General features: G+C 70.2%; 46 protein-coding genes, 1 tRNA gene, 3 rRNA genes and 1 other RNA gene (1 of these 51 running past the window's edge). 35 read left to right on the top strand and 16 right to left on the bottom strand.

All coding sequences use genetic code 11. The annotated features are described in order from the left end of the window. The 6 genes from fabF to aceE form a co-directional block, all read right to left on the bottom strand. On the bottom strand, positions 1-1057 hold the 5' portion of the coding sequence (fabF, locus tag ACTMMA_RS13970; protein ID WP_441190738.1) for a beta-ketoacyl-ACP synthase II. The gene continues 203 nt to the left of window position 1, outside the view; 1057 of the gene's 1260 nt are visible here — the first part of the coding sequence; its start codon is at positions 1055-1057; the stop codon falls past the left edge of the window. A 130-nt stretch (positions 1058-1187) separates the two neighbouring features. After that, on the bottom strand, positions 1188-1436 hold the full coding sequence (locus ACTMMA_RS13965; protein ID WP_441190737.1) for an acyl carrier protein: 249 nt from the start codon (positions 1434-1436) through the stop codon (positions 1188-1190). An 86-nt stretch (positions 1437-1522) separates the two neighbouring features. Beyond that, positions 1523-2578, bottom strand: coding sequence for a beta-ketoacyl-ACP synthase III (locus ACTMMA_RS13960; RefSeq protein WP_441190736.1), 1056 nt, complete (start codon positions 2576-2578; stop codon positions 1523-1525). After that, positions 2575-3516 carry an ACP S-malonyltransferase gene (locus tag ACTMMA_RS13955; protein ID WP_441190734.1) on the bottom strand — a complete coding sequence of 314 codons (942 nt, stop codon included), beginning with the start codon at positions 3514-3516 and terminating at the stop codon, positions 2575-2577. Before ACTMMA_RS13955 ends, ACTMMA_RS13960 begins: the two co-directional genes overlap by 4 nt. Positions 3517-3607: 91 nt before the next feature. Next, positions 3608-4786, bottom strand: a complete 1179-nt coding sequence (locus tag ACTMMA_RS13950) for a PucR family transcriptional regulator (protein WP_441190732.1) — start codon at positions 4784-4786, stop codon at positions 3608-3610. 147 nt (positions 4787-4933) lie between these two features. Then, positions 4934-7693 carry a pyruvate dehydrogenase (acetyl-transferring), homodimeric type gene (aceE, locus tag ACTMMA_RS13945; protein WP_441190731.1) on the bottom strand — a complete coding sequence of 920 codons (2760 nt, stop codon included), beginning with the start codon at positions 7691-7693 and terminating at the stop codon, positions 4934-4936. Positions 7694-7828: 135 nt separating this feature from the next. Between aceE and ACTMMA_RS13940 the strand changes: the two genes are divergently transcribed. The 6 genes from ACTMMA_RS13940 to ACTMMA_RS13915 all read left to right on the top strand — a co-directional run bounded on the left by ACTMMA_RS13940 (position 7829) and on the right by ACTMMA_RS13915 (position 11925). Then, the gene (locus ACTMMA_RS13940) at positions 7829-8263 is read left to right on the top strand and encodes a DUF3052 domain-containing protein (protein ID WP_441190730.1); all 435 of its coding nucleotides are present in this window, start codon (positions 7829-7831) and stop codon (positions 8261-8263) included. Beyond that, positions 8260-8739 carry a peroxiredoxin gene (locus ACTMMA_RS13935; RefSeq protein ID WP_441190729.1) on the top strand — a complete coding sequence of 160 codons (480 nt, stop codon included), beginning with the start codon at positions 8260-8262 and terminating at the stop codon, positions 8737-8739. Before ACTMMA_RS13940 ends, ACTMMA_RS13935 begins: the two co-directional genes overlap by 4 nt. A gap of 86 nt (positions 8740-8825) precedes the next feature. After that, positions 8826-8898 (top strand) — tRNA-Val (locus ACTMMA_RS13930). A gap of 16 nt (positions 8899-8914) precedes the next feature. After that, on the top strand, positions 8915-9796 hold the full coding sequence (locus tag ACTMMA_RS13925; RefSeq protein WP_441190728.1) for a Nif3-like dinuclear metal center hexameric protein: 882 nt from the start codon (positions 8915-8917) through the stop codon (positions 9794-9796). Positions 9797-9847: 51 nt separating this feature from the next. Next, positions 9848-10585 carry a zinc ribbon domain-containing protein gene (locus ACTMMA_RS13920; RefSeq protein ID WP_441190727.1) on the top strand — a complete coding sequence of 246 codons (738 nt, stop codon included), beginning with the start codon at positions 9848-9850 and terminating at the stop codon, positions 10583-10585. Then, positions 10582-11925: a bifunctional RNase H/acid phosphatase gene (locus ACTMMA_RS13915; RefSeq protein WP_441190726.1), complete on the top strand. Its 1344-nt coding sequence runs from the start codon at positions 10582-10584 to the stop codon at positions 11923-11925. Before ACTMMA_RS13920 ends, ACTMMA_RS13915 begins: the two co-directional genes overlap by 4 nt. A gap of 12 nt (positions 11926-11937) precedes the next feature. Here ACTMMA_RS13915 and ACTMMA_RS13910 read toward each other — a convergent pair whose 3' ends face one another. Then, positions 11938-12684 (bottom strand): YaaA family protein, encoded by a 747-nt coding sequence (locus tag ACTMMA_RS13910; protein ID WP_441190725.1) that lies wholly within the window; start codon positions 12682-12684, stop codon positions 11938-11940. A gap of 42 nt (positions 12685-12726) precedes the next feature. On the opposite strand from ACTMMA_RS13910, the gene ACTMMA_RS13905 reads away from it, so the two are divergent. Genes ACTMMA_RS13905 through ACTMMA_RS13895 form a run of 3 tightly spaced genes read left to right on the top strand, consistent with a single transcriptional unit; the run spans position 12727 to position 16395 of the window. After that, positions 12727-14169, top strand: coding sequence for an RNB domain-containing ribonuclease (locus ACTMMA_RS13905; RefSeq protein ID WP_441190724.1), 1443 nt, complete (start codon positions 12727-12729; stop codon positions 14167-14169). A gap of 5 nt (positions 14170-14174) precedes the next feature. After that, the gene (locus ACTMMA_RS13900) at positions 14175-14975 is read left to right on the top strand and encodes an HAD family hydrolase (protein ID WP_441190723.1); all 801 of its coding nucleotides are present in this window, start codon (positions 14175-14177) and stop codon (positions 14973-14975) included. A 19-nt stretch (positions 14976-14994) separates the two neighbouring features. Next, positions 14995-16395, top strand: a complete 1401-nt coding sequence (locus ACTMMA_RS13895) for an MFS transporter (RefSeq protein WP_441190722.1) — start codon at positions 14995-14997, stop codon at positions 16393-16395. Positions 16396-16415: 20 nt separating this feature from the next. On the opposite strand, the gene pdxY is transcribed toward ACTMMA_RS13895, so the two are convergent. From pdxY to ACTMMA_RS13875, 4 genes are all read right to left on the bottom strand, one after another. Continuing rightward, entirely contained in the window at positions 16416-17273 is an 858-nt protein-coding gene (pdxY, locus tag ACTMMA_RS13890; protein ID WP_441190721.1) for a pyridoxal kinase PdxY, read from the bottom strand. A 49-nt stretch (positions 17274-17322) separates the two neighbouring features. Beyond that, positions 17323-17702, bottom strand: an RNA gene (gene rnpB, locus ACTMMA_RS13885) — RNase P RNA component class A. 12 nt (positions 17703-17714) lie between these two features. Continuing rightward, positions 17715-18206, bottom strand: coding sequence for a nitroreductase family deazaflavin-dependent oxidoreductase (locus ACTMMA_RS13880; protein WP_441190750.1), 492 nt, complete (start codon positions 18204-18206; stop codon positions 17715-17717). Positions 18207-18223: 17 nt separating this feature from the next. After that, a complete protein-coding gene (locus ACTMMA_RS13875) occupies positions 18224-18883 on the bottom strand; it encodes an MBL fold metallo-hydrolase (RefSeq protein ID WP_441190720.1) in 660 nt (219 codons plus the stop codon). Positions 18884-19002: 119 nt separating this feature from the next. Between ACTMMA_RS13875 and ACTMMA_RS13870 the strand changes: the two genes are divergently transcribed. Together ACTMMA_RS13870 and ACTMMA_RS13865 are read left to right on the top strand one after the other, a co-directional pair. Continuing rightward, complete coding sequence (locus tag ACTMMA_RS13870; RefSeq protein WP_441190719.1) at positions 19003-20460, top strand: GuaB1 family IMP dehydrogenase-related protein; 1458 nt, start codon at positions 19003-19005, stop codon at positions 20458-20460. A 432-nt stretch (positions 20461-20892) separates the two neighbouring features. Beyond that, complete coding sequence (locus ACTMMA_RS13865) at positions 20893-21921, top strand: putative endonuclease domain-containing protein (protein ID WP_441190718.1); 1029 nt, start codon at positions 20893-20895, stop codon at positions 21919-21921. On the opposite strand, the gene ppgK is transcribed toward ACTMMA_RS13865, so the two are convergent. Together ppgK and map are read right to left on the bottom strand one after the other, a co-directional pair. Then, positions 21884-22642 carry a polyphosphate--glucose phosphotransferase gene (ppgK, locus tag ACTMMA_RS13860; RefSeq protein ID WP_441190717.1) on the bottom strand — a complete coding sequence of 253 codons (759 nt, stop codon included), beginning with the start codon at positions 22640-22642 and terminating at the stop codon, positions 21884-21886. The two genes, ACTMMA_RS13865 and ppgK, sit on opposite strands and share 38 nt — an antisense overlap. 115 nt (positions 22643-22757) lie before the next feature. Further along, positions 22758-23618, bottom strand: a complete 861-nt coding sequence (gene map / locus ACTMMA_RS13855; RefSeq protein WP_441190716.1) for a type I methionyl aminopeptidase — start codon at positions 23616-23618, stop codon at positions 22758-22760. A 56-nt stretch (positions 23619-23674) separates the two neighbouring features. Here map and ACTMMA_RS13850 point away from each other — a divergent pair, with 56 nt between their 5' ends. After that, positions 23675-23908, top strand: coding sequence for a methionine aminopeptidase (locus ACTMMA_RS13850; RefSeq protein ID WP_441190715.1), 234 nt, complete (start codon positions 23675-23677; stop codon positions 23906-23908). A gap of 31 nt (positions 23909-23939) precedes the next feature. Here the strand turns inward: ACTMMA_RS13850 and ACTMMA_RS13845 are convergent, their stop codons facing one another. After that, complete coding sequence (locus ACTMMA_RS13845; protein WP_441190714.1) at positions 23940-24941, bottom strand: TIGR03557 family F420-dependent LLM class oxidoreductase; 1002 nt, start codon at positions 24939-24941, stop codon at positions 23940-23942. Between the two features lie 40 nt (positions 24942-24981). Between ACTMMA_RS13845 and ACTMMA_RS13840 the strand changes: the two genes are divergently transcribed. The 8 genes from ACTMMA_RS13840 to ACTMMA_RS13805 all read left to right on the top strand — a co-directional run bounded on the left by ACTMMA_RS13840 (position 24982) and on the right by ACTMMA_RS13805 (position 37594). Continuing rightward, on the top strand, positions 24982-25338 hold the full coding sequence (locus ACTMMA_RS13840; RefSeq protein WP_441190713.1) for an MGMT family protein: 357 nt from the start codon (positions 24982-24984) through the stop codon (positions 25336-25338). Positions 25339-25342: 4 nt separating this feature from the next. After that, the gene (locus ACTMMA_RS13835; protein WP_441190712.1) at positions 25343-26671 is read left to right on the top strand and encodes a glutamine synthetase family protein; all 1329 of its coding nucleotides are present in this window, start codon (positions 25343-25345) and stop codon (positions 26669-26671) included. Positions 26672-26681: 10 nt separating this feature from the next. Continuing rightward, positions 26682-29966: a bifunctional [glutamine synthetase] adenylyltransferase/[glutamine synthetase]-adenylyl-L-tyrosine phosphorylase gene (locus ACTMMA_RS13830; protein WP_441190711.1), complete on the top strand. Its 3285-nt coding sequence runs from the start codon at positions 26682-26684 to the stop codon at positions 29964-29966. A gap of 9 nt (positions 29967-29975) precedes the next feature. Further along, positions 29976-30629 (top strand): hypothetical protein, encoded by a 654-nt coding sequence (locus ACTMMA_RS13825; protein ID WP_441190710.1) that lies wholly within the window; start codon positions 29976-29978, stop codon positions 30627-30629. A gap of 71 nt (positions 30630-30700) precedes the next feature. Continuing rightward, positions 30701-31393: a HisA/HisF-related TIM barrel protein gene (locus tag ACTMMA_RS13820; RefSeq protein ID WP_441190709.1), complete on the top strand. Its 693-nt coding sequence runs from the start codon at positions 30701-30703 to the stop codon at positions 31391-31393. Then, the gene (locus tag ACTMMA_RS13815) at positions 31390-32169 is read left to right on the top strand and encodes an SseB family protein (protein ID WP_441190708.1); all 780 of its coding nucleotides are present in this window, start codon (positions 31390-31392) and stop codon (positions 32167-32169) included. The genes ACTMMA_RS13820 and ACTMMA_RS13815 overlap by 4 nt, the downstream gene beginning before the upstream one ends. Before the next feature lie 139 nt (positions 32170-32308). After that, on the top strand, positions 32309-32890 hold the full coding sequence (locus ACTMMA_RS13810; protein WP_441190707.1) for a winged helix-turn-helix domain-containing protein: 582 nt from the start codon (positions 32309-32311) through the stop codon (positions 32888-32890). Between the two features lie 354 nt (positions 32891-33244). Then, positions 33245-37594: a S8 family serine peptidase gene (locus tag ACTMMA_RS13805; protein ID WP_441190706.1), complete on the top strand. Its 4350-nt coding sequence runs from the start codon at positions 33245-33247 to the stop codon at positions 37592-37594. 193 nt (positions 37595-37787) lie between these two features. Here the strand turns inward: ACTMMA_RS13805 and ACTMMA_RS13800 are convergent, their stop codons facing one another. Together ACTMMA_RS13800 and ACTMMA_RS13795 are read right to left on the bottom strand one after the other, a co-directional pair. Further along, positions 37788-39392: a catalase gene (locus tag ACTMMA_RS13800; protein ID WP_441190704.1), complete on the bottom strand. Its 1605-nt coding sequence runs from the start codon at positions 39390-39392 to the stop codon at positions 37788-37790. Positions 39393-39481: 89 nt separating this feature from the next. Next, positions 39482-39931: a Fur family transcriptional regulator gene (locus ACTMMA_RS13795; RefSeq protein ID WP_441190703.1), complete on the bottom strand. Its 450-nt coding sequence runs from the start codon at positions 39929-39931 to the stop codon at positions 39482-39484. A gap of 418 nt (positions 39932-40349) precedes the next feature. Here ACTMMA_RS13795 and infC point away from each other — a divergent pair, with 418 nt between their 5' ends. The 15 genes from infC to rrf all read left to right on the top strand — a co-directional run bounded on the left by infC (position 40350) and on the right by rrf (position 57663). Continuing rightward, positions 40350-40952 carry a translation initiation factor IF-3 gene (gene infC / locus ACTMMA_RS13790; protein ID WP_441190749.1) on the top strand — a complete coding sequence of 201 codons (603 nt, stop codon included), beginning with the start codon at positions 40350-40352 and terminating at the stop codon, positions 40950-40952. Between the two features lie 59 nt (positions 40953-41011). Next, entirely contained in the window at positions 41012-41206 is a 195-nt protein-coding gene (rpmI, locus tag ACTMMA_RS13785) for a 50S ribosomal protein L35 (protein ID WP_441190702.1), read from the top strand. A 57-nt stretch (positions 41207-41263) separates the two neighbouring features. Further along, positions 41264-41659, top strand: a complete 396-nt coding sequence (gene rplT, locus ACTMMA_RS13780; protein ID WP_441190701.1) for a 50S ribosomal protein L20 — start codon at positions 41264-41266, stop codon at positions 41657-41659. A 32-nt stretch (positions 41660-41691) separates the two neighbouring features. Further along, positions 41692-42495: a TrmH family RNA methyltransferase gene (locus ACTMMA_RS13775; protein ID WP_441190700.1), complete on the top strand. Its 804-nt coding sequence runs from the start codon at positions 41692-41694 to the stop codon at positions 42493-42495. 44 nt (positions 42496-42539) lie between these two features. Continuing rightward, positions 42540-43634 (top strand): phenylalanine--tRNA ligase subunit alpha, encoded by a 1095-nt coding sequence (pheS, locus tag ACTMMA_RS13770; RefSeq protein ID WP_441190699.1) that lies wholly within the window; start codon positions 42540-42542, stop codon positions 43632-43634. Position 43635: 1 nt separating this feature from the next. After that, positions 43636-46167: a phenylalanine--tRNA ligase subunit beta gene (gene pheT / locus ACTMMA_RS13765; protein WP_441190698.1), complete on the top strand. Its 2532-nt coding sequence runs from the start codon at positions 43636-43638 to the stop codon at positions 46165-46167. Then, positions 46164-46946: an SDR family oxidoreductase gene (locus ACTMMA_RS13760; protein ID WP_441190697.1), complete on the top strand. Its 783-nt coding sequence runs from the start codon at positions 46164-46166 to the stop codon at positions 46944-46946. The genes pheT and ACTMMA_RS13760 overlap by 4 nt, the downstream gene beginning before the upstream one ends. A 19-nt stretch (positions 46947-46965) precedes the next feature. Then, the gene (locus ACTMMA_RS13755; RefSeq protein WP_441190696.1) at positions 46966-47877 is read left to right on the top strand and encodes an aminoglycoside phosphotransferase family protein; all 912 of its coding nucleotides are present in this window, start codon (positions 46966-46968) and stop codon (positions 47875-47877) included. Between the two features lie 165 nt (positions 47878-48042). Continuing rightward, positions 48043-48555 (top strand): arginine repressor, encoded by a 513-nt coding sequence (locus tag ACTMMA_RS13750; protein ID WP_441190695.1) that lies wholly within the window; start codon positions 48043-48045, stop codon positions 48553-48555. A 22-nt stretch (positions 48556-48577) separates the two neighbouring features. Beyond that, positions 48578-49999, top strand: a complete 1422-nt coding sequence (argH, locus tag ACTMMA_RS13745; RefSeq protein ID WP_441190693.1) for an argininosuccinate lyase — start codon at positions 48578-48580, stop codon at positions 49997-49999. 40 nt (positions 50000-50039) lie between these two features. Continuing rightward, on the top strand, positions 50040-50696 hold the full coding sequence (locus ACTMMA_RS13740) for a DNA-3-methyladenine glycosylase (RefSeq protein WP_441190692.1): 657 nt from the start codon (positions 50040-50042) through the stop codon (positions 50694-50696). A 68-nt stretch (positions 50697-50764) separates the two neighbouring features. After that, a complete protein-coding gene (gene tyrS, locus ACTMMA_RS13735) occupies positions 50765-52036 on the top strand; it encodes a tyrosine--tRNA ligase (RefSeq protein ID WP_441190691.1) in 1272 nt (423 codons plus the stop codon). Positions 52037-52407: 371 nt separating this feature from the next. Further along, positions 52408-53928, top strand: a 16S ribosomal RNA gene (locus tag ACTMMA_RS13730). Positions 53929-54334: 406 nt separating this feature from the next. Continuing rightward, positions 54335-57463: ribosomal RNA gene (locus ACTMMA_RS13725) — 23S ribosomal RNA — on the top strand. Between the two features lie 83 nt (positions 57464-57546). After that, a 5S ribosomal RNA gene (rrf, locus tag ACTMMA_RS13720) occupies positions 57547-57663 on the top strand. The 16S, 23S and 5S rRNA genes sit together here, the layout of an rRNA operon. Positions 57664-57671 lie beyond the last annotated feature (8 nt).

Here is a 57671-nt window from a genome sequence, read left to right as displayed (position 1 = left end):
GCGCCCCGGCGGCGCCGAGCAGGTGGCCGGTCATCGACTTGGTCGCCGTCACCGCGATGCTGGTGGCGTGCTCGCCGAAGGCGCGGTGGATCGCGCGCGTCTCGGCCAGGTCGCCGACCGGGGTGGAGGTGGCATGGGCGTTGATGTGGACGATCTGGTCGGTCTGGCCACCGGCGTCCGCCACCGCCTCGAGCATGGCGCGGGAGGCGCCCGCGCCCTCGGGCTCGCCGGCGGTGATGTGGTAGGCGTCCGAGCTCATGCCGACGCCGGCCAGCTCGGCGTAGATCTTGGCGCCGCGGGCCAGCGCGTGCTCCTCCGACTCCAGCACCATCACGGCCGCGCCTTCAGCGATGACGAAGCCGTCGCGGTCGACGTCATAGGGGCGGGAGGCGGCGGTCGGGTCGTCGTTGCGCGTGGACAGCGCGGTCATGGCCGCGAAGGCGGCGATCGGCAGCGGGTGGATGGCGGCCTCGGTGCCACCAGCGACCATCACGTCGGCGCGCCCGTCCCGGATCATCTGGAGCGCGAGCCCCATACCCTCCGCGCCGGAGGCGCAGGCGCTGACCGGGCAGTGGGCACCGGCACGGGCCGACAGGTCCAGGCTCACGGCGGCGGCCGGCCCGTTGGGCATGAGCATGGGGACGGTGAGGGGGAAGACGCGGCGGGGGCCGCGGGTGCGCAGGTTCTCCCACTGGTCCAGGAGGGTCCAGACGCCGCCGATGCCGGAGCCGATGGCCACGCCGAGCCGCTCGGGCTCGACCTCGGGGGAGCCGGCGTCGGCCCAGGCCTCGCGGGCGGCGATGAGGGCGTACTGGCCGGACGGGTCGTTGCGGCGGACTTCGACCTTGGCGAGCTGCTCGGAGGGGGCGGTGTGGATCTGCCCGGCGAAGGTCACCGGCAGCTCGTGCTCGGCCACCCACTCCTGCTCGAGGGGGCGGATGCCGGAGCGTCCGGCGCTGATGGCCTCCCAGGTCTGGGGGATGGTGCCGCCGACGGGCGTGGTGGCGCCAAGGCCGGTCACGACGACGCGGCGCGGCTGCTGGGTGGGGGTGGACATCTGCACGGCTCCTTCGAGGAGTGGTGGAGGTGGGACTGTGGGTGCCGAGGAGGCGGGGTATGCGGTGCTGCAGGGGCCCTGCGCGCCGTCGGCGGGGGCGGGGTGCGCCTCCGCCGACGGCGCCTGCGGGTCAGCCCTGGTTGGTGGCGATGTAGGTGACGGCGTCCTTGACGTGGGTGAGGTTCTTGACCTCGTCGTCAGGGATGCGCACGCCGAACTTGTCCTCGGCGTTGACCACGATCGTCATCATCGACAGGGAGTCGATGTCCAGGTCCTCGGTGAAGGACTTGTCCATCTGGACCTCCTCGGGCTCCAGCCCGGTCTCCTCGTTGACGATCTCGGCCAGGCCCTCGAGGATCTCCTGCTCGGACAGTGCCATGGTGCTTCTCCTTTGGTGTGCGGTTGGGGCTGACCCGGTGATGTTGCGCCCGCCGGGCCTCGGGAGCGGGGGAGTGCCGTGCGGCACTAGGGCATGACCACGACCTGGGCGGCGTAGACCAGGCCGGCGCCGAAACCGATCTGCAGGGCGATGCCGCCGTGCGGGGCCTCGCCCTCGTCGAGCATGCGGGACATGGCCAGCGGGATCGAGGCGGCCGAGGTGTTGCCGGTCTCGGCGATGTCACGAGCGACCGGCACGTGCTCGGGCAGCTTGAGGGCCTTGATCATCGCGTCGGTGATCCGCATGTTGGCCTGGTGGGGCACGAAGGCGTCCAGGTCGTCGGGGGTGAGACCGGCGGCCTTGACCGCCTCGACGGCGACCGGCGCCATCGAGAAGACGGCCCACCGGAAGACCGTCTGGCCCTGCATCACGAAGGCGGGCCACTCGATGTCCTCGTCGCGATCGGCGTCCTCCATCGCCGGCCGCAGGCCGGTCCAGGACTCACGCTGGGTGATGACGTCGCGCTGGTCGCCGAGGCTGCCCCAGAGGGTGGGGCCGATGCCCGGGAAGTCGGAGATGCCGACCACCGCCGCGCCGGCGCCGTCACCGAAGATGAAGGCCGACCCGCGGTCGTGCTTGTCGGTGAAGTCCGACAGCTTCTCCACGCCGACGACGAGGACGTAGTCGACCGTCCCGGCACGGACCATGTCGTTGGCGATCGAGATCCCGTGGCAGTAGCCGGCGCAGGCCGCGGAGATGTCGAACGCGGCCGGGTTGGGGATCCCGAGGCGGTGCGCCAGCTCCGGGGCGGCGGCGGGGGTCTGGTAGGGGTGGCTGACCGTGGCCATGACCACGGCGCCGATCTGCTCCGGCCCGATGCCGGCCCGATCCAGGGCCTGGACGGAGGCGGCCTCGGCCATGTCGATGACCGTCTCGTCCTCGCGCGCGAACCGCCTGGTCACGATGCCGGAGCGCTGCTGGATCCACTCGTCGGAGGAGTCGATCCACTGGCAGATCTCCTCGTTGGTGACGACGCGCTCGGGGCGGTAGCCGCCCAGGCCGTGGATGCGGGCGTGCCTGATCGTCTCGTTGACCGAGATGGTCTTGGCGGGCGTGGTCGAGGATGCCGAGGTCGTGCTCACAGGGGGTTCTCCTTACCGTGCTCGGCCACCAGCTGGCGGGCGGCCTCGAGGTCGTCGGGCGTCTTGAGCGCCACGGTCTGCACACCCTTGAGGCCGCGCTTGGCCAGGCCGACCAGCGTCCCGGCGGGCGCCAGCTCGATCAGGCCGGTGACGCCCATCGAGGAGAAGGTCTCCATCGTCAGGTCCCACCGGACGGGGTTCGACACCTGGTTGACCAGGCGGGCGAGCGCGTCGGTGCCGCTGGCGACCGGCTGCCCGTCGGCGTTGGAGACGAGCACGGTGCCCGGATCGCGGGGGGTGATGTCCGCGGCGTGCCGGGCGAGGCGCTCGACGGCGGGCTGCATGTGGTGGGTGTGGAAGGCGCCGGCGACCTGGAGGGGGATGACGCGGGCCCGGGCCGGCGGATCGTCCGTGAGTGCGGCGAGCTGCTCCATGGTGCCGGCGGCCACGACCTGGCCGGCGCCGTTCATGTTGGCGGGGGTCAGTCCGTGCCGCTCCAGCGTCGCGACGACCTCGTCGGGGTCGCCTCCCAGGACCGCGCTCATGCCCGTGGGCGTCAGCGCTGCGGCCTCGGCCATGCCACGGCCCCGCTCCCGCACCAGGGTCATGGCCTCATCCGTCGTCAGCACGCCGGCGGCGGCCGCCGCGGTGAGCTCGCCGACCGAGTGCCCGGCCGTGGCCGCGACGGGAGCCATCGAGTCGGGGGCGTCCCCGAGGAGGGCCCGGAGCGTCAGGAGGCCGGCGCCGACGATGAGGGGCTGGGCGACGGCGGTGTCCTTGATGGTCTCGGCGTCCGAGACGGTGCCGTGGGCCACCAGGTCGAGGTCGGCAGTCTCCGAGAGGGCCTCCAGCTGGGCGCGAGCGCCGGGGAGCTCGAGCCAGGGGGAGAGGAAACCGGGGGACTGGGAGCCCTGTCCGGGCGCGACGATGACAAGCACGTCTTTCACTGTGCCTGTAGGACCCGCACGGTGGCGTCAACGATTCGACCCAACTCTGAGCCCTCTCGTTGGAGGAACCCTCCAAATCAGGTCAGCGGGACTCTCGCCAGGATTCGCGCCACGACCGGCCGCCGTCGCTCAGGCGACCCAGGGCGAGGCTGACCTGCAGCACCCAGGCGTCACGTGGGTCCAGTGGGTCCAGGCCGACCCCGTCTGCCACCTTGCGCAGCCGGTAGCGGACCGTGTTGGGGTGCAGGAAGAGCTGCCGGGCACTGGCCTCCAGCGTGCGGCCGCAGTCCAGGTAGGTCTGGAGGGTGCCGAGCAGGTCGGCCTCCCGCAACGGTCCGTAGACCCTCGAGACCAGGATGCGGCGGGCGTGCTGCTCCCCGAGCAGGGCCCGCTCGGCCAGCAGGTCGTCGGCGAGCACCGGGGTGGGGGCGGCGGGCCAGCCCCGGGAGGCGTCCCAGCCGGACAGCGCGGCCCGCACGCTGCGCCCTGCCGCGAACAGGTGCGGGACCCGAGGCCCGACGACGACCGGCCCGGGGCCGAAGTGCTCCACGAGGGCGCTCACGTCGACGAGGGGATCGGTCGCGGCGCCGAGGATGCAGACCAGGCGAGGGCCGTGGGCTGCCACGAGAGCCTCCCTGCCGAGGGCCCGGGCCGCCTCCCGCAGGGCGTGCATGGTCGGCCCGGACTCGCCCTCGGGCAGGGACCCGACCACCACGGAGACGGCGGCGACGTCCTCCCACCCCAGCTCGGCCGCGCGGGAGGCGAGGGTCTGGTCGGCCTCGCCGCGGATCACGGCGTGCACGACCAGCGACTCGAGCCGTGCGTCCCAGCCGCCGCGCTGCTCGGCGGCGCGTGCGTAGGCGCGTGCCGCCGCGAAGGCCACCTCGCGGGAGTAGCGCAGGACGGCCTCGGTCAGCGCCGCCCGCCGACGGGCCGGCACCAGGTCCGGGACCGCCTCCTCGATCGCGGCCACGGCCGTGCGGGTCAGCTCCAGGGCGTGCCGCAGGGTGATCGTGCGGGCCAGGCTCGGCGGCGCCTCGGCGAACATGGCGTCGGGGACGGCGTCCACGGGGGCGCCACGGTCGTACCACTCCAGCAGCGCGGCGATGCCGCCCTGGACGATCACCGAGACCCAGGACCGGTCGTCGGGACTGAGCTCGCGGAACCAGGCGTGCTCCTCCTCGATCCGCCTCGTCGCCAGGGTGGCCAGGGCGCTGGCGCGCCGCGACAACGGCTCGGGGGCGGGATGACGCTCAGGCACCTGCCAAGCCTAACGACGCCTCGTGCCCGAGCAGCAGCCTCGCCGTGGTCAGCCACTGCTCCGCCCGGTCACCCTACGGTCGCCGGACACAGGTGAGGGGGTATGCGGTGGCGCGCCACCACATACCCCCTCACCGTCGGTCGTCGGTCAGGCGTCGCCTCCGACATTGCCGGACGTGCCGGCGTTGACGTCGAGCAGGCGGTACTTCTGCGCGGCCTGCATCGGGATCTGCGGGTCGATCTCCCCACGGTCGGCGAGCATCTGCAGGGCCTTGACCGCCATCGACGGGCCGTCGATGTGGAAGAAGCGGCGGGCCGCGGCGCGGGTGTCGGCGAAGCCGAAGCCGTCGGCACCGAGGGCGTAGAAGTCCTCGGGCACCCACGGCGCGATCTGGTCCTGGACCGCCCGCATCCAGTCGCTGGAGGCGATGACCGGGCCGACGCCCTCGGCGAGGCGCTGCGTGACGTAGGGCACGCGACGCTCCTGGTCGGGGTGCAGGAAGTTGGACTCGTCGCAGGCCATGGCCTCGCGGCGCAGCTCGTTCCAGGAGGTGACCGACCAGACGTCGGCGGTCACGCCCCAGTCCTCGCGCAGCAGCTCCTCGGCCTCCAACGCCCACGGCACACCCACGCCGGAGGCGAGGAGGCGCACGTGCTTGCCCTCGCTCGCGGGCTGGGTGGCCTTGATCCGGTGCATGCCCTTGACGATGCCCTCGACGTCCACGTCCTCCGGCTCGGCCGGCTGCTGCATCGGCTCGTTGTAGACGGTGATGTAGTGGAAGACGTCCTCGGGCTTCTCGCCGTACATCCGCTCCAGAGCCCGGGGCAGGATGTGCGCCAGCTCGTAGGCATAGGCGGGGTCGTAGGAGATGCACGCCGGGTTGGTCGAGGCGAGCAGCTGGGAGTGCCCGTCGGCGTGCTGCAGGCCCTCGCCGGTGAGCGTGGTGCGTCCGGCGGTGGCGCCGATCATGAAGCCGCGGGCCATCTGGTCGGCGGCGGCCCAGATGCCGTCGCCGGTGCGCTGGAAGCCGAACATCGAGTAGAAGATGTAGAAGGGCACCATCGGCACGGAGTGCGTGTCGTAGGAGGTGCCGGCCGCGGTGAAGGCCGCGACCGAGCCGGCCTCGTTGATGCCGACGTGCCAGATCTGGCCCTCGGTCGACTCCTTGTAGGCCAGCATGAGGTCGGCGTCGACGGAGGTGTAGTTCTGGCCGTGGACGTTGTAGATCTTCGCGCTCGGGAAGAAGGCGTCCATGCCGAAGGTGCGGGCCTCGTCGGGGATGATCGGCACGAGGTGCTTGCCGAACTCCTTGTCCCGCATCCACTCCTTGAAGATGCGGACCAGGGCCATCGTGGTGGCGACGTTGTGCTTGCCCGAGCCCTTCTTGGCGACCTCGTAGACCTTCTCGTCCGGCAGCGTGATCTGCGCGGCCTTCTGCGGGTCGCGACGGGGCAGGTAGCCGCCCAGCTTGCGCCGGCGCTCCTTCATGTACTGGATCGCCTCGTCGTTCTCACCCGGGTGGTAGAACGGCGGCTTGTAGGGGTCGGCCTCGAGCTGCTCGTCGGTGATCGGGATCTTGAGGTTGTCGCGGAAGCCCTTGAGGTCCTCCAGCGTCATCTTCTTCATCTGGTGCGTCGCGTTGCGGCCCGCGAAGTGGGTGCCCAGGCTGTAGCCCTTGATGGTCTTGGCCAGGATCACGGTGGGCTGACCGGTGTGGTTCATCGCGGCCTGGTAGGCGGCGAAGACCTTGCGGTAGTCGTGACCGCCGCGCTTGAGCTTCCACCAGATGTCGTCGTCGCTCCAGTCCTTGACCATCTCCTTGGTGCGTGGGTCGCGGGCGAAGAAGTGGTCGCGGATCCAGGAGCCGTCGTTGGCGCGGAAGGTCTGGAAGTCGCCGTCGGGGGTGGTGTTCATCAGGTTGACGAGCGCGCCGGAGGTGTCCTTGGCGATGAGCTCGTCCCAGCCACGGCCCCACAGGACCTTGATGACGTTCCACCCGGCGCCGCGGAAGAAGCTCTCCAGCTCCTGCACGATCTTGCCGTTGCCGCGGACCGGGCCGTCGAGGCGCTGGAGGTTGCAGTTGACCACGAAGGTGAGGTTGTCCAGCTCCTCGTTGGCCGCGACCTGAAGCAGACCGCGCGACTCGGGCTCGTCCATCTCACCGTCGCCGAGAAAGGCCCACACGTGCTGCTGGCTGGTGTCCTTGATGCCCCGGTTGTGGAGGTACTTGTTGAAGGACGCCTGGTAGATGGCGTTCATCGGGCCCAGGCCCATCGACACCGTCGGGAACTGCCAGAACTCGGGCATGCCCTTGGGGTGGGGATAGGAGGGCAGCGGGGTGACGCCCTCCTCCAGGCCCTTGCTCTTCTCCTGCCGGAAGGCGTCGAGGTCGTGCTCGGAGAGGCGGCCCTCGAGGAAGGCGCGGGCGTAGATGCCGGGGGAGGCGTGGCCCTGGAAGAAGATCTGGTCGCCGCCGCCCTCGTGCTCGCGGCCGCGCCAGAAGTGGTTGAAACCGACCTCCCACAGAGTCGCGATCGAGGCATAGGTGGAGATGTGGCCGCCGACCGAGATGTCGGGGTGCTGGGCGCGGTGGACCATGACCGCGGCGTTCCAGCGGATCCAGGCGCGGTAGCGGCGCTCCATGTCCTCATCCCCCGGGAACCAGGGCTCGCGCTCCGGCGGGATGGTGTTGATGTAGTCAGTGGTGGTCAGCGACGGCAGGCCCACCTGGGAGTCACGGGCCCGCTCGAGCATCCGCAGCATGAGATAGCGGGCTCGTCCACGACCACCGGCCTCGATCGCGGCGTCGAGGGAGTCCAGCCACTCCTGGGTCTCGTCCGGATCGGTGTCCGGCACCTGGCTCGGCAGACCGTTGAGGATCGGTCCGACGGGGCGCTCCATGGCCATCAGGGGTTCCTTTCGACGACGTAGACGAGGCAAGTCTGTCATGAGGTGCCCACCTTCCCGCCCCCGGTGCTTCCGCAACGTCAACCGCACCCGGGCTTTACACCGCCGCACCGATCTAGTTGTGTAGTGCCCACCATGAGCATCGAGAGGAAGCAGGGCGTGGACGTGGGCGAGGCCGGCCCCTTGGCGGCAGCGGTGTCGAGGCTGGGGTTCGCCCCGGGCCAGATCGTCATCGAGTACGGCTATGACGAGGACGTCGAGGAGGACGTGCGCGCCGCCGTCGAGGCGACCGTGGGCGAGCCCCTCGAGGACGAGGACTACGACGGTGTCGTGGACGTCGTGCTCCTCTGGTGGCGCGACGGGGACGGCGACCTGGCCGACGAGCTGGTCGATGCCCTGACCACGATGGAGGAGGGCGGATTCATCGCCCTGATGACCCCCGGCAAGGGCCGCGACGACCGGGTGCAGGCCGCAGACCTGCAGGACGCCTGCACGGTGTGCTCGCTGACCGCCGCCGGCGGGGTGCCGATGGGCTCGTGGGTGGGCCAGCGACTCGTGGGCCGCAGATGAGCCCAGACCTGGCCGGTCGGGTCCCGCTGATCGGTGACCGGGCCCCCGACCTGACCCTGCCCGACCAGCACGGTGATCCGACGACTCTGTCGGCTTTCGTGGCCGACCGCCACGTGCTGCTGGTCTTCTATCCCTTCGCCTTCTCCTCGATCTGCACCGGGGAGCTGCTGGAGATCCAGCTCAACATCGACGAGTTCGCCAACGACCGGGTGCAGGTCGTGGCGATCTCCTGCGACGCCACCTACGCGCTGAAGGCCTGGGCGGCGCACGAGGGCTACCGCTTCCCGCTGCTGTCCGACTTCTGGCCGCACGGCGAGGCCGCGAGGGCCTACGGCGTCTTCGACGAAGGCTCGGGTATGGCGTTGCGCGGCACCTTCCTCGTCGGTCCCGACATGACGGTGCGGTGGAGCCTGGTGCACGGACCGGGTGAGCAGCGCCCGATCGGCGTCCTGCACGAGGCGGTCCGAGACCTGTGAGGTGAACGGCCCGGAGATGCCCCACGGGCGGTGGGGCGCGAGGGCTTGGTGCTGGCCTGCGCGGCTGGCACAATGAACCGCCCAAGGGGCCTGTAGCTCAGCTGGTAGAGCGCCGCGTTTACACCGCGTAGGTCGTCGGTTCGAACCCGGCCGGGCCCACGTGGACAACAGCAGAATGGATGGACAGCGACGCGAGGGGCACGACGTGCCCCGGCTGCGCGACGTCGTCGCGGTGCTGGAGAGCTTCTACCCGCCGGACACCGCCCAGTCCTGGGACCGTGTCGGTCTGGTCGCCGGCGACCCCGACCAGCCGGTCGCCTCCATCCTGCTGGCCGTCGACCCGACGCTGGAGGTCATCGCCGAGGCTGTCGAGTCCGGGGTCGACCTGATCATCACCCACCACCCGCTCCTGCTGCGCGGCATCCATTCGGTGGCCACCACCACGGCCAAGGGCGCGGCCATCACGGACCTGATGGTCAACGACATCGCCCTCTACTGCGCGCACACCAACGCCGACGTCGCCGATCCCGGTGTGGGGCAGGCGCTCGCCGAGGCGTGCGGGCTGGCGCACACCGACCCCCTGGAGCTGAGCGAGGGGCAGGAGCTGGGTCGGGTCGGAGACCTGGCCGCGCCGGTGACGCTGGCCGCCCTGGCGGAGCGTCTCCACGCCGCACTCCCGCCCACCGCGGTCGGGGTCCGCGTCAGCGGTCCTGCCGACGCCGAGGTCCGGCGGGTCGCCCTGCTCGGCGGAGCGGGCGACTCCTCCTTCGACGCCGTCCGGGCCAGCGGCGCCGACGTCTACGTCACGGCCGACCTGCGCCACCATCCCGCGCTCGAGGCACGCGAGGAGGCGGTGGCCGCCGCGCGCGCGGGCGGCGCGGACACCCCATACCTGATCGACGCGGGCCACTACGCGACCGAGTGGCTCTGGCTCCCCGGGCTCCAGCGTCGCCTGGGCGAGGCGCTGGGCGCCGACGTGACCATCGCGCTCTCGCAGGTGCGCACCGACCCGTGGGACTTCGTCGTCGGCGCGCAGGCGCCCGCGACGAGCACGTGACCACCTGACCACCCGACCCACCCGACGATCCCGACCACAGGAGGCACGGCCGTGAAGGCGAACCCCCAGATGCAGGCCCGGCTGCTGGACCTGCAGGAGCTCGACACCCGGCTCAGCCAGCTCGACCACCGCATGCGCAGCCTGCCCGAGCTCACCGATATCGCCCGCCTGGAGGCCCAGGACGAGGACCTGCAGGCCGAGGTCGTGCGCACCTCGACCGCGCTCGGCGACCTCGAGCGGGACGTGACCAAGGCCGAGCAGGCCGTCCAGCAGGTGCGTGACCGGGCCGCCAGGGACGAGGCACGCCTCGCCTCCGGCACCGGGAGCGCCAAGGACCTGCAGGGCCTGCAGCACGAGCTGGAGTCCCTCGCCCGTCGCCAGCAGGTGCTCGAGGACGAGCAGCTGGAGGTGATGGAGCGCGTCGAGGCCGCCCAGGTCCAGGCCGACCGGGCCGCCGCCGCCGTCCAGGCGCACGAGGGCGAGCTGGAGCACCTGCGCAAGGCCCGGGACGAGCAGCTGGCCGCGCTCGGGGCCGAGCGGGAGGAAGTGGCCGGCGGACGTGCCGCGATCACCGACGACCTCGCGGCCGACCTGCTGGCGCTCTACGAGCGGGTCCGGCAGCAGACCGGGATGGGCGCGGCCCACCTGGCCCAGCGTCGTTGCGGCGGCTGCCGCCTCGAGCTCAACGCCGTGGACCTGTCGCGCTTCAAGGCGGCCGACGAGGACGAGGTGCTGCGCTGCGAGGAGTGCGGACGCATCCTCGTGCGCACCGAGGAGTCCGGATTGTGAGCCCCCTGCATCCCGCCCTGCAGATCGAGGCCGACGGGGGCTCGCGGGGCAACCCGGGGGTGGCCGGCTACGGCGCGCTCGTCCGGGATGCTCGCACCGGCGAGGTGCTGGCCGAGCGCGCCGCACCGCTGGGCGAGGCCTCCAACAACGTCGCCGAGTATCAAGGCCTCATCGCCGGGCTCACCGCCGCGATCGAGCTCGACCTGGTCGGCGGAGCCTCTATCGAGGTCCTCATGGACTCCAAGCTGGTCGTGGAGCAGATGTCGGGCCGCTGGAAGATCAAGCACGCCGACATGCAGCGGCTGGCGATCCAGGCCCGTCGACTCATCGACCAGGTCCAGGCACAGGGGGGACGGGTCGAGTTCACCTGGATCCCGCGCGACCGCAACAAGGCCGCCGACAAGCTGTCCAACGACGGGATGGACGGCACGACCGTGATCCGCGACCACGTGGGGCGGGTCGCCTCCGACACGGGGGGCCAGGACGACGAGCCGCACGGCGCGCAGGACGACCCGGTCGCTGCGCCGCGCGCGGCCGGCGGTGGTGCCGCATACCAGGACCGTCAGGAGGCGCGCCCCACCTTCGGTGACGGACGCGCCCCCGTGAGTGATCTGGTCGTCTCTGACGAGACCGTCCCCGTGCTCGAGGGACAGACCCGGCTCATCCTCGTCCGGCACGGCGTCACCGACTTCACCCAGCAGCACAGGCTCGACGGTCGCGGAGGGTCCGATCCCTCGCTCAACGCCACCGGGCTGGCCCAGGCCAGGTCGGCGGCCGAGGCGGTCGTCCGTCTCGTCGAGCGTTCCGAGCCCGGCCCGGTGACGGTCGTGAGCTCGTCGCTGCAGCGCGCCCGTCAGACCGGGCAGGCCGTCGCCGACGCCCTGGGGGTGGAGCGCGAGGAGGACCGCGACTGGGACGAGCAGGGCTTCGGTGACTGGGACGGCCGCACCATGGCCGAGCTGGTCGAGGACTTCGGCGACGAGCTGCGCTCGCTGCGGGGGGACCTGGACTACAAGCGGCCTGGTGGGGAGTCGCGGCGCGAGGTCGACGAGCGGGTCGCCGGAGCGCTTGCCCGGGCGATCGCGCGCGGTGGCACCGTGGTGGTCGCCACGCACCGCATCGCCCTGATGTCCGTGCTCGCGCGGCTGCTGGGGATGGACCATCACCGGGCCTGGGGCCTGGCGACCGCGCCGGCCTCGCTCAGCGCCGTGGAGATCTGGCCCGACGGCGTGGCGCAGGTGGCGTTCGTCAACGACACGCACCACCTCTACGAGCCCACGCACGGCAACGGCGCGACCGGCAGCGCCCAGGTGCGGATCCTCGACTCCTCGCTGAACTAGCGTCCCTCCGCCTCAGGCGGGCTGCACGTCCAGGGTCCACGGGCGGCCGGCCCGGGCGGGCTCGTGCAGCTCGACCTCGAAGAGGTCGGCCAGGAGGTCGACCAGCGCCCTCGGGCGGGGCGGGTCGTCCGGGATCTCGCACAGCACCCGGGCGACCAGCCCACGGGTGTGCTTGGCCATGTGCGTGGCACCGGGGACGCGGACGGTGACCCAGCGCTCGGCGGCGTCGCCCTGCGGGACCCAGGCTGCCGCATACGTGCTGGATCTGCAGTCCACGACCAGACCCCGGCCGGCGGCCGCAGGGAGGACCTGGTCCAGGTGGGGACGCCAGAAGGTCGCGAGCGGGCCGACACCCGGCAGGTTGACGCCCATGCTCAGGCGGTAGGGCGCCACGCGGTCGCTCATCCGGACCGCACCGTAGAGGGCGGAGACGACGAGGAGGCGGCGGGACGCGCGCCGCTGGGCGGCGGCGTCGAGGGTGGCCAGGTCGAGCGCGTCGTAGAGGACGCCGGTGTAGAGGTCGCGCGCCGGCAGCGACGGCGCGGTCGACAGCCGCGTGTTGCGGGCGATCTCCTCGGCGAGGTTGGGGCTGACCCCCAGGACCTGGGGCGCGTCCGGACGTGAGCTCACCGTCGCCAGCGCCTCGGCGACCGTGGCGCGGGCGCCGGCCAGCTCCGGGTGCGACAGCCGGTCGGGGCGCAGGGCGGCCCCCCGTGGTCGGGTGGCCTTGGACTCGCTCGGGGGCAACAGGATCAGCACGTCAGGCAGGGTAGCCGGGCGCCCGGCACGTAGGGTGGGCGCATGCTCAAGCGCGCCACGAAGCTGACGGTCGACCCCGCCTCCGAGACGGGTCGGCTCCTGGAGCAGGCCTTCGTCCGGGCCCGGCGGGAGCAGGAGGTCCGGCTCGACTTCCCGCCCGAGGTCCTGGCCGAGGTGGAGCGGGCGATCGCCGTGGCCGAGCTGCCCGAGCGCGACGAGACGGCGGTGCCGTTCATCACCATCGACCCTCCCGGCTCGATGGATCTGGACCAGGCGATGCACATCGAGCGGGACGGGGAGGGCTACCGCATCCGCTACGCGATCGCCGACGCGCCGGCCTTCGTCGTCCCCGGAGGGGCGATGGACTCCGAGTCCCGGCTGCGGGGTATGACGTACTACTGCCCCGATCTGCGCGTCCCGCTCCACCCGACGGTCCTCAGCGAGGGCGCGGCGAGCCTGCTGCCCGAGGTCGTCCGTCCCGCCTACGTCTGGGACATGCGCCTCGGGGCCGACGGGACGAGGCAGGGCGCCGAGCTCTACCGGGCCCGGGTCAGGTCGGTGCGGCGCTACACCTACGAGGAGGTGCAGGGGCTGGTCGACGAGGGTGGGACCGAGGACACCCTGCTGCTGCTCAAGGAGGTCGGCGAGCTGAGGATCCGGCGCGAGGCCGCGCGTGGGGGAGCGAGCCTGCCGATGCCCGAGCAGGAGGTCTCGGTCGACGAGCAGGGTCACTACCAGTTGGCCCTGCGCCCCCTGCTCATGGCCGAGGAGTGGAACGCCCAGATCTCGCTGCTCACCGGGATGGTGGCCGCCCGGATGATGCTCGACGGTGGGGTCGGCATCCTGCGCACCATGCCCGTCCCGCCCGACAAGGACGTCGAACGCTTCCGCCGCGAGGTCAGGGCCCTGGGGTCGGAGTGGCCGAGGGACATCAACTACGGCGAGTTCCTGCGACGGCTCGACAAGAGCGACCCTGCCCACCTGGCGATCGTCACCGCGGCCACGAGCCTGTTCCGCGGGGCCGGCTACACGACCTTCGACGGCACGCTCCCGCCGGAGGAGGAGCAGATCCAGGCGGCCATCGCCGCGCCCTACACCCACGTGACCGCGCCGTTGCGGCGGCTCGTCGACCGCTTCTCCCTGGCGATCTGCGAGGCCCTGTCCACAGGGCGCGAGGTGCCGGCGTGGGCACGGGAGGCGCTGGAGACCCTGCCCGAGCTGATGGCCCACGCCGACCGCCGGTCCAAGGCCGTGGAGAGGGCCTGCGTCGGCGCCGTCGAGGCGGCCGTGCTCTCCGACGAGGTCGGTCGCCGGTTGGCCGCGGTCGTCGTGGACGGGCACGCCAAGGGTGTCGTCGTCCAGCTGGTCGATCCGCCGGTCAGCGCCCAGGCCAAGGGGACCGCCGAGCTGGGCAGCAGGGTCGAGGTCGAGGTCGAGGGCGTCGACGTCCTCGATGGGCGGGTCCAGCTGCGCGTGGTGCCGTGAGGGCCGTGAACTCCTCGCAGCCGTCCTTGGTCGCCACCGACTGCGACGGCACCCTGCTGCGCTCCGACGGGACGGTCTCGGAGCGGACGCGGGCCGTGCTCTCCGCCCTGTCGGACACCGGCATCGGTGTCATCCTGGTCACCGCCCGGCCGCCGCGGTGGATGAACGACCTGGCCGACCTGGGGGTCGGCGACATCGCCCTGTGCGGCAACGGAGCCTTCACCTACGATCTGCGGGCGCGAGAGATCGTGGACCACACGCTGATCCCGGCCGAGGAGCTGGCGCTGCTCATCGACGACCTGAGGAAGGCCATACCCGACATCCGGCTGGCGACCGAGGGCCTGGAGGGGATGGCCCGCGAGCACGCCTACCGGGGGGAGCACCTCTCCGGGGACGCCTGGCAGGTCACCGACGTGCCCGGCCTGAGCGCCCGGGCGGTGGGCAAGCTCCTCGTCCGCCACGACGTGCTCCACACCGAGGAGCTGACCGAACTCGTCACGGCCGTGGTCGGTGAGCGGGCCGCGGTCTCTCACTCGGGCGCGACACGACTGACCGAGATCGGGCCGGCGGGCATGAGCAAGGCCGTCGCGCTGGCACACTGGTGCTCCCAGCAAGATCCGGAGGTCCGCCCCGAGGAGGTCTGGGCGTTCGGCGACATGCCCAACGATCTGCCGATGCTCGACTGGGCCGGGCGCTCCTTCGCGGTCGCCAACGCTCACCCCGAGGTCCTGGCCGCCGCCACCGACCTCATCCCCGGCAACGACGACGACGGCGTCGCCCGGACCCTGGAGGCGCTGCTCGGCTGACCTCCGTGAAGGAGGCCGTATGACCCAGGACACCCAGCGCCGCTGGCCGGTGCACCGCGCCTGGTTCGTCGCCGGGGTCACCCTCCTGGCGCTGGTCGCGGCCGCAGCCTTCCGGTCCACGACCGGCGCGCTGTTCGAGCCGCTGGAGACTGAGTTCGGCTGGCGTCGGACCGACCTGTCCGCCGCGGTGATGCTCAACCTGATCGTCTACGGCCTGGTCGCGCCGTTCGCCGCCGTCCTGATGGACCGCTACCCGGTGCGCCGGGTGGCGGCCGGAGCTCTGGGGCTGGTCGCGGCGGGCGCCGGGCTGGCGGTCTTCATGCAGGAGGTCTGGCACCTGCTGCTGCTCTGGGGAGTGCTGGTCGGGGTCGGCACCGGCGCGATGGCCCTCGTGTTCGGGGCGGTCGTGGCCAACCGCTGGTTCGCGACCAACCGGGGACTGGTCATGGGGATCTTCTCGGCCGCCAACGCCTGCGGCCAACTCGTCTTCCTCCCCGCCGTGGTCCTGCTGGCCGAGCACCAGGGCTGGCGCACCGCGGCGCTGGCCGTGGCCGGCTTCGCCGTCCTGATCATCCCGCTGCTGGTCTGGCCCTTCGCCTCCCACCCCCGCGACGTGGGGTGGACCGCACTGGGTCAGGACCCCGCCGCCCCGCCACCACCTCCGCCGGCCCGGCCCCACCGTGGGCTGGCCCACGAGACCGTGGCCGTCCTCGTCGAGTCCTCCCGCCGCCGTGCCTTCTGGATCCTGTTCTTCACCTTCTGGGTCTGCGGATGGTCGACCAACGGGCTCATCCAGACCCACTTCATCCCGGCGGCCCACGACCACGGGATGCCGGCGACCACGGCCTCGGGCCTGCTGGCGCTCGTCGGCGTCTTCGACGTCATCGGCGTGATCCTGTCGGGCTGGCTCACCGACCGCGTCCGACCGTGGATCCTGCTCGTCTGCTACTACGCCTTCCGCGGGCTGTCCCTGCTGTTCGTGCACGGGGTCCTCGGGCCGGAGGTGTCGGCGCCGATGTGGATCTTCATCGTCTTCTACGGCCTCGACTGGGTGGCCACGGTCCCGCCGACGGTGGCCCTGTGCCGGGAGCACTTCGGCCTGAACCGTTCGGCGGTGGTCTTCGGGTGGGTCTTCGCCGCGCACATGGTGGGCGCCGGCGTCGGAGCCTTCGTCGCGGGCGCGGCCCGGGACTCCACCGGCTCCTACCTGGTTGCCTGGATCACCGCCGCCGTGCTGTGCTTCGCGGCGGCGGCCAGCCTGTTCCTCCTCCCGCCAGCCCCGGGGGCCGGGGACCTGCCCGGTCCTGGGCCCTTCCACGACGAGGATGACCCGGTGCGGGACGACGTCATCCACGCCCGTGACCCGGAGCCGGTCGACGACGAGCCGGCGTCCGACCCCGAGATCGTGCCGCGCCCCTGACCTGGCCAGGAGCCGGCCGCTCAGCGGACCTGCGTGACCTCGAACTGCATACGCGGGTTGGCGATCTCCTCCTGGGCCTGGACGAGCTGCAGCTCGCGACGGCCGGAGTCCAGGGTGCGCTTGACCAGGTCCCACACGCTGGAGACGGTCCGTCCAAGGGCCTCGGCCGGGTCGCCGGTCTGGAGCAGGTGGGTGGTGAAGAGGGCCGCGGTCACGTCGCCGGAGCCGTTGCACTTGATCGGCAGGTGCTCGGTGCGCACGATCCAGGCGCCGTCGCCGTGGACGGCGAGCATCTCGATCGTGTCGGCCGGCCGGTCCGGCTGCAGCACCGAGGTGACCAGCACCGTGGACGGTCCCATCTCGCGGGCCTTGTCGACCGAGGCCAGCGTCGACTCGAGGTCGGTCGGCTCGGTCTCGGTCAGGAAGCCCAACTCGAACTGGTTGGGCGTGATCAGGTCCGCCTGCGGCACGACCTTCTCGCGCAGGAGCACCGGGATCGCCGGGTGCACGAAGCAGCCGGACTTGGCGTTGCCCATGACCGGGTCGCAGGCGTAGATCGCGTCGGGGTTGGCGGCCTTGACCTGGGCGACGGCATCGAGGATGACGCCCCCGATCTCCTCCCCGCCCTGGTAGCCGGACAGCACCGCGTCGATTTCAGCGAAGGCGCCGCGCTCACCCACGCCGGTGATGACCTCGCGCACGTCCTCGGGTGCGACCATCGGCCCGCGCCACTGGCCGTAGCCGGTGTGGTTGGAGAACAGGACGGTGCTCACCGGCCACACCTCGACACCGAGGCGCTGCATGGGGAAGACAGAGGCGGAGTTGCCGACGTGACCGTAGGCGACGGCGGACTGGATCGACAGGATCGTTGTGCTCACCGGGCCATGGTGCCACCACCAGGACGGCGAGGCACAACGGAGGGTGGCGTGGATGAGTCGGCCGGTACGCCGGGTCCTGTCCCTCCGCGCCGTCACCGGCACTGCGGAGGTGGCGACCATCCCTCTAGGGCATGCGTTGCCGCATACCTCAAGCGACCTACCCGTGCGCTCGGGCGGGCAGCCCTCGGGCGCGCACTGTCTGGTCTTGCTCCAGGTGGGGTTTACCTAGCCACGCCAGTCACCTGGCGTGCTGGTGGTCTCTTACACCACCCTTTCACCCTTACCCACCGGCGAACCGGTGGGCGGTCTGCTCTCTGTGGCACTGTCCCGCGGGTCACCCCGGGTGGCCGTTAGCCATCACCTTGCCCTGTGGAGCCCGGACGTTCCTCGGCGGACCCGGAGGTCCGACGCGGCCGCCTGGCCGACTCATCCACGTGAGGATCAACGATACCTGGGAGGGGCTTCTTCCTCGGTATGCAGCAGCTCGAGGTCGACGACCGGCATCACCTCGTGCGGTGGTCGGCCGGTCTCCAGGCGCTCCGCCAGGGTGCCCTGAAGCGCGGCCCAGCGCCAGGGGTGGCGCTGCCGGTAGGTCTGGAAGGCCTGCTCGGCCTCCCGCTGGTCCAGCACCCTGGCCAGCGCCAGCTGCGGCGCGCCCCAGCCGGAGGTGACCCGCACCCTCGGCTCGGCGACGATGTTGCGGAACCACTGGGACCGGGGTCCGAGCCCGCTGGCGACGCGGACGACTCCTGGCCGGGGACGGTCGAAGACCTCCAGCACGGCGGCCCGTGGCTGTCCGCTGATGCGGCCCCGGTGCTCCAGGCGGAGCAGCTGACTGCCCAGCAGGCCACCCAGACCGTGCTCGTAGAACCAGAGGGGGCTACGCGCCAGGCGCGGGCTGTGCAGCACCGTCCGCAGGCCCTCGCGGACCATGGTCGGCACCCGGGGTCTCACAGCGAGGTCGGCCCTGCCCCACGCAGGTCGAGGACCTCTACGCCGCCCTCGCCGCCGAAGTCCTTGACGTGGCCGAGGTACATGCCCCGCCCGGTGTCGTTGAGCAACCCGTCGTGGATCGGGAGGACACCGCGCGAGGGCGCGACGCGGCGGACGAACTCGATCGTCTCGGCGACCTTGCCCCACGGGGCGTTGACCGGGACGCCCAGGAGATCCACCTCGCCGGGCTCCCCGTCGAGGGAGTCGCCGGGGTGGAAGAGCGTGGGGGAGCCCTCGGCCCGCAGGACCACGCCCATGTTGCCGACGCGGGGGACGTAGGGGTGGATGACGGCGTGCAGCTCGCCCACGGGCGTGAGTGTCAGTCCGCCGAGGTCGACCGTCTCGCCGGTGGCCATCCGCTCGGTCTGCCCGCCGTGGCCGGCCCCGGTCAGGACTTCGGCGGTCTGCGGCTCGACGAGCACGCGGGCCTGCGGGTTGGCCGCCAGGAGGGCGGGCACCCGGTCCGGGTCGCAGTGGTCCTTGTGCTGGTGGGTGACCACGACCGCGGTGAGGTCCCGAAGGTCTTCGATGTCGGATAAGTTGCCCGGGTCGATCAGGACGCGCTGGTCGGCGACCTCCACGAGGAGGGCGGCATGGCCGAGGTGGGTGAGCTCCATACCCTCCAGACTAGGGCGGCGGAGCCGACCGCGCAGGCGGCTGCGCCGCCTGACGTGCTGGCGGGCGTGCGTGTGGCCGAGGGCACGGGGCGCGCGGCCGCGGGATAGCCTTGTCGCCCGTGGAGTTCCTCAACGGCATCAACCCGGTTCACGACCTCACCTACAACGACGTCTTCATGGTCCCGTCGCGGTCGGCGGTGACCTCCCGGCTGGACGTGGACCTGAGCACCAACGACGGGGTCGGCACCACCATCCCCGTCGTGGTGGCCAACATGACGGCGGTCGCCGGCCGGCGGATGGCCGAGACCGTCGCGCGCCGTGGTGGCATCGCGATCCTGCCGCAGGACATCCCGCTGCCGGAGGTGCGCCGCACGATCGAGCGCGTCAAGGCCAGCCACGCGGTCTACGAGACCCCCATCGTGATCGACCGCTCCGCGCCCGTGGCCCAGCTCCTGTCGGTGATGAGCAAGCGCGCCCACCACGCGGCCGTGGTCGTCGAGGCGGGCCGCCCCATCGGCATCGTCAACGAGCAGGACTGCGAGGAGGTCGACCGCTTCGCCGCCGTCGCCGACGTGATGAAGCCCCCGCGCGTCGTCATCGAGGAGGGCACCGACCTGCGGGAGGCCTTCGACCAGCTCGAGGAGTCCGGGGCCCATCTCGCCCCCGTCGTCGCCGCCGGGCTGCTGCGTGGCGTCGTCACCCGCAAGGGACTGCTGCGCTCGGCCATCTACGCCCCGGCGCTCGACGAGTCGGGATCGCTGCGCGTCGGCGCGGCCGTCGGGATCAACGGTGACGTCCCCGGCCGGGCCACCGAGCTGCTCGCCGCCGGCGCGGACGTGCTCGTCGTGGACACCGCCCACGGCCACCAGGAGAAGATGATCGAGGTGCTGCCGCAGGTCGGGGCCGTCCGTGACGAGCACGCCGACCGCACCGGGCTGCGGGTCCCCATCGTCGCCGGCAACATCGTGGCCCGCGCCGGTGTCGAGGACCTCGTCGCCGCCGGAGCCGACGTGATCAAGGTCGGGGTCGGCCCCGGCGCCATGTGCACCACCCGGATGATGACCGGCGTCGGCCGGCCGCAGTTCTCCGCCGTCCTGGAGTGCGCCGAGACCGCCCGGGGCATGGGGGCACAGGTGTGGGCCGACGGAGGCGTGAAGTATCCCCGCGACGTGGCACTCGCCCTGGCGGCCGGGGCCGCCTCGGTGATGATCGGCTCATGGTTCGCCGGGACGCTGGAGTCGCCCGGCGACATCATGCGCGACGTCGACGGCCGTCTCTACAAGGAGTCCTTCGGGATGGCCTCGGCCCGCGCGGTGCGCAACCGCACCCGTGACCGCTCCGCCTTCGACCGTGCCCGCTCCGGGCTGTTCGAGGAGGGGATCTCCTCGGGTCGCATGTATCTCGACCCGCACCGTCCCGGCGTCGAGGACGTCCTGGACCAGATCGTCTCCGGCGTGCGCAGCGCCTTCACCTACGCCGGTGCCGGCACGATCGGGGAGTTCCACACCCGTGCGGTGGTGGGCATCCAGGGTGCTGCCGGTTACGAGGAGGGGCGTCCGCGCCACACCTCCTGGTGAGGTGGTTCGTTGGAAGGGCGCGACCCGAAAGGCTGCTCGTGGAGTGCCCGGGGCCCGGTGGGCTGCTCGTGGAGGTGACGCACCGAGCGCCCTTCTCTCCGACGTGACCGCAGCCGGTTGATCGTCGGCCGGAATGTGATCAGTCGTCCGGAAAGAACCGGACGATGGATCATTTACCGGCTGACGGATCATCGGCGGGTCGATCCCGGGGCAGCCGGTGGTCCCGCTCCCGGGCGTGAGGGTGGCCGGTGGAGCGACGGGTGCCGTGGCCATGCACACGGTGCCCCTCCAGGAGCGGTCCGTCCACAGCCCACAGCTCGGGGGTGGAGATGTTCCGCTCGCGAGGGCGACGGTGGTGCGATGCACGAGCTCGTCGCCGCCAGTCTTGCCGCAAGAGATGGGATCCTGACGCGGAAGGATCTGCTCACGAGGATGCCGGACTCACAAGTGATGCCGACCCTACGGGCCGCTCTGAGAGCCGGAGACCTGATCAGGGTCGCTCGGGGCGCCTACGTCGGCGCCGAGGCGTTGGCGGTCGCCACCCCGGAAGGGGCACATCTGCTCCGGGCCCGAGCGATCTTGGCCACGCGGCCCGGGGAGGTCGTCGCTTCCCACACGACAGGTGCCGTCGTGTGGGGCCTCCCGGTCGAGCACGAGGCCCTCGACCGGGTGCACCTCATGCGCTCGGCACCGATCGGCACGACCAGGAAGCATGAGAGCCACACGGTGCACCTCTTCGCCGGTGAAGGCTGCGCGGTGACGGCCGGTGGCATCCCCGTCGTCCCCGTCGCGCTCGCCGTGGTGGGGACGGCCCTGCTGCGAGGAACCGTCGAGGGGGTGTGCGCGGCGGACGCGGCCCTGGGCAAGGGCATGGTGACCCCGGGGCAGCTGGACGACTGGGTCGAACGGTCCCGGCGCATCGAGGGAGTGGCGCACGCTCGGGAGGCGGTTCGCCGGGCCAGCCCCTCGGCCGATGCGCCGTCGGAGAGCCGAGGCCGACTGGTGCTGGAGGACCTGGGCTACGTGGTCGTGCCGCAGTTCAAGATCGTGGGGCCGGGTTTCGTCTACTACGGCGACTTGTACCTGCCGGAGCTCGGTGTCGTCGGGGAGGTCGACGGGCGGGGCAAGTACACGGGGGACGCGACGGTGCTCTACAAGGAGAAGCGCCGTGAGGACGACATCAGGAGTCTGGGATACGGGATGGTGCGCTTCCCGTGGGGTGATCTGTTCAAGCCCCACGTGATGGACCAGAAGGTGAAGCGGGCTGCGCGCGGCCACCCGCCGAGGCCTGGCCGGGTGAAGACGCCCAGGTCCCCAGTGACAGGCTGCCCTCACGGAAGAACCGTCGGCCGGACAGTGATCCTTCAGCCGGAAAGGTCCGGACGAAGGATCACTATCCGGCCGACGGTCCTGGGCCCAGCCCTCAGGCGAAGTTCTTCGCGTACCAGGCCGCGCCGATAATGCCGGCCTCGTTGCGCAGGTCGGCCGGCACGATCGGGGTGCGGAGGTCCAGCCGCGGCAGGAACTTGTCGGACTTCCGGGATATGCCGCCGCCGACGATGATCAGGTCGGGCCACAGCAGGGCCTCGACGTGGCTGTAGTAGCGCTGCAGCCGCTCGGCCCACTCCTTGTAGGACAGGTCCTCGCGCTCCTTGGCGCTGCTGGCCGCCCGAGTCTCGGCGTCGTGGCCGTCGATCTCCAGGTGACCCAGCTCGGTGTTGGGCAGCAGCTTGCCGTCGAGGAAGAGCGCCGAGCCGATGCCGGTGCCCAGGGTCGTCAGGAGCACCACGCCCTTCACGTCCTTGCCCGCGCCGTAGTGGACCTCGGCCATGCCGGCGGCGTCGGCGTCGTTGACCACGTGCACCTCGCGACCCAGACGCTCGGTGAAGAGCTTGTCCGCGTCGGTCTCGATCCAGGACTTGTCGATGTTGGCGGCGAACTTCACCACACCGTGGTGGATGACGCCGGGCACCGTGATCCCGATGGGGGTGTTCTTGTCGACCTCGTCGGCAAAGTGCTCGACGATCTGCTCGACCACCTCGGCCACGTCCTCGGGCGTGGCTCCCTTGGGGGTCTCAATCTTGTGCCGGTCTGCGGCCAGCTGGCCCTTGGCGAGGTCGACGGGCGCGCCCTTGATGCCGCTGCCGCCGATGTCGATGCCGAGGATGTGGTTGCTGGCCATGAGGGAGTCCTTCGCGTGCGGGAGAGATGGTCTGGAGGAGAGGGTATGCGGTGTGCGGGCCGGGCGGGTGGCCTCGGGCAGGGTGGGTGGTGGCCTCAGGCAGGACGGTGGTGCCTCAGGGCAGGGTGAGGATCTCCGCCCCCTCGTCGGTGATCAGGATGGTGTGCTCGAACTGGGCCGACGGACGGCCGTCGGCGGTGACGATCGTCCAGCCGTCCTCCCACTCGTTCCACTCGTGGGTCCCGAGGTTGAGCATCGGCTCGATCGTGAACGTCATACCCGGCTCGATGAGGGTGTCGTAGGCGGGCGCCGCGTCGTAGTGGGGGATGACCAGGCCGGAGTGGAAGGACTCGCCCACGCCGTGGCCGGTGAAGTCGCGCACCACGCCGTAGCCGAACCGTCGCGCGTAGCTCTCGATGACGCGGCCGATGACGTTGATCTCCCGCCCCGGGCGCGCCGCCTTGATGCCCCGCATCAGCGCCTCCTGGGTCCGCTCGACCAGCAGGCGGGTCTCCTCCTCGACCTCGCCGCACAGGAAGGTGGCGTTGTTGTCGCCGTGCACGCCGCCGAGATAGGCGGTGATGTCGATGTTGCAGATGTCACCCTCCCGCAGCTCCCGGTCGTCGGGGATGCCGTGGCAGACCACCTCGTTGATCGAGGTGCACAGCGACTTGGGATAGCCGCGGTAGCCGAGGGTGGAGGGATAGGCACCGTGGTCGAGCAGGAACTCGTGACCGGCCCGGTCGATCGCGTCGGTCGTCACGCCCGGGCGGACCATCTCGCCGCACAGCGCCAGTGCCTGGGCCGCGAGCCGGCAGGCCGCCCGCATCGCCTCGATCGTCTCCTGGTCCTTGATCTCCGAGCCCTGGAAGGGGGCGGGTGCGGGGCGGTCGACATACTCCGGGCGGACGATCGAGTTGGGCACGGACAGTCGCGGGCTGATCGTTCCGGGCGCGAGGGGGGAGAGGGTCGGCATAGGGTGGATTCTAGGTGCCGCGTCCGCGGCGACCACGTCAGGAGGCGAGAACAGGTATGGAGTACTGGTTCAACACCAAGACCGGGCAGGTCGAGGCGAACGACGACCCGGGACGTGCCCGCGGTGCCGACCTGCTCGGCCCCTACGCCTCCGAGGAGGAGGCCTCCCGAGCCCTGGAGATCGCCCGCGAGCGCACCGAGAAGTGGGACGCCGAGGACGCCGCCGAGGACGAGTGGAAGACCGGCGACTCGCAGGCCAGCGACTGGGACAACAACCCGCTCAACGACTGAGCCTCAACGCCTGAGCCCCAACGACTGAGCCTCAACGACTGAGCTTGGGCAGCACCTCGCGGCCGAAGACCTCCAGCCACCGGTCCTGGTTGCGACCGACGTTGTGCAGGTAGACCCGGTCGAAACCGAGGTCGACGAAGCTCTGGATGTGCGCCCGGTGCACGTCGGGGTCGCTGGAGATGACCATCCGGCCCTCGAAGTCCTCCGGGCGCACCAGCTTTGCCATCTCGGCGAAGTCGTGCGGCGAGCGGATGTCCGCCTTGGGGAACTTCATACCCCCGTTGGGCCACTCGGTCATCGCGTTGGTCAGCGCCTCCTCATCGGTCTCGGCCCACGACAGGTGCAGCTGGAGGACCTTGGGCATCGAGTCCGGGTCCTTGCCGGCCTCCCGCGCACCTTCGGCGAACTTGCCGAAGAGCATCTCGATCTTGCCGTGCGGGGCGCCGACGGTGATGATCCCGTCCGCGAGGCGACCGGTCTTCCTGGCGTTGATCGGGCCGGCGGTGGCCACGAAGATCGGCGGGGCCTGCTCCGGCATCGTCCAGAGCCGGGTGGTCTCCATCCGGAAGAACTCCCCGGACCACTTGGTGTCCTTGCCCGCGGCCGACTTCGTGAAGAGGTCGCTCATCAGCTCGACGGCCTCGAACATCCGCCGCGAGCGCTCACCGGCCTCGGGCCAGTAGCCGCCGATCACGTGCTCGTTGAGCGCCTCGCCGGCACCCACGCCCAGCCAGGTGCGCCCGGGGTACATCGCCTCCAACGTCGCCGCGGCCTGCGCGACCATCGCCGGGTGCCAGCGGAAGCTGGGGCAGACCACGCCCGGGCCGAGGTCGCCCTCGGTCCGCTCACCGACGGCGGTCAGCACGTTCCACACGAAGGCGGACTGCCCCTGCGCCGGGACCCAGGGCGCGAAGTGGTCGGCCGCCATGCACCCGGAGAAGCCGCGCTCCTCGGCGAGGGCGGTCAGCCGCACGGCCTCGGAGGGGTGGAACTGCTCCAGCATGGCGGCGTAGCCGACGGTGAGTGCGTTCATGCTCCTGAGGGTATGCGGTGTCCCCGGCTAGGGTGCGGGCGTGGACGAGGTGCTGCTCGAGCGGGTGCTGCGGTGCGTGGAACAGGTGCCCGCCGGGCGCGTGGTGTCCTACGGCGACGTGGCCGAGCTGGTCGGCACCGGCCCGCGCCAGGTGGGCTCGATCATGCGGCGCTGGGGCGGCAACGTGCCGTGGTGGCGGGTGACCAACGCCGCGGGGGAGTTCGTCGATCCGGACCTGATGGCCCGAGCCCGGACGCACTGGCGCGCAGAGGGGATCGCGGTGAAGCCCAACGGGCGCGGCACACGCATGGCCGACCACCGCGCCGACTTGACCAGACTCGAGCAGGACTACGTCCGCGCCACCGCCGGACTCGAGCAACCGCATACGGCAGGATGAGCACATGAACCGCCAGCAGGAGTACGTCCTCCGCACCATCGAGGAGAGGGACATCCGGTTCATCCGGCTCTGGTTCACCGACCTCCTCGGCACGTTGAAGTCGGTGGCCGTCGCGCCCGCCGAGCTGGAGCAGGCGTTCACCGAGGGCATCGGCATCGACGGGAGCGTGATCGAGGGCTTCACCCGGGTCTACGAGGCCGACATGGTCATCCAGCCCGACGCCGACACCTTCCAGGTGCTGCCCTGGCGCGAGCGGACGGCCCGGATGTACTGCGACATCCACATGCCCGACGGCAGCCCCGCCGCGACCGACAGCCGCCACATCCTGCGTCGCGCCCTGGGCTCGGCGTCCCAGGCGGGCTTCACCTTCTACACCCACCCCGAGATCGAGTTCTACCTGTTCAAGGAGCCCTACGACCCGGCGGTCGGGCCGGTGCCGATCGACCAGGCCGGCTACTTCGACCACGTCGCCCGCGGTGACGGCCACGACTTCCGCCGGGATGCCATCGACACCCTCGAGCAGATGGGGATTTCGGTCGAGTTCAGCCACCACGAGGGCGGTCCGGGCCAGCAGGAGATCGACCTGCGCTACGCCGACGCGCTGTCGATGGCCGACAACATCATGACCTTCCGCACCGTGGTCCGGGAGGTGGCGCTGCAGCAGGACTCCTTCGCCACCTTCATGCCCAAGCCGCTGGCGTTGCACCCGGGCTCCGGGATGCACACGCACATGTCGCTCTTCGAGGGTGACACCAACGCCTTCTACGAGCCTGGCGCGCCCTACGAGCTCTCCGAGACGGGCCGGCGTTTCATGGCCGGCATCCTCGTGCACAGCAGGGAGACCAGCGCGGTCACCAACCAGTGGGTCAACTCCTACAAGCGGCTCTGGGGCGGTGGCGAGGCCCCGGCCTACGTCTGCTGGGGCCACAACAACCGCTCCGCCCTGGCCCGGGTGCCCATGTACTCCATCGGCAAGGGACACTCCCGCCGGGTGGAGGTCCGCTCGATCGACTCGGCCTGCAATCCCTATCTCACCTTCGCCCTGCTGTTGGAGTCCGGGCTGCGGGGGATCCGCGAGGGCTACGAGCTGCCGCCGGAGGCGGAGGACGACGTCTGGGCGCTGACCGACGCCGAGCGCCGCGCCATGGGCATCGACCCGCTCCCGCAGAGCCTCGGGGAGGCCGTGGCGGTCATGGAGGAGTCCGAGCTGGTCGCCGAGGTGCTGGGCGAGCAGGTCTTCGACTTCTACCTGCGCAACAAGTGGCAGGAGTGGAGCGAGTACCGCTCGCAGGTGACCCGCTTCGAGCTCGACCGTTATCTCCTCCACCTCTAAGGGGTATGCGGTGAGCGTGGGCCCCGGCGGCAGGTTCCGGGGAGGTCGGGAGGAGCCGGGGCGCGCCGACCTGCTCGGCCCGGCCGAGCTGGCCCGCGCCGGACTGTCCGACAGCGGCCGGGCCCGGCAACTGCTGGAGGAGGTGGTCTCCCGGGTCGGTCCCGAGCTGGACCTGCCCGACCTCCTGAACGATCTCGGCGGCGTCGCCGACCCCGACGCCGCGCTGCTGCTGCTGGTCCGGCTCCTGGACCCGCGCAGCACGGGTGCGGAGCGGCAGCCCACGGCGGACGCGACCGCGCCGGTCGTGCTCGGCGGCGGCGAGCCCCGACGCCGCCTCCTGACGATTCTGGGGGCCTCGGTCGCGCTCGGGGAGCACCTGCTGCGCCATCCCGAGCACGTGGTGGAGGTGGCCGAGGGGCGCGAGCCGGTGCCGGACCTGATCACCGAGGCGGTGGCCGGGCTCGAGGGGGTGGCGGGGGCCGAGGCTCTCAGGGTCGCCTACCGGCGCCAGCTGCTCCGGGTGGCCACCACGGATCTGACCAGCCCCGACCCGGTGGCCGTGATGCCGACGATCGGGGCCTGGCTGGCCGACCTGGCCTCGGCCGCGCTGCGCGGGGCGCTGCTGCTGGCCCGGGCCGAGACCGAGGACGAGCAGGCCTGCGACCTGGCGATCATCGGGATGGGCAAGACGGGTGGGCGCGAGCTGAACTACATCAGCGACGTCGACGTGATCTTCGTGGTGGCTCCCCGGGACGAGGCGACCGAGGAAGGGGCCATCGCCGTCGGCACCCGGCTGGCCAGCGCCGTCATGCGCATCTGCGGACAGCCCACGAGCGAGGGCTCGCTGTGGCAGGTCGACGCGGCGCTGCGGCCCGAGGGCAAGAACGGCCCGCTGGTGCGGAGCCTGCGCTCCCACAAGGAGTACTACGAGCGCTGGGCCAAGACCTGGGAGTTCCAGGCGCTGCTCAAGGCCAGGGTGGTCGCCGGCGACGAGGACCTCGGGCGGCGCTGGCTGGAGCTGGTCGAGCCGATGGTCTGGTCCGCCTCCGAGCGCGAGGACTTCGTCGACGACGTCCAGGCGATGCGCCGCCGCGTCGAGCAGCACGTCAAGACCGACGAGGCCGAGCGCCAGATCAAGCTCGGCCCCGGCGGCCTGCGGGACATCGAGTTCAGCGTGCAGCTGCTCCAACTCGTGCACGGCCGGGCCGACACCGCCCTGCGGTCGGGCTCGACGTTGCCCGCGCTCCAGGCGCTGCGGGACGGCGGTTACGTGGGCCGGGACGACGCGTTCGTCCTCGACGAGGCCTACCGCGTGCTGCGGTGCCTGGAGCACCGGGTCCATCTGCACCGGATGCGCAGGACCCACCTGATGCCGACGTCCGAGGCGGAGCTGCGTCGCCTCGGGCGGGCGATGGGGGAGCGCGGCGAGGCCGAGCGCGCCCTCATGCAGCGCTGGCGCGCCGTGCGTCGGGACGTGCGACGGCTGCACGAGCGGCTCTTCTACCGCCCGCTGCTGTCGGCGGTCGCCCGGCTTTCTACCGACGAGGCGCGGCTCTCGCCCGATGCGGCGCGGGCCCGGCTCTCCGCCCTGGGCTTCGCCGACCCCGCCGGCGCGATGCGGCACCTGGAGTCGCTGACCGAGGGGCTGAGCCGTCGGGCGACTATCCAGCGGCACCTCCTGCCGGTGATGATGTCCTGGTTCGCAGACGGGGCCGACCCGGATGCGGGTCTGCTCGCCTTCCGCCAGATCAGCGACGCCCTCGGCACGACGCACTGGTACCTCGGGATGCTGCGTGACGAGGGCAGCGCCGCCCAGCGCCTGGCGCGCATCCTGTCCTCGAGCCGCTACGCGGTCGACCTGCTGATCCGCTCCCCGGGCACGGTCTCGCTGCTCGGCTCCCCGTCGGGGCTCGTCGCGCCCGACCGGCACGAGGTCGTCCAGCGGATGACCACCGCGGCCACCAGGCAGTCGACGCCGGAGGAGGCCTTCGGGGCCGTCCGGTCGGTGCGGGCGCGCGAGCTGGTCCGGGTGGTCCTGGGTGACGTGGTCGGCGGGTGGACGGGCGCGGCGACGCGCGAGGCACTGAGCGACATCACCGACGCTTATCTCGAGGCCGGGCTGGGCGTCGCGGTGCGCACCGTGCAGGAGCAGCTGGGGCGTCCGATCGATGCGCGGCTGCTCGTCGTCGGTATGGGGCGGCTCGGCGGGCGCGAGATGGGCTACGCCAGCGACGCGGACCTCATGTACGTCTACGCCCCTCTCGAGCGGGACGACGACATCAGCGAGGGCATCAGCCCCGAGGACACCAGCCCCGAGGGCACCAGCCGCGAGGACACCAGCGCCGAGGATGCCCAGGCGGTCTTCGCCGAGCTGCGCAAGGGGCTGGCGGGCCCGGGCCCGGATCCTACGCTCGAGCTGGACGCGGACCTGCGTCCCGAGGGCCGCTCCGGCCCGCTGGTCCGGAGCCTGGAGAGCTACCGCAGCTACTACGAGCGCTGGTCGGCCGGATGGGAGTCGCAGGCCCTGCTGCGGGCCCGCCCCGTCGCGGGGGACACGGCGCTGGCCGAGGACTTCCTGGCCCTGGTGGAGCCGCTCCGCTGGCCCGAGGGTGGTCTCTCGGACGAGGCGATGAGGCAGATCCGGCGCCTGAAGGCACGGATGGAGTCGGAGCGGCTGCCCCGGGGGGCGGACCGTCGCACCCATCTGAAGCTGGGTTTCGGGGGGCTGTCGGACGTGGAGTGGATCGCCCAGGTGCTCCAGCTGCGTCATGCCCACGACCACCCCTCCCTGCGGACCACGAGCACGCTCGCGACCCTGGAGGCGGCCGTGGAGGAGGGGCTGCTGGCCCGCGTCGACGCCGACGTCCTCACGGAGGCGTGGGAGCTCGCCTCGGTGCTGCGGGACGCCGGGATGGTCTGGCGCGGGCGCGTCGTCGACTCCGTGCCTAGCGGGCTGCGGGACGCGGAGGGTATGTCCAGGGTGATGGGACGGCCGGCCGGGCAGGGCTCCGAGCTCGCCGAGACCTGGCGTCGGGTCGCCCGGCACGCCCGTTCGGTCATGGAGCGTCTCTTCTACGGCGAACGTCCCGATCCCACCCCGGCCACCGAGCCCGCGCCGCGACGTGCCGCACGACCCGGGCGGGCGGCAGGGTTCAACCGTGCGCCGGCCGCGCCCCCGCCGGACCGTTCGCGCTTCCCCGAGCCGCGCAGGGGCCCGTCACCGGGAGCCGGCACCGGGCGGTCGCCGGGAGGACGCGCCGACGGCCAGGGCCGGCCGACCGGCCCCCGTTCGTAGGATGGCCCGGTGACCTCCACCTCCCCGACGCCCCACGGAGACGCCAGCGACGCCCCTGCAGGCCTGCTGCTGGTCGGCGGTCCGAGGGGAGAGGTGGACTCGTGGGTGCGCCGCGGCGTCGTGCCGGCGGTCGTGGCCCACGTTCCGGGGTGGACCCTGGTCGTCGCTTCCGGCGACAGCGAGCTCGGCCCGCCCTACGACGACCCCACCCTGCTGCTCGCCGGACGTCCGGTCCCCGAGAAGGTGGCGCCCGCGCTCGGCTTCTTCGACATCGACGGCCGGGCCGTCATCACCGTGCACGGGCCGGGACGCCGCCGGGCCACCGGCTGGGTCGTGTGGGAGCCCGAGGTCGGCCTCCTCCGTCCACCCGGCCTGCCGCTGGCCGGTCCTGCGGAGATCACCTCGGTCGCCGGGGCCCCTCCGGAGGCGCGGGACGAGCTGGTCGACCTCCTTCACGAGACGCGCGCGCGGGTGCGCCCGATGCTCCAGGCCGTCATGGCCACCCTGCACCTGCCGGCGGCCCGGATCATCACCGAGCCCCGCACCGCGATCCACCTGCCCGGGGCGGTCCGGCACGATCCCAATCCCAAGGAGATCGCGCTCTTCGACGACGCGGTGGCCGACTCCGTCCGCCTGCGGCGCGAGCTCGGTGCCTTGCCGTGAGTGGGCCATCTTCCGTGAATCGCCCATCTCCCGTGGGCCAGCCATCTGACCAGGGTCAGCCACCCGCAGTGGTGGCGCTCCCTGCCGTGGATGTGGCCGGTCGGCGTGCGGTGCAGGTCGTCGAGGGCCCGGACGACCCCTTCACCGTGGCCTCAGGCTGGGTCCGCGGTGGGGCCGAGTGGTTGCACGTCGTCGACCTGGACCGGGCGCACCGAAGGGGGGCGGACACCGCATACCTGGCCGAGCTGATCTCCGGCCAACCGGTCCCGGTGCAGCTCTCCGGCGGCCTCGACACGCCGGCCGCCGTGGCGGCCGCGCTGGCCACCGCGGCGACGAGGATCAACCTGGCGGCGACCGCGCTGGCCGAGCCGACCTGGGTCGCCGACCTGGTGGAGGAGCACGGTGCACGGATCGCCGTGGGGGTGGACGTCGACGGGGATCGGGTCGTCGCCAGGGGCACGGGGGAGGACCTGGGGACGCTCCCCGAGGTGCTCGACCTGCTCGGGCAGGTGGCGGTCCGACCGGGCTGGTTCGTCGTGGCTGATGCGAGCAGGGACGGCCGCCGCACCGGGGCCGATCTCGGTCTGTTCAGCCGTGCGGTCGCCACCCTGGGCGGCCTCGCGCCCGTCGTCGCCTCCGGCGGCGTCGCCGACCTGGCAGACCTGCGCGGGCTGCGTGATGTGGGGGTGGCGGGCGTGGTGCTCGGCTCGGCCCTCTACCATCGGGCCTTCACCCTGCCCCAAGCCCTGGAGACCTTGGCATGAGCCACCGATTCACCGGCCACGACCCGGCAGAAGGTCAGGACACCGGGGGTGTCCCCTGGGAGGGACGGACCCTCACCGGCACCGGTTTCGACCACGACACCGGTGAGGCCGACGCCGCCCTGTCCTTGCTGCTCGCACGGTGGGCGACGCCGGGGGAGGTCCGGCCGGAGGAGCTGATGGCCGCCGTCGCCGCAGCACGTCTGATCGTCCCCATCGTGGCGGTGCCCAGCGAGATCGACGAGTCCAGCGGCATCCCGGTCGACGCGGTGAGCGACATGGCCTCGGTGACCCTCGTGGCCCCGGACGGACAGCAGGCCCTGCCTGCCTTCACCAGCACGGCGGCGCTGGCGGCCTGGAACGCCGAGGCCCGACCGGTCCCCGTCACCGCACAGCGCGCGGCGCTGGCGGCCGTGCAGGAGGGCTGCGAGGTCATCCTGCTCGACCTGCCCGCACCTCCTGGCGCGCCGGCGCTCACGCTGCGTCCCTCGATGGTCTGGGCGCTGGCCATGGGTCGACCGTGGGTCCCGGCCCACCGGGACGAGCACGTCGCCGCCGCGGTGGCCGCGGCGGTGAGGGAGCGGCCGGAGGTCAGAGGACACCACCTCGGCGAGGCGGAGGACGGCGGGCTCCTCATCACGCTGGACCTTGTTCCAGGGCTGGACCGGACCCGCCTCAACGAGCTGCTCACGCAGGTCGGCGGCAGGATCGCGGCCGACGGTGAGGCACGGGCCCGGATCGACGCGGTGTCCTTCCGTCTCGCGGCCGCTGACCGCTGACCTGGGGCCGGCTCGTAGGGCAAAGCACGGGTCATCAGTTGGTAAGCGTTTGGTCAAGATCCTTGTGACGCCCCTCACACCTCACTAGCCTGATGGCACGGCCCGTCCAGGGAAGGACGGCCGCACCCGGGGAGATGAGATGGCCGTCCATGTCGGTGAGCACGACGCTCACGGCGACGGTGCCCTCGCGGAGAATTCCTCCCCGCCGCTGGTCCTGGTCCTCTCCTCCCGCACCGCGCAGGCACTGGCGTCGATCATGGAGGCGGGCTGGCAGGGGCCCGTGGTGGTCGTCGGCACCGTCTCCGAGGCGAGGGCAGCGCTGGAGGATGGGTCCGGGTACGTCGTGCGTGCCGTGAGCGAGACCCGTTCCGGGACAGGGTCGTCCGACCGTCTCGGCATCACCCTCGACCCCGACCGCCAACGGGTCTCCTGCGGCTCCAGGAGCTGCTCACTCACGCCCCTCGAGTTCGGGGTGCTGACGATGCTGGCGCGGGAGCCCGGTCGGGTCCAGCGCTTCGCCGACCTGACGGATCGGGTATGGGGCATGCCGCACGTCGGCGACGGCGGCCAGGTGCACGCCGTCATCCGGCGGGTCCGGCGCAAGCTGGCCTCGGTGCACGCGGAGGTGGACATCCTGGCGGTCCGAGGCGTCGGCTTCCGGCTGGTGGCGCGTCGGGGCGAGGCCCTGGCGGAGGGGCCCAGGCTCGTCGCGGCCGACTGACGGTGCGCGCGTGCCTCTCTGAGGTCATGTCCACCAGGATCACCGTCTTCGGCCCGTTGGACGCGCCGTGCGAGGCCCGACCGACCCGCGCTCCGTGCGAGGCCCGATTCACCATCGGCCGGAGAGTGATCCGACGTCCGGAACTATCCGGACGACGGATCACTTTTCGGCTGTCGGATCAGGGGCGGGCACGGAGAATTGTCAAGGTTGTCCACCTTCTGTCGACCTCCTGTCGTTGTCCCTCCCCGACGGTGCTGCCTAGCGTCGGGAGCGGGGTCGAAGCGGCCCCGAACTCAAGGGAGAGGACAAGGATCGATGCAACCGATAGCCCGACGACGGTGGTGGGTCACGAGCGTGACCGCCACCTCGCTGGCGTTCGCGGGGCTGGGGACCGCGGTGACGGCGACTGCCGTGCCAGGCCCCTTCCCGACGGACGAGACGAGCCTGGCGGAGAAGATCGACGCCGCCGTGACCGCACAGCTCGAGGAGGAGGGCCGGGCCGATGTCTGGGTCCGCCTGGCCGACCGGCCTGACCTTGACAAGTACTCCTCGATCTCCGACTGGGACGAGCGGGGTCAGGCCGTCGTGGACGCCCTCACCGACACCGCAGAGGAGAGCCAGAAGGAGCTGCGCAGTCAGCTGGACGCCCAGGGCGTGGAGTACCAGGCCTTCTGGGCGACCAACTCCCTGCGGGTCTCGGGCGCCGATGCGGAGCTGCTCACCTCGATGGCGTCGGACTCCGAGGTCGAGGGCGTATACCCGACGATGCAGATCGAGATCCCTGAGCTCGAGCCGGAGGCGCCGGAGATGGCTCCCGCTGCGGTCGAGTGGGGGATCGCCGACGTCAAGGCCCCCGAGGTCTGGGACGACCTGGGCGTCGACGGCCAGGGCATCGTCGTGGCATCGATCGACACAGGGGCCCAGTACGACCACCCGGCGCTGGTCAACCAGTACCGGGGCAACAACGGTGATGGCACCTTCGACCACAACTACAACTGGTTCAACGCGGCCGGCGGGTCGCCGGACCAGCCTGCCGACAACAACGGCCACGGTTCGCACGTCACCGGCACGATGGTCGGCGACGACGGCGGGGACAACCAGATCGGCATGGCCCCCGGTGCGAAGTGGATCAGCGCCGACGGCTGCTGTCCCACCGACGCCGCCCTGATCGAGTCGGGGCAGTGGATGCTGGAGCCCCGCGACCTGAACGGGGAGAACCCGGACGTCACCAAGCGGCCCCACATCATCAACAACTCCTGGGGCACCCAGGCCCCCTCGACCGCCCCTTTCATGGAGGACATCATCGAGGCCTGGGCCGCGTCCGGGCAGTTCGGCGTGTTCGCCAACGGCAACACCGGGCCCAACTGCGCGTCGGCAGGGTCCCCCGGCAGCCGGACCGTGACCTACGCGGTCGGCAACTACCGCAGCGACCACACGATCGCCACCTCGTCGGGCCGCGGGCCCGGTCAGGACGGGCACACCAACCCCAACATCGCTGCCCCCGGCACGAGCGTGCGTTCGTCCGTCCCGGGCAACGGCTACGCCAGCTACAGCGGCACCTCGATGGCCTCGCCGCACGTGGCTGGAGCAGTGGCTCTGGTGTGGTCGGCCTCCCCGGCCCTGGTCGGCGACGTCGAGGGCACCCGGGCGCTGCTCAACGGCTCGGCCGTCGACACCGAGGACCTGCAGTGCGGCGGCACCGCGGAGAACAACAACGTCTTCGGCGAGGGTCGTCTGGACGCCCTGGCACTGGTGAGCTCGGCTCCCGCGGGGGAGACCGGCACCCTGGTCGGCACCGTCACCGACGGTGCCTCGGGCGAGGCCCTGAGCGGCGTCAACCTCGCCGTCGAGGGTCCGATCGAGCGTGACGTCGTCAGCGACGAGGACGGGACCTACTCGGTCCTGCTGACCGCCGGGGAGTACACCGTGACGGCCAGCAAGTTCGGCTACGCGCAGAAGACCGTGAACGCGGCGATCACCCCCGAGCAGACCACCACGCTCGACATCGCCATGGACCCGGTGCCCTCCAGCACCGTGACCGGCACGGTCACCGACGGCTCGGGCTACGGCTTCCCGCTCTATGCCCGGGTGTCGGCCAACGGCACCCCGGCCGCGACCTACACCGACCCGGAGACGGGCGTGTTCAGCATCGACCTGCCCGAGGGTCAGGCCTTCGAGCTGACGGTGCAGGTCCAGTACCCCGGCTACACCGCCCCGACCGTCGAGGTCACCGCCGGTGACGGCGTCACCGCGGACGTGCAGGTCCCCGTGGATGCGGCGACCTGCTCCGCCCCCGGCTACGGCTGGGACGTGAACGGCGTCACCGAGTCCTTCGACGCCGAGGCGCTCCCCGAGGGCTGGGAGGTCGTGGACCACGCCGGCACCGGCGGCGTCTGGGCCTTCGACAACCCCGGCGGTCGCGACAACCTCACCGGTGGTGAGGGCAACATGGCGATCATGGACTCCGACCACTACGGCAGCGGGGCCGAGCAGGACACCTCCCTGGTCACCCCCTCGGTGGACATGAGCGCTTTGGAGAGCCCTGTCGTGGGCTTCAAGCAGGACTGGCGCGCCCTGGGCGACAACGCCGACGTCGACGTCAGCATCGACGGCGGTCAGACCTGGAGCACGGTGCTCGCGCAGACCACTTCTCTGCGAGGCCCCGACGAGCAGATCCTCCCGCTGCCGGACGCGGCGGGCCAGGCCGACGTCAAGGTCCGCTTCCACCAGTACAACGCGGACTACGACTACTGGTGGCAGGTCGATGACGTCTTCCTCGGCAACCGGGCCTGCGCCCCGACGGGCGAGGGCGGCTATGTCGTCGGCACCGTCGCCGGCGACGAGACCGGCGAGGGCGTGGTCGGAGCGACCGTGACCAACCTGGACGTCCCGGAGGAGAAGGCGGTCACCACCGCCACCCCGAACGACCCGGGGCTGGACGACGGCTTCTACTGGATCTTCTCCTCCCACCCCGGCACGCACCCCTTCGAAGCGGCGGCCCGAGGCTACGAGAACAAGACCCAGGACCTGACGGTGACGCACGGCGACACCGTGCGCGGTGACTTCGTCCTCGGCTCGCCCTTCATCGTGGTGGACCCCACGGAGATCTACTCCGCGGTCACCCTCGGTGGGGAGCGCACCCACACGCTGACGATCAGCAACACCGGCACCGGCGAGGCGCAGGTCGAGCTGTCCGAGGTCGCGGGTGACTTCACCATCCTGCGGGCCGACGGCTCGAAGTCCAGGATGGGCAAGAGCGCTGCCCGCGACGGCGGTGAGGTCGTCTCGATCGAGGCACCCACCTCGTTGGAGGCCTTCGGCGGCAGCAGCATGGCCAGCCAGGGCACGCCGGACGAGGTCCGTGCCGCCGCCGACCCGTGGACCCCGTTGGGCAACTACCCGCGTCCCGCGATGGACAACCGGGTGGTCAACCTCGACGGTGACTGGTACACCATCGGTGGCACCGACGGCACGGCGGCCTTCGCCGACGTGAACCGCTACGACGCCGCCTCCGCGACCTGGACCGCCGTCGCACCGCTGCCCACGGCAGCCTCCGCCGTCACGGCGGGTGCCGTCGCCGGCGAGATCGTGGTCAGCGGCGGTTGGGTGGCCAACGGCGTCTCGGGCGCCACGGCCGTCTACGACGCGGGCTCCGACAGCTGGACCACCGGCGCCGACAACCCGGTGCCTGTGTCGGCCGCGGGCGCGGCGGTGCTCGACGGGAAGCTCTACTCCGTCGGTGGCTGCACCACCACCAGCTGCTCGCCCATGTCGGCGTCCGTGACGGCCTACGACCCGGCCGCGGACGCCTGGGAGCAGCTGGCCGACTACCCGCAGGCCGTCGCCTTCGCCTCCTGCGGTGGCGTCGATGGCCAGCTGGTCTGCACCGGCGGCAACCCGGGCACCGGCGGAGTGGCGTCCAGCTACTCCTACGACCCGGCCGCCGACGCCTGGACCCCGCTGCCCGACGCTCCCGTCGACAGCTGGGCCAGCCAGTACGCCACCGCCAACGGCCAGCTCGTGGTCAACGGTGGCGTCCAGGGTGGCGAGATCACCAACGCCAGCTTCGCCTTCGACGGCGCGGCCGGCGAGTGGGTGCAGATGCCGGCCTCGAGCTCGGCCCTCTACCGTGGTGGCGCCGCATGCGGCATCGCCAAGGTGGGTGGCGCGGTGAGCAACTTCGACGCCGTCCCCACGGCCGAGCACCTGCCCGGCTATGACGACTGCGGCGGCAGCGGCGCCGACGTCGACTGGCTGACCGTCGATCCGATGGAGCTGACCATCCCGGCCGGCGAGTCTGCCTCGGTCGAGGTCGTCACCGACGGTGACGTGGCCCAACCGGGCACCTACACCGCCGGCATCAAGGTCAAGGCCAACAGCCCGCAGCGCCTGGACACCATCCCGGTGACCATGGTCGTCAGCCCGCCCAAGAACTGGGGCAAGCTGATGGGCACCGTCTCCGGCACCGACGGCAAGAGCACCGACCCGATCCAGGGCGCGGTCGTCGACATCACCCCGACAAAGGGTAACGGAGCTGGCTGGGCACTGATCACCGATGAGGCTGGCCGTTACGCCCACTGGATGGTGGCCGGCAAGTACGACACCATCGCGGCCAAGGACGGCTTCCGCCCGCAGGCGAAGCAGGCCCAGGTCAAGAAGGGCAAGGACACGGTCGTGAACTACACCCTTCGCAAGATCGGCTGATCGGGCAGAGTCCCGAGAAGGGGGAAGTGGCCCCCCCCCGGGTGGGGTGGGGGTGGCTTCTGGTTGTCTTTCTGACAGTGTCCGGCGGGGGGGAGCTAGGGGGGGGGGGATTTCCCCCCATGGGGGGTGTGTTTTCCCCACTTCCGGGTCGTCTGCCGGACGGTGTCCGACGGACGGGCGTGTCGAACCCTGCTCAGCCGTTCATCGGCTCGGAGTGGGCGATCTGGTCCTGGCCCTCCGGCTCGCGGATGCCCTGGGGCTCCTCGTTGGCGGTGGCACCGGGGACCGACTCGGAGCCCGCGGACTCGTAGGCCTCCTGGATGCGCCGGCCGATCTCGGCGTCGATGTTGGTCCAGTACTCGTAGACGCGCGGACGCACCAGGTCGCTCACGCCGCCGAGCATGCCGGCCACGGTCTGGACGAGCCGCTCACGCTGCTCGTCGGTGAAGACCTCGCGGACGAGCTGACCCGGCTGACCGAAGTCGTCGTCGTCCGAGCGCAGCGTGTAGGCCTGACGCACCAGGGCGCCATCGGCCTCCCAGCCGTTCTCCATCGGGCCCTCCTTGTCCGACCAGGGGCGACCGTAGGAGTTGGTCACGTAGGTCGGCTGGCTGCCGGAGTGGAGGTAGGCCATCGGGCCGTCGAACTGGAAGGCGTTGACCCGCACCTTGGGCTGGTTGACCGGCAGGTGCATGAAGTTGGCGCCGATCCGGTGCCGCTGCGCGTCCGGGTAGGAGAAGGTGCGCGCGAGCAGCATCTTGTCGGGGGAGACGCCGGTGCCGGGGACCTGGTTGGACGGGCTGAAGGCGACCTGCTCGATCTGGGCGAACCAGTTCTCCGGGTTGCGGTTCAGCGTCATGGTGCCGACCTTGTGCAGCGGGTAGTCCGCGTGCGGCCAGACCTTGGTCAGGTCGAACGGGTTGTAGCGGTAGGTCTTGGCCTCCTCGTAGGGCATGACCTGCACCGACAGGGTCCAGCTCGGGTGGTCGCCGTTCTTGATGGCCTCGAACAGGTCGCGGCGGTGCGCGTCGGCGTCCTCACCGGCGATCTTGACGGCCTCGTCGTTGGAGAGGTTCTCCACACCCTGGTTGCTGTGCCAGTGGTACTTGACGAAGAATCGCTCGCCGGCCTCGTTGACCCACATGTAGGTGTGCGAGCCGTAGCCGTTCATGTGGCGCCACGTGCGCGGCAGGCCACGGTCACCCATGAGGTAGGTCACCTGGTGGGCGGACTCGGGGTTGTTGGTCCAGAAGTCCCACTGCATGTTGGCGTCGCGCAGGCCGCTGTCGGGCATGCGGCGCTGCGAGCGGATGAAGTTGGGGAACTTCATGGGGTCGCGCACGAAGAAGATCGGGGTGTTGTTGCCGACGATGTCGAGGTTGCCGTCCTCGGAGTAGAGGCGGACGGAGAAGCCACGCACGTCGCGCCAGGTGTCGGGGGAGCCCTGCTCGCCGGCGACGGTGGAGAAGCGGACGATGACCTCGGAGCTCGCGCCGGGGGCGAAGGCCTTGGCCTTGGTCCAGGCGGTGACGTCCTCGGAGACCTCGAAGACACCGAAGGCGCCCGAGCCCTTGGCGTGGGGCAGACGCTCCGGCACCTTCTCGCGGTCGAAGTGGGCGAGGTTCTCGATCAGCGACACGTCGTGCAGCAGGAGCGGGCCGTCGGCGCCGACCGACAGGCTGTTGCGGTCGGAGTCGTTGGGGGCTCCGCTCATGAGCGTCGACCCCTCGGTGTGGAGGGCGGCGTCGCTGTGCTCGGCGTTGACGTAGCCGGGCGTGTCAGGCTGCTGACTGCTCATCTTCTCTCTCTTCCTTCTGATCGGTTCGGGACTGGTGAAGGTGGTGCTTCCGAGGGCCGCGCCGGCTCCCGGGGGTCTGGGGATGGGGCTCAGGGATGCGGCAGCCCGGGTTCGGCGGTCTCCTGGCAGCGGGGGCACAGGCCCCAGTAGATGACCTCGGCCTCTTCGACCCGGAAGCCGTCGGTGGCGTGCTCGCCGGGATCGGCGCAGGGGATGGTCCCCGTCGCGCAGGGGACGTCCAGGAGGACCTGGCAGCCACGGCATACCGCGTGGTGGTGGTTGTCCCCGAGGTCGAGCTCGAAGCGCGCGGGGGAGCTGGCCGGCTGGATCCGGCGCAGGAGCCCTGCGCCGGACAGCGTCGTGAGGATGTCGTAGACGCCCTGCACGGACACTCCCTGGGCGCGGTCCCTCGTGAGACGGAGGACCTCGCCGGCGTCGGAGTGCGGATGGTCGCGGAGGGTCTCCAGGACCGCGACCCGCGCCGCGGTGACGCGCAGGCCCGCGCCCTGGAGGAGCTCGGTCGGCGCGGCGGTGGTCATGACACCACCTGATCACGTTTTCTTGAATGATTCAAGTTATAGGGGCGGTGTCCCGCCCGTCTCTTCCCCGCTCGCGGGGTTCGCGTCGGCAAGGGCTCTTCTGCTAGCATTACTGGTCGACCAGTCGAGCGTGCCCGTACGCCCGACGTGCAAGAGGGGCCCCAGCCCCCACCCGCGTCAGCCTCACGGTTGCCGGGTCCACGGTCCGCACCTGCCGAGAGATCGGTGCGGTGAGTGTATGTGGTGGTGAGTCACCGCATACCGGATCCGGCGTGAGCCGGCTTCAGGACCGGGGAGTGAAGGCCTCTTGCGCACCAGGTGCCAGGAGGCCTTTCTGGTGCCCGGGGTCCAGCCATCGCCACGAAGGAGCAAGCACATCAGCGAGCCTCGCATCAATGACCGCATCCGGGTCCCGGAGGTGCGGTTGGTCGGTCCCAACGGGGAACAGGTCGGCATCGTGCGCGTCGAGGACGCGCTGCGGCTCGCCGCCGAGGCCGACCTCGACCTGGTCGAGGTCGCGCCGATGGCGCGTCCGCCCGTCGCCAAGCTCATGGACTACGGCAAGTACAAGTACGAAGCCGCGATGAAGGCGCGTGAGGCCCGGAAGAACCAGGTCAACACCGTCATCAAGGAGATCAAGCTCCGTCCCAAGATCGACCAGCACGACTACGCGACCAAGAAGGGCCACGTCGAGCGCTTCCTCAAGGGTGGCGACAAGGTCAAGGTCACGATCATGTTCCGCGGCCGCGAGCAGTCCCGCCCCGAGCTGGGCTTCCGCCTGCTGCAGAAGCTGGCCGAGGACGTCGCCGAGCTGGGCTTCGTCGAGAGCGCCCCGCGCCAGGACGGCCGCAACATGGTCATGGTGATCGGCCCGGCCAAGAAGAAGACCGCGGTGCGCCAGGAGCAGAAGGCCGCCAAGGCCAAGGCCGCCGCCGAGTCCAGCCAGACCGCTACGGCCACCGAGGCCACGGCCGCCGAGGCGCCCGAGACGACCGAGGCGCCCGAGACCACCCAGGCCTGAGGGCCCCCACAGACGACACCCGGCAGACCGGGTGGAGAGCAACGAAGGAGAAATCGGCCATGCCGAAGATGAAGACCCACAGCGGTGCCAAGAAGCGTTTCCGCGTCACGGGCACCGGCAAGATCATGCACCAGCGCGCGCGCCACGTGCACAAGTTCCAGGAGCGTCGCGCCTCGCAGGCCCGCCGCCTCGTCAACGACACCGTCGTTGCCCCGTCCGACGTCCGCAAGGTGAAGAAGATGCTCGGCCTCTGAGGCCCGAGCACCACATCTTCTTTTGCCAACTGCTGAAGAACTACTAAGGAGAATCACGTGGCACGCGTGAAGCGGGCGGTCAACGCCCAGAAGAAGCGCCGGGTCGTCCTGGAGCGCGCCTCCGGCTACCGCGGTCAGCGCAGCCGGCTCTACCGCAAGGCCAAGGAGCAGGTCACCCACTCGCTGGTCTACAGCTACAACGACCGGCGCGCCCGCAAGGGCGACTTCCGTCGCCTCTGGATCCAGCGCATCAACGCCGGCGCCCGCGCCAACGGCATGACCTACAACCGGTTCATCCAGGGCCTGAAGGCCGCCGGTGTCGAGGTCGACCGCCGCATGCTGGCCGACCTGGCCGTGCACGACGAGGCCGCCTTCGCCGCGCTCGTCGAGCTGAGCCGCGCCAACGTCCCCGCCGCCGGCGAGGCCAAGGAGACCGCCGGGTCGGCCGCCTGAGCCACCCGCAGACCATCACGACGCCCCGGCGCATGACCACCGACCCGTCGCTGCTGAGCAATCCTCGCAGCGAGCGTGTCCGGCAGGTCGCCGCGCTGGGGCGTCGTGCTGCCCGCGACAAGCAGGGCCGCTTCCTCGTCGAAGGACCCCAGGCAGTCCGCGAGCTGCTCGGGTATGCGGCGCCCGCCGCCGTCGTCCTGTACGTCACCGACGCCGCCGAGCAGCGGCATACCGAGATCGTCGAGGCCGCCCGCACGGCCGGGGTGCCGGTCCACGCCTGCACCGACCAGGTGCTGGCGGCGATGGCCGACACCGACCACCCGCAGGGGATGCTGGCCGTCGCCCGTCGCGTCGACGTGCCCCTCGCCGAGGCCCTCGATGCCGTGGGGGAAGGCTTCGCCGTCGTCCTGACCCACGTGCGAGACCCCGGCAACGCGGGGACCGTGCTGCGTGGCGCCGATGCCTTCGGGGCCGCGGCGGTGCTGGTCAGCGACGCCTCGGTGGACGTCTACAACCCCAAGGTCGTCCGCTCGACCGTGGGCTCCCTGTTCCACCTGCCGGTCACCGTGGGCACCCCGGTCGCCGAGCTCCTGGCGGCCTGTCGGGACCGGGGGATCCGCTTGCTGGCCGCCGACGGTTCGGGCTCGACGACGCTGCCCGAGGTCGATCTGTCCGGGCCGCACGCGTGGGTCATGGGCAACGAGGCGTGGGGGCTGGAGCCGGAGGTGCTCGACCTGTGCGACGAGACCGTCGCCATCCCGATCCAGCGCGCCGAGTCGCTCAACCTGGCGATGGCGGCCACCGTCTGCCTGCACGCGTCGGGCTCGGCCCGCTGAAACCCTGTCGAGACCAGTCCCCGGCGTTGCCTAGACTTGCGCAGGTGTCCGGACCCAACACCAACTACGACCCTGTCGAGGTCGCTGCCCTCGCGCCCGAGGCGGTGGAGGCCAACGTCTCCGACGCCCTGAGCGCCATCGCCGCCGCCTCGACCCTGGACGAGCTCAAGGCCGCCCGGCTGGCGCACGCGGGGGAGAAGTCGCCCCTCGCCCTGGCCAACCGCGAGATCGGGGCCCTCCCGCCGAGCGCCAAGGCCGAGGCTGGCAAGCGCGTCGGCCAGGCCCGCGGGCAGGTGAGCAAGGCTCTCGCCGCCCGGCAGGCGGAGCTGGAGGCCGAGCGTGACGAGCGGATCCTCGTGGAGGAGGCCCTCGACCTCACCGTCCGCCCGGACCGCCACCCGGTGGGGCGGCGCCACCTGCTGTCCGTCACCGCCGAGCGGATGGCCGACGCGATGGTCGGGATGGGCTGGGAGATCGCCGAGGGCCCGCAGGTCGAGGCCGAGTGGTTCAACTTCGACGCGCTCAACTTCGACAAGGACCACCCGGCGCGGCAGATGCAGGACACCTTCTTCGTCGAGCCCGCCGAGGCCGGTCTGGTGCTGCGCACGCACACCTCGCCCGTCCAGGCACGCAGCCTCCTCGAGCGTGGCGTGCCGCTCTACGTCGCCGTGCCCGGACGCACCTTCCGCACCGACGAGCTGGACGCGACGCACACGCCCGTCTTCGCCCAGCTCGAGGGTCTGGCCATCGACGAGGGCCTGACGATGGCCCACCTCAAGGGCACCCTGGACCGGCTCGCGGAGGCGATGTTCGGCCCCGGCATCACCAGCCGCCTGCGCCCGTCCTTCTTCCCCTTCACCGAGCCCAGCGCGGAGATGGACTTCCGCTGCTTCGTCTGCCACGGCGACGACACCGAGTGCCGGACCTGCGGCGGGACCGGCTGGATCGAGTGGGGCGGCTGCGGCATGGTCAACCACAACGTCCTGCGCGCCTGCGGCGTCGACCCCGAGCGCTACCAGGGCTTCGCCTTCGGCATGGGCATCGAGCGCACGGCCATGCTGCGCAACACGGTGGCCGACATGCGGGAGCTGATCGAGGGCGACGTGCGCTTCAACGCGCAGTTCGGGATGGAGGGCTGACATGCGGATTCCCATGGACTGGCTGGGCGAGTACGTCACCCTGCCCGAAGGCACCACCGGCGAGCAGGTCGCGGCCGACCTCGTCGCCGTCGGACTGGAGGAGGAGGGCCTGCACGGCGGCGACGTGCAGGGCCCGCTCGTCGTCGGCCGCGTGCTGGAGAAGCACCCCGAGCCGCAGAAGAACGGCAAGACCATCAACTGGTGCCAGGTGGATGTCGCCGACGCCAACGGCACCGGCGAGCCCCAGGGCATCGTCTGCGGCGCGCACAACTTCGAGGTCGGCGACCTCGTCGCGGTGATCCTGCCCGGCGGCGTGCTGCCCGGCAACTTCCAGATCAGCGCCCGCAAGACCTACGGCCACGTCTCCGCCGGCATGATCTGCTCGGTCCGTGAGCTCGGCATCGGCGACGACCACGACGGCATCATCGTGCTGTCGCGCCTCCTGGGTGAGGACCGCGTGGCTGAGCTGGACCTCCAGCCCGGGCAGGACCTCATACCCGTCCTGGGTCTGGACCGGGAGACGGTCGAGGTCAACGTCACCCCCGACCGGGGCTACTGCTTCAGCATCCGCGGGATCGCGCGGGAGTACTCCCACTCGACGGGCGCCGCATACACCGACCCCGCCTTGCTGCCGGTCGACCCGGCGACGGGGGACGGGTATGAGGTTCGCCTCGCCGACGAGAGCCCGCTCCAGGGCGTGGCTGGCTGCGACCGCTATGTCGCCCGGATCGTGCGCGACATCGACCTGACCCGGGCCACCCCGGAGTGGATGGCCCGCCGCCTGACCGAGGCCGGGATGCGGCCGATCGGACTGGCGGTCGACGTCACCAACTACGTGATGCTCGCCCTGGGCCAGCCGCTGCACGCCTTCGACCTGGCGACGCTCAACGGCCCGATCGTGGTGCGGCGCGCGCAGGCGGGGGAGACCCTCAAGACCCTCGACGACGTGACGCGCACGCTCGACCCCGAGGACCTGCTCATCACCGACTCCGGCACCCGCATCCTCGCGCTGGCCGGCGTCATGGGAGGCGAGGACGGCGAGGTCACCCCCGGCGTGACGACCGACGTGCTCATCGAGTCGGCGCACTTCGACCACCGCACCGTGGCCCGCACCTCGCGCCGGCACAAGCTGAGCAGCGAGGCCTCCAAGCGCTTCGAGCGCGGCGTCGACCCGCAGGTCACCGCGGCCGCGGCGCAGCTGGCGGTCGACCTGCTCGTCGAGCACGGCGGCGGCACCGCCGACCCGCACATCACCGACGTCGACCAGACCACGGCGGCCGACCCGATCGCCTTCGACCTGACGATGCCGACCCGCTACGTCGGGGTCGACTACAGCGGTGAGCGCGTGCGCGAGCTGCTGGAGATGATCGGCTGCGAGGTGGGCGAGGAGAGCGACGGGCACGTGTCCGTGCAGCCGCCGAGCTGGCGTCCCGACCTCACCGACGGAGCCACCCTGGTCGAGGAGGTCGCGCGGATCGACGGCTACGACAAGATCCCCTCGGTCGTGCCGCGCGCGATCGGTGGCCGCGGGCTGACCCACGCCCAGCGCAGCCGCCGCCTCGTCGCCCGTGCCCTGGCCGGCGCCGGGCTGCAGGAGGTGCAGTGCTATCCCTTCGTCGGCGCCCAGCAGTGGGACGACCTCGGTCTGCCCGCCGACGACCCGCGCCGCACGGCGGTCCGGCTGGCCAACCCGCTGTCGGACGAGGCGCCCTTCATGCGCACCGAGCTGCTCCAGACGCTGCCGGCCACGCTGCGCCGCAACATCTCTCGCGGCACCCGCGATGTCGCGATCTTCGAGATCGACACGGTGACCCTCCCGACGGACGGGCTCAAGGCACCCGTGCCGGACGTGGGTCGTCGCCCCGATGACGCTGTGCTGCAGCAGATCCGGGACGCGGTCCCGGCGCAGCCCTGGCACGTGGCCATGATCGCCGCAGGCCAGAGCGACCGGGCCGGCTGGTGGGGCGGTGGCCGCGAGGTGGACGTCACCGACGTGGTGGGCTGGGCCCACGCGGTCTGCGACGCCCTCGGCGTCCAGGTCGAGCGTCTCCAGACCGAGCGCGCTCCATTCCACCCGGGCCGGTGCGTCGAGCTGGCGCTGGCCGACGGCACGACGGTCGGTTGGGCGGGCGAGCTGCACCCCAAGGCCCTCCAGTCACTCGGTCTGCCCGGGCGGACCTCGGCGGCCGAGCTCGACCTCGACGTGCTCATCGCCGCCTCTGACCACCGGCTCGCGGCGACCCCGCTGTCGACGCAGCCGATGGCCGCCTCCGACGTGGCGCTCGTCGTGAAGCGGTCCGTGCGCTACGGCGACGTGGAGGAGTCGCTGCGGGCCGGGGCGGGTGAGCTGCTCGAGTCGATCCAGCTCTTCGACGTCTACCGCGGCGACCAGGTCGGGGCCGACGAGCAGTCGCTGGCCTTCCGGATGCACTTCCGTGCCCCGGACCGGACGCTGAAGACCGAGGAGGTCAACGCCGCCCGCGACGCTGCCGTCGCCCGCGCGGCCAAGGACCACGGAGCGGTGCAGCGGTGACCGTGCCGGGTCAGCTAGCTCTGGTCACCGGCGCCTCCCGCGGCATCGGCGCCCACATCGTCCGTGCCCTGCTGGGGGCCGGCTGGCAGGTCGTCGGCCTGTCGCGGACCGGCCGCCCGGCCGAGGGCACGAACGGGGCCGAGGCGCTGGCCTGCGACGTCACCGATCCCGATGCGGTCGACGCCGCGGTCGAGCACGTCATCGACAGCCACGGCCGGATCGACCTGCTGGTCAACAACGCCGGCCTGGTCGAGACCGAGCAGCCGCTGTGGGAGGCCGACGTGGACGAGTGGTGGCAGGTCATGGTCACCAACGTCCGTGGTCCGTTCCTGCTGACCCGCGCCGTGGTCCCGCACATGATCGCCGCCGGAGGCGGCCGGGTGATCAACCTCAACTCCGGGTCGGGGACGCGGGAGAGCGACGCCCTCACCGCATACCACGCCTCCAAGTCCGCCCTCGCCCGGCTGACCGGCGGCACGGCCCTGGCGGGGGCCGAGCACGGCGTGCACGCCTTCGACCTGGCTCCCGGCGTGATCGAGACCGACATGACCCACTCGATGGTCATGCACGACGGACGCACCGACTGGACCGACCCCGAGGACGTTAAGGCGCTCGTGCTGGCCATCGCCGACGGGGAGCTGGACGGCTTCAGCGGTCGCTTCGTCCGCGCCGGCACCGACGATCTCGACACCCTGCGGGAGCGCTCGCGCGAGGGGCTCGGCGACGGCGAGCGCATGCTGCGCCTGCGCCCCTGGGGCGAGGACGACCCGGTCGCCTGAGGGACGGCATACCGACGCCATGTATGGGGTTCGCCTCGCCTGGTCCGACCTGCCCACCCGGCTGCACGACTGGGTGGGCGGCGTGCTCGGAGCGCCGGTGGTCTCCGCGTCCTCCCAGCCGGCAGGCTTCTCGCCGGGGTCGGCGGACCGGGTGGTCACCGCGGACGGGCGCCGGGGCTTCGTCAAGGCGGTGAGCCCTGAGCAGAACCCGGACACCCCCGGCCTGCACCGACGTGAGATCGCCGTCCTGCGGACCCTCGCGGACGTGAGGTCGGTCCCTCGTCTGATTGATGCCTACGACGACGGCGAGTGGGTCGCGCTGGTCATCGAGGACGTGGAGGGTCGCCACCCGCTCCCGTGGACGCACGAGACGGTCGCCGCGACGGTGGCGGCCCTGGCCGAGCTGGCGCGGGTGGGTGCGCCCGCCTCGTGGCCGGCGCTGGAGGAGGAGCTGGTGGGGGAGATGGCGGCCTGGTCGCGGCTGCGTGAGGACCCGCCGGCTGATCTGGATCCGTGGTTGGGGGAGCGCATTGCCGAGCTCGACGCACTGTGTGCCCGGACGCTCCCGCGCATGGCGGGCGGTGCGGTGGCGCACACCGATGTCCGGGCGGACAACCTGCTGGTGGACGAGACCGGGACGGTCCGGCTCGTCGACTGGCCGTGGGCCTCGCGCGGTGCGGCGTGGTGCGACGCGGTGATGCTGCTGCTCAACATCCGGTGGGCCGGCGACCTGGACGTGCGCCCCCACCTGGCCGCGGTGGAGGCCTTGGGCGCGTCGCGGGAGGACGTGCTGGGTCTGCTGGCAGGGCTGACCGGCTTCTGCACCGAGGCCTGTCGTCGTCCGGCGGCACCGGGGTTGCCGACCCTGCGGGCCTTCCAGCGTGAGCAGGCCGTGGCCGGGCGGAAGCTGCTCGAAGAGCTGGGCCTCTGAGGTCGCGAGCAACCACTGGGGGCGCTCGGTGGGCGTGGCCAGCAACCATTGGGCGCGCTCGGTGGGTGTGGTGGCAACCATTGGGCGCGCCCGGTGGGGAAGGGGGCGGGAAGGGCGGGGCAGGGCGGGACGCATAGTCATGCAGCACCCTGTATAGTCACGCCGGTGACCAGCATCCCGACGACGCGAGCCGCGCGGCACCAGCGCATCACCGATCTGCTCGAGCGCCACGCGGTGGGCTCGCAGGGGCAGCTCCTGGACCTGCTCGGCGAGGACGGCATCTCGGTCACGCAGGCGACGCTGTCGCGGGACCTGGTCGACCTGGGCGCGGTCAAGGTGCGCCGGGGCAGGGCACTGGTCTACGCGGTGCCGGGGCAGGGGGGCGACAGCACCCCACGCCCCGCCCAGGAGCCGGGCGAGGTCTCGGCGCGGCTGCACCGGCTGCTCCAAGAGCTGCTGGTCAGTGCCCGCGCGGTCGGCAACCAGGTCGTGCTGCGCACGCCGCCGGGTGCCGCCCACTACCTGGCCTCGGCGATCGACCGCAGCGACTCGGTCGAGATCCTGGGGACGATCGCCGGCGACGACACCATCCTGGTGATCACCCACGAGATGGATGGTGGCCCGGCCATCGCCCAGTGGTTCCTGACCCTGGCCGACGCCGACGTCGATCGGGACTGACGGCGTGGGGGAGGATGGACCCATGACTGTGAGCCTGTGGGGTGGTCGTTTCACCGGTGGACCCAGCGACGCGCTGGCCGCCCTGAGCAAGAGCACGCACTTCGACTGGCGTCTGGCCCCCTACGACCTGGCGGGGTCCCGGGCCCACGCGCGGGTCCTGCACAAGGCCGGCCTGCTCTCCGACGAGCACCTGGAGAGCATGCTCGACGGCCTGCGCCAGCTGCGAGAGGACGTGGAGTCGGGGGCGTTCGGGCCGGCGCCCGACGACGAGGACGTCCACACCGCGCTCGAGCGCGGCCTCATCGAACGGGTCGGGCCGGACGTGGGGGGTCGGCTTCGGGCCGGACGCTCCCGCAACGACCAGGTCGCGGCCCAGTTCCGGATGTACCTGCGCGACCAGGCCCGGCTCCTGGCGGGCAAGGTCCTCGATGTCATCCAGGCCCTCGTCGACCAGGCGGCCCGCCACCCCGGGGTCGCCATGCCCGGCCGCACGCACCTCCAGCACGCCCAGCCGGTGCTCCTGGCCCACCACCTCCAGGCGCACGCCTGGGCGCTGCTGCGTGACGTCGAGCGCCTCGTCGACTGGGACCGTCGCGCCGCGATCTCGCCCTACGGCTCCGGGGCGCTGGCCGGGTCCTCGCTCGGGCTCGACCCGGCGGCCATCGCCCACGACCTGGGGATGGATGCGCCGAGCGACAACTCCATCGACGGGACAGCGTCCCGCGACTTCGCCGCCGAGTTCTCCTTCGTGGCGGCCATGATCGGCGTCAACCTGTCGCGCCTGTCCGAGGAGGTCATCCTGTGGGCCACGGCCGAGTTCGGCTTCGTCCGCCTCGACGACGCCTTCTCGACCGGGTCCAGCATCATGCCCCAGAAGAAGAATCCCGACGTGGCCGAGCTCGCGCGGGGCAAGTCGGGCCGGCTCATCGGCGATCTCGCCGGCCTCCTGGCCAGCCTCAAGGGTCTGCCCCTGGCCTACAACCGTGACCTCCAGGAGGACAAGGAGCCGGTCTTCGACGCGGTCGACACCCTCGAGGTGCTGCTGCCGGCCGTCACCGGGATGGTCGCCACGCTGACCTTCTTCCCCGAGCGGCTCGAGGAGCTGGCGCCGCAGGGCTTCTCGCTGGCCACCGACGTCGCCGAGTGGCTCGTCCGGGAAGGGGTGCCGTTCAGGATCGCCCACGAGGTCGCCGGCGAGTGCGTCCGGGTCTGCGAGACGCGGGGGATCGGGCTCGAGGACCTGTCCGACTCCGACCTCGGCGCGATCAGCGAGCACCTCAACCCCGGGGTCCGCACCGTGCTGACCGTGCGCGGGTCGATGGAGTCGCGCAACGCGCACGGCGGCACCGCGCCCGCCCGGGTCGCCGAGCAGCGGGCGCAGCTGACCAAGCGCGCCGCGAGCCTGCGCAGCTGGGTCGAGCAGATGCCCGCCATCCGCGACTGATCTCCGCCCGCCCGTCCGCACCCACACCGCGAAACCGACCGTGACCGACCGCCTCGTGCGTCCGGACCGGACCTTCTTCAGCCCGCCCGCCCTCGAGGTCGCCCCGCTGCTGCTGGGCGCGCACATCGGGTGCGGGGGCGTGGAGGTGCGCCTCACCGAGGTCGAGGCCTACGAGGGCGGCGACGACCCCGGTTCGCACGCCTTCCGGGGACCGACGCCGCGCACCGAGGTGATGTTCGGCCCGGCCGGACACCTCTACGTCTACTTCTCCTACGGTGCGCACTGGGCGGCCAACATCGTCTGCGGCACGGAGGGGCGGGCCAGTGCCGTCCTGCTCCGGGCCGGCGAGGTCGTCGCCGGGGAGCAGGAGGCCCGCACCCGTCGAGACGCCCGGCGCCGGAGCCCGGCCCCGGTTCGCGACCTGGCCCGGGGGCCCGGGAATCTCGGATCCGCACTCGGCCTGGGGCGGGGGCACACCGGGCTGGACCTGTTCGCCGCCGGGAGCTCGGTGACCGTCCGGGTGCCGGTGAAGCCTCGGCCCGCGGACCGGGTGGGGCGTGGCCCGCGCGTCGGTGTCTCCGGGCCGGGAGGAGACGGGCAGCTCTTCCCCTGGAGGTTCTGGCTCGTCGGCGAGCCGACCGTCTCGGCCTACCGGCCCGGGGCGGCCCGGGAACGCACCCGGCTCCCGCTACGCTGACCCAGGCGCACCCGAGGTGCGCCACCGCATACCCAGACCGATCGAGCGACCGACGAGGACCGACAGACGTGAGCACGGGATCAGCCATCATCGACGAGCTGCAGTGGCGGGGGCTGGTCGCGCAGACCACCGACCTCGACGACCTGCGGGCCCTGATGGACGAGGCGCCGATCACCGTCTACTGCGGCTTCGACCCGACCGCTGCCTCCCTGCACTTCGGCAACCTGGTGCAGCTCATCGTCCTGCGCCACCTCCAGCGTGCCGGGCACCGGGTCATCTGCCTCGTGGGTGGATCGACCGGTCTCATCGGTGACCCCAAGCCGACCGCCGAGCGGGTGCTCAAGACGCCGGAGCTGACCGCCGAGTACGTCTCGCGGATCCAGGAGCAGGTCCACCCGTTCCTGGAGTTCGACGGGGACAACCCTGCCGTCATGGTCAACAACCTCGACTGGACGGCCCCGATGTCGGCGCTGCACTTCCTGCGGGACATCGGCAAGCACTTCCGGGTCAACCAGATGATCCGCAAGGACGCCATCGCGGCGCGGCTGGAGAGCCAGGAGGGCATCTCCTACACGGAGTTCAGCTACCAGCTGCTCCAGGGGCTGGACTACCTCCACCTCTTCCGCGAGCACGGCTGCGTGCTGCAGACCGGTGGCCAGGACCAGTGGGGCAACCTCACGGCCGGCGTGGATCTGGTGCACCGCGTCGAGGGCCGCTCGGTCCACGCCCTGACGACGCCGCTCATCACCGACGAGAACGGTGAGAAGTACGGGAAGTCCGCGGGCAACGCCGTCTGGCTCGCGGCCGACATGACGAGCCCCTACGCCTTCTACCAGTACTGGATCAACGTGGCCGACTCCGAGGTCGGCAAGCTGCTGCGCGCCTTCACCGACCGCACGCAGGACGAGATCGCCGAGCTCGAGCAGGCCACTGTGGACAGCCCCCATCTGCGCAGCGCGCAGCGGGCCCTCGCCGGAGACGTCACCACGCTGGTGCACGGTGCCTCCGCGACCGCGCAGGTGCAGGCCGCCTCCAGCGTCCTCTTCGGCAAGGGCGACCCGACCGAGCTCGAGGCCGGGACGCTGCGGGATGCGACGGCCGAGCTGCCCGGGGGAGAGGTGAAGGTCGGCGACGGCATCGTCGATGCCCTGGTGGCCACCGGCCTGGCCGAGAGCAAGGGCGCGGCCCGGCGTCTCATCGCCGAGGGTGGGGTCAGCATCAACAACGTCAAGGTGTCCGATGCCGAGCAGGCGCTGTCGGAGTCCGACTTCCTGCACGGCCAGGTGGCGCTGGTCCGTCGCGGCCGCAAGAACTTGGCGGCTGCCCGAAAGGCCCTCTGACCTGCGGATTTGTAGTTCGCTGCAGAGGTGGTCTACTGTTGTCCTTCGCCGCACCGACAGGGAGGCACGGACACCGAGAGGTGGCCGGTCCCGGGTCCGGCACAACCACTGCATAGGGAACTGCTTCGGCAGGGCCGCGGATTTGACTCCGAGAAATGCAGAATGGTTAACTAGATGAGGTTGCCCCGCACCGAGGCAGATCGAAAGATCGGCCGGGTGAGGTGTGTGTCCGATCCTTGAGAACTCAACAGCGTGTCAGTTTTTTGATGCCAAGTATTGTTTTGTTTGGCCACTGGTGCTTGTCGCCCCCCGCGGTGGGTGCTGGTGGTTTTTGTCAGGTTCTTGGCTCTCTTTTAGGGATCTAAGGGTTTTTATCGGAGAGTTTGATCCTGGCTCAGGACGAACGCTGGCGGCGTGCTTAACACATGCAAGTCGAACGATGAAGCCCAGCTTGCTGGGTGGATTAGTGGCGAACGGGTGAGTAACACGTGAGTAACCTGCCCTTTCCTCTGGGATAACTCCGGGAAACCGGTGCTAATACTGGATATGACTCCAACCTGCATGGGTATGGGGTGGAAAGATTTATCGGGATGGGATGGACTCGCGGCCTATCAGCTTGTTGGTGGGGTAATGGCCTACCAAGGCGACGACGGGTAGCCGGCCTGAGAGGGTGACCGGCCACACTGGGACTGAGACACGGCCCAGACTCCTACGGGAGGCAGCAGTGGGGAATATTGCACAATGGGCGAAAGCCTGATGCAGCGACGCCGCGTGAGGGATGACGGCCTTCGGGTTGTAAACCTCTTTCAGCTCTGACGAAGCTTTTGTGACGGTAGGAGCAGAAGAAGCACCGGCTAACTACGTGCCAGCAGCCGCGGTAATACGTAGGGTGCGAGCGTTGTCCGGAATTATTGGGCGTAAAGAGCTTGTAGGCGGTTTGTCGCGTCTGCTGTGAAATCCCGGGGCTTAACTCCGGGCTTGCAGTGGGTACGGGCAGGCTAGAGTGTGGTAGGGGAGACTGGAATTCCTGGTGTAGCGGTGGAATGCGCAGATATCAGGAGGAACACCGATGGCGAAGGCAGGTCTCTGGGCCACTACTGACGCTGAGAAGCGAAAGCGTGGGGAGCGAACAGGATTAGATACCCTGGTAGTCCACGCCGTAAACGTTGGGCGCTAGGTGTGGGTCCCATTCCACGGGGTCCGTGCCGCAGCTAACGCATTAAGCGCCCCGCCTGGGGAGTACGGCCGCAAGGCTAAAACTCAAAGGAATTGACGGGGGCCCGCACAAGCGGCGGAGCATGCGGATTAATTCGATGCAACGCGAAGAACCTTACCAAGGCTTGACATATACCGGAAACATCCAGAGATGGGTGCCCCGCAAGGTCGGTATACAGGTGGTGCATGGTTGTCGTCAGCTCGTGTCGTGAGATGTTGGGTTAAGTCCCGCAACGAGCGCAACCCTCGTTCTATGTTGCCAGCACGTGATGGTGGGGACTCATAGGAGACTGCCGGGGTCAACTCGGAGGAAGGTGGGGATGACGTCAAATCATCATGCCCCTTACGTCTTGGGCTTCACGCATGCTACAATGGCCGGTACAGAGGGCTGCGAAACCGTGAGGTGGAGCGAATCCCTTAAAGCTGGTCTCAGTTCGGATTGGGGTCTGCAACTCGACCCCATGAAGTCGGAGTCGCTAGTAATCGCAGATCAGCAACGCTGCGGTGAATACGTTCCCGGGCCTTGTACACACCGCCCGTCAAGTCACGAAAGTCGGTAACACCCGAAGCCGGTGGCCCAACCCTTGTGGAGGGAGCTGTCGAAGGTGGGACTGGTGATTGGGACTAAGTCGTAACAAGGTAGCCGTACCGGAAGGTGCGGCTGGATCACCTCCTTTCTAAGGAGCATCACGCCCCCCGGCTGTTTTGTCGGGTGGGTTTTGTGGCCTGCTGCGTGGGCGAGTGTCCCACGGTGGGTTGCTCTGGGTGGAACATCAAGATTCTGTCGCTGCCGCTGTTGGTGGTGGCCCGGTTGGTGAGTACGGCCTCTTTGGGGGTGGGGAAAGCTGGGGCTGTCGCTGGTGGGTGGTGGTGCTGACACGTTGTTGGGTCCTGAGGGATCGGGCCCCTTTGTCGTGGCTTCGTGGTGCCGGCTGTTGTGCTGGCCTGGGCGGGGTCGTGGAGGGGTTGGGTGTCTCTGGTTGTCCGGGGCCTTTGCTTGTTCCAGCTTGGTTGCTGGGGCCGGTGGGGGTTGGCCTGGTCGTATGTTGAGAACTGTACAGTGGACGCGAGCATCTTTGTGGCTTTTATGTTTTTAAGGGCGCACGGTGGATGCCTTGGCACCAGGAACCGAAGAAGGACGTAGGAATCTGCGATAAGCCTCGGGGAGTCGATAACCAGACATTGATCCGAGGATTTCCGAATGGGGAAACCCGGCTGGCTTCATCGCCAGTCACCCGCACCTGAATATATAGGGTGTGTGGAGGGAACGTGGGGAAGTGAAACATCTCAGTACCCACAGGAAGAGAAAACAACATGTGATTCCGTGAGTAGTGGCGAGCGAAAGTGGAAGAGGCTAAACCTTGTCTGTGTGATGACCTGTCAGGGGTTGCAGGCGAGGGGTTGTGGGAGTGTGTGTGCACGTGCTGACACGCGTGCGCGGAGTAAGAAATCGATGGTATAGGCGAAGGGTCTGGAAAGGCCTGGCGTAGACGGTGATACCCCGGTAGCTTAAATATTGTCGACTCCGTATCGCACCACCCAAGTAGTACGGGGCCCGAGAAATCCCGTACGAATCTGGCAGGACCACCTGCTAAGCCTAAATATTCCCTGGTGACCGATAGCGGACAAGTACCGTGAGGGAAAGGTGAAAAGTACCCCGGGAGGGGAGTGAAATAGTTCCTGAAACCGTGTGCCTACAATCCGTCGGAGCTGGACTGCGGTCTGGTGACGGCGTGCCTTTTGAAGAATGAGCCTGCGAGTTAGTGCTCAGTGGCGAGGTTAACCCGTGTGGGGTAGCCGTAGCGAAAGCGAGTCCGAACAGGGCGATCATAGTCGCTGGGTCTAGACCCGAAGCGGAGTGATCTACCCATGGCCAGGGTGAAGCGCGGGTAAGACCGCGTGGAGGCCCGAACCCACTTAGGTTGAAAACTGAGGGGATGAGCTGTGGGTAGGGGTGAAAGGCCAATCAAACTCCGTGATAGCTGGTTCTCCCCGAAATGCATTTAGGTGCAGCGTCATGTGTTTCTTGCCGGAGGTAGAGCTACTGGATGGCTGATGGGCCCCACCGGGTTACTGACGTCAGCCAAACTCCGAATGCCGGTAAGTGAGAGCATGGCAGTGAGACTGCGGGGGATAAGCTTCGTAGTCGAGAGGGAAACAGCCCAGATCATCAGCTAAGGTCCCTAAGCGTGTGCTAAGTGGGAAAGGATGTGGAGTTGCTGTGACAACCAGGAGGTTGGCTTAGAAGCAGCCACCCTTTAAAGAGTGCGTAATAGCTCACTGGTCAAGTGATTCCGCGCCGACAATGTAGCGGGGCTCAAGCACACCACCGAAGCTGTGGCAGTGACACTTTGCTCGGCCCACACTTGTGTGGGTCCAGGCGTGTTGCTGGGTAGGGGAGCGTCGTGTCGGCAGAGAAGCGCCCGAGTGATCGAGGTGTGGAGCCGACACGAGTGAGAATGCAGGCATGAGTAGCGAATGAAGAGTGAGAAACTCTTCCGCCGAATAACCAAGGGTTCCAGGGTCAAGCTAATCTGCCCTGGGTAAGTCGGGACCTAAGGCGAGGCCGACAGGCGTAGTCGATGGACATCCGGTTGATATTCCGGAACCGGCGAAGAACCGCCCAATACCGAATCATGTGATGCTAAACGCCCGAAGCCGTCGCATCCCCTTCACCTTCGGGTGGAGGTCGTGGCGGTCTAGCGCGTGACCCGAGCGTGTAGTAGGTAAGCGATGGAAGGACGCAGAAAGGTAGCCTCCGCGTGGCGATGGTTGTCCACGTCCAAGAGCGCAGGGCCGGGGAGAGGTAAATCCGCCCCATCAGTGCCTCAGGCTTGATAGTGACCGCGTATGCGGGAAGCAGGGCGATCCTATACTGCCAAGAAAAGTTTCTAGCGAGGTTCTAGCCGCCCGTACCCCAAACCGACTCAGGTGGTTAGGTAGAGAATACCAAGGCGATCGAGTGAATCGTGGTTAAGGAACTCGGCAAAATGCCCCCGTAACTTCGGGAGAAGGGGGGCCCGCGGCGTGAAACCCCTAGCGGGTTAGCGTCAAGGGCCGCAGAGACCAGGGAGAAGCGACTGTTTACTAAAAACACAGGTCCGTGCGAAGTCGAAAGACGATGTATACGGACTGACGCCTGCCCGGTGCTGGAACGTTAAGGGGACGGGTTAGCGCGCAAGCGCGAAGCTCAGAACTTAAGCGCCAGTAAACGGCGGTGGTAACTATAACCATCCTAAGGTAGCGAAATTCCTTGTCGGGTAAGTTCCGACCTGCACGAATGGCGTAACGACTTCTCCACTGTCTCAACCACGAACTCGGCGAAATTGCACTACGAGTAAAGATGCTCGTTACGCGCAGCAGGACGGAAAGACCCCGGGACCTTTACTATAGCTTGGTATTGGTGTTCGGTACGGCTTGTGTAGGATAGGTGGGAGACTGTGAAGCAGCCACGCCAGTGGTTGTGGAGTCAACGTTGAAATACCACTCTGGTCGTTCTGGATATCTAACCTCGGTCCGTGATCCGGATCAGGGACAGTGCCTGGTGGGTAGTTTAACTGGGGCGGTTGCCTCCTAAAAGGTAACGGAGGCGCCCAAAGGTTCCCTCAGCCTGGTTGGCAATCAGGTGTCGAGTGTAAGTGCACAAGGGAGCTTGACTGTGAGACAGACATGTCGAGCAGAGACGAAAGTCGGGACTAGTGACCCGACGGTGGCTTGTGGAAGCGCCGTCGCTCAACGGATAAAAGGTACCCCGGGGATAACAGGCTGATCCTGCCCAAGAGCTCATATCGACGGCATGGTTTGGCACCTCGATGTCGGCTCGTCGCATCCTGGGGCTGGAGTCGGTCCCAAGGGTTGGGCTGTTCGCCCATTAAAGCGGTACGCGAGCTGGGTTTAGAACGTCGTGAGACAGTTCGGTCCCTATCCGCTGCGCGCGTAGGAAACTTGAGGAGAGCTGTCCCTAGTACGAGAGGACCGGGATGGACGAACCACTGGTGTGTCAGTTGTCCTGCCAAGGGCACCGCTGATTAGCTACGTTCGGACGTGATAACCGCTGAAAGCATCTAAGCGGGAAGCACACTCCAAGATGAGGTTTCCATCACCCTTCGGGGTGGAGAGGCTCCCAGCTAGACTACTGGGTTGATAGGCCGGATGTGGAAGCACAGTAATGTGTGGAGCTGACCGGTACTAATAAGCCGACAACATAAAACAACAAAGATGTTACGCGTCCACTGTACGGTCTCTCGGGATACGAACACGCCCCCGGGCTAGATGTTCGAACAACTCGATAATGTTACGGCGGCCATAGCGTCAGGGAAACGCCCGGTCACATTCCGAACCCGGAAGCTAAGCCTGACAGCGCCGATGGTACTGCACTGGAGACGGTGTGGGAGAGTAGGACACCGCCGGACCACACTTC

This window comes from Ornithinimicrobium panacihumi, assembly GCF_052073805.1.
GTDB lineage: Bacteria > Actinomycetota > Actinomycetes > Actinomycetales > Dermatophilaceae > Ornithinicoccus > Ornithinicoccus panacihumi.
The sequence above is the reverse complement of the archived record's forward strand: the minus strand, read 5'-3'. Positions and strand labels throughout refer to the sequence as shown.

What these genes read in the sequence shown, in the direction of transcription:
- rpmI (WP_441190702.1), top strand. Translation starts at nt 41,012, where the DNA reads ATGCCGAAGATGAAGACCCACAGCGGTGCCAAGAAGCGTTTCCGCGTC.
- ACTMMA_RS13880 (WP_441190750.1), bottom strand. Translation starts at nt 18,206, where the DNA reads ATGGTCCGCGAGGGCCTGCGGACGGTGCTGCACAGCCCGCGCCTGGCG.
- ACTMMA_RS13800 (WP_441190704.1), bottom strand. Translation starts at nt 39,392, where the DNA reads ATGAGCAGTCAGCAGCCTGACACGCCCGGCTACGTCAACGCCGAGCAC.
- ACTMMA_RS13895 (WP_441190722.1), top strand. Translation starts at nt 14,995, where the DNA reads ATGACCCAGGACACCCAGCGCCGCTGGCCGGTGCACCGCGCCTGGTTC.
- ACTMMA_RS13795 (WP_441190703.1), bottom strand. Translation starts at nt 39,931, where the DNA reads ATGACCACCGCCGCGCCGACCGAGCTCCTCCAGGGCGCGGGCCTGCGC.
- ACTMMA_RS13905 (WP_441190724.1), top strand. Translation starts at nt 12,727, where the DNA reads ATGCTCAAGCGCGCCACGAAGCTGACGGTCGACCCCGCCTCCGAGACG.
- aceE (WP_441190731.1), bottom strand. Translation starts at nt 7,693, where the DNA reads ATGGCCATGGAGCGCCCCGTCGGACCGATCCTCAACGGTCTGCCGAGC.
- ACTMMA_RS13755 (WP_441190696.1), top strand. Translation starts at nt 46,966, where the DNA reads ATGTATGGGGTTCGCCTCGCCTGGTCCGACCTGCCCACCCGGCTGCAC.
- ACTMMA_RS13845 (WP_441190714.1), bottom strand. Translation starts at nt 24,941, where the DNA reads ATGAACGCACTCACCGTCGGCTACGCCGCCATGCTGGAGCAGTTCCAC.
- ACTMMA_RS13965 (WP_441190737.1), bottom strand. Translation starts at nt 1,436, where the DNA reads ATGGCACTGTCCGAGCAGGAGATCCTCGAGGGCCTGGCCGAGATCGTC.
- ACTMMA_RS13875 (WP_441190720.1), bottom strand. Translation starts at nt 18,883, where the DNA reads ATGGAGCTCACCCACCTCGGCCATGCCGCCCTCCTCGTGGAGGTCGCC.
- pheT (WP_441190698.1), top strand. Translation starts at nt 43,636, where the DNA reads ATGCGGATTCCCATGGACTGGCTGGGCGAGTACGTCACCCTGCCCGAA.
- ACTMMA_RS13775 (WP_441190700.1), top strand. Translation starts at nt 41,692, where the DNA reads ATGACCACCGACCCGTCGCTGCTGAGCAATCCTCGCAGCGAGCGTGTC.
- ACTMMA_RS13835 (WP_441190712.1), top strand. Translation starts at nt 25,343, where the DNA reads ATGAACCGCCAGCAGGAGTACGTCCTCCGCACCATCGAGGAGAGGGAC.
- ppgK (WP_441190717.1), bottom strand. Translation starts at nt 22,642, where the DNA reads ATGGCCAGCAACCACATCCTCGGCATCGACATCGGCGGCAGCGGCATC.
- ACTMMA_RS13810 (WP_441190707.1), top strand. Translation starts at nt 32,309, where the DNA reads ATGGCCGTCCATGTCGGTGAGCACGACGCTCACGGCGACGGTGCCCTC.
- map (WP_441190716.1), bottom strand. Translation starts at nt 23,618, where the DNA reads ATGCCGACCCTCTCCCCCCTCGCGCCCGGAACGATCAGCCCGCGACTG.
- ACTMMA_RS13940 (WP_441190730.1), top strand. Translation starts at nt 7,829, where the DNA reads ATGAGCATCGAGAGGAAGCAGGGCGTGGACGTGGGCGAGGCCGGCCCC.
- ACTMMA_RS13935 (WP_441190729.1), top strand. Translation starts at nt 8,260, where the DNA reads ATGAGCCCAGACCTGGCCGGTCGGGTCCCGCTGATCGGTGACCGGGCC.
- ACTMMA_RS13865 (WP_441190718.1), top strand. Translation starts at nt 20,893, where the DNA reads ATGCCGGACTCACAAGTGATGCCGACCCTACGGGCCGCTCTGAGAGCC.
- ACTMMA_RS13815 (WP_441190708.1), top strand. Translation starts at nt 31,390, where the DNA reads ATGAGCCACCGATTCACCGGCCACGACCCGGCAGAAGGTCAGGACACC.
- argH (WP_441190693.1), top strand. Translation starts at nt 48,578, where the DNA reads ATGACTGTGAGCCTGTGGGGTGGTCGTTTCACCGGTGGACCCAGCGAC.
- ACTMMA_RS13850 (WP_441190715.1), top strand. Translation starts at nt 23,675, where the DNA reads ATGGAGTACTGGTTCAACACCAAGACCGGGCAGGTCGAGGCGAACGAC.
- ACTMMA_RS13925 (WP_441190728.1), top strand. Translation starts at nt 8,915, where the DNA reads ATGGATGGACAGCGACGCGAGGGGCACGACGTGCCCCGGCTGCGCGAC.